The sequence below is a fragment of the Nonomuraea antri genome (genome assembly GCF_013283785.1).
Lineage (GTDB): Bacteria > Actinomycetota > Actinomycetes > Streptosporangiales > Streptosporangiaceae > Nonomuraea > Nonomuraea antri.
This window is the reverse complement of the sequence record NZ_JABCPZ010000025.1, coordinates 1-57,671: the sequence shown is the minus strand read 5'-3', so window position 1 is coordinate 57,671 and position 57,671 is coordinate 1. Positions and strand designations below refer to the sequence as shown.

The following is a 57,671-nucleotide window of genomic DNA, read 5'->3' as shown; positions in this document are numbered from 1 at the left end:
AAACCGTTCCGAAATCCCCGCGGCCTGGCTCAGTCGAGCTGCCCCTCGCACTGGACAGCGGCGCCACGGCGGCCAACCCGGAGTTCCTGCCTCTCACCACGCGTTTGGAACGTGCCTTCGCCGCCCGCCTGGCCGCCCTGCCGGCACAGACCGCCGCGCTGCTGCTGGCCGCCGCGGCCGACGACAGTGCGACCTGTCCACCGTGCTGCACGCCGCCACCCTGTTGACCGGCGCGGAGACGTCCGCCGGGGTACTGACCCCGGCGGTGGAGGCCGGCCTGGTCGAACTGCGCGGGCCCGCTGTGCGATTCCACCACCCTCTGGTGCGGTCAGCCATCTACCGAAAGGCCGGGCCCGACGACCGCCAGGCGGTCCATACCGCGCTGGCCCAGGTGCACGCCGCCGACGCCGACCGCAGAACCTGGCACCGAGCCGCCGCCATCGCCCACCAGGACGAATCCGTCGCCGCCGAACTCGAAGAGGTGGCCGCGCGAGCACGGGGACGCGGCGCGATCACGGTGGCGGTCTCCGCCCTGCGCCGTGCCGCCGAGGTCAGCCGGCACCAGGAAGGCCGCCTGGAACGGCTGTTGCGCGCGGCAGAGCTGGTCTTCGAACTCGGCCGGGCCGACCAGATCGCCGAACTGCTGGCCCTGGCCGAACCCGGCCTGCTCGGCGAACGGCAGCGGGCCCGACTGGCCTGGCTGAAGGAGGTGATGGAAGAAAACCGCAACGAGGGCCCCGAACGGATCCTGCGGCTCATCGCCGACGCCGAGCGCGCGGAAATCGCCGGCGACCGCACGCTGGCGCTCAACTTCATCCGGGCCGCTGCCCTGCGTTGCTGGTGGACCGATTCTGGCTGGGACCTGCGGCAACAGGTCATCACGCGGGCCCGCCGGCTGGCGAGCGGCGACGACCCCGAACTCCTGGAGATCCTCGCGACCGTCAGCCCGGTCGAGAACGGCGGCGTCGTCATCGAGCGGGTCGCCGCGCTGCGCGGCACCCCCTTCGACGCCGCCATGAGCAGGATTCTCGGAGTAGCGGCGAGCGCGGTCGGCGCCCAGCACCTCGCGGTGCCCTTCCTGGAGGCCGCGATCGACGAGCTACGGGCGCAGGGCCGCCTGGGCCTGCTGGCCCAGGCGCTCGGCTCGCTGATCTGGTGCTGGGTCTTCTGCGGTGACCTGCCGAGCGCGCTGGTGACCGCGGAGGAATGCGAGCGCCTGGCTCGGGAGACCGCGCAGCCGCGCTGGCAATCCTCCGCATACGCCGGGCAGGCGCTCATCGCCGGTCTACGCGGAGAGGAGGCACACGGCCTGACACTGGCCGCCGCGAGTGAGCGCGCGCTCGGCAGCCGCGCGAACAGCTCGGCCATCGCGCTCATCGAGCACGCGAGGGGTGTGATCGCGCTGTGCGCCGGCCGCCGCGAAGACGCCTTCGACCACCTGCGGCGCCTGTTCGACCGGGGCGATCCGGCCTTCCATCCCATGCAGCGGCTATGGGCGCTCGCCGATCTGGCCGAGGCCGCGCTGCCCGACCGGCGCGAGGACGCCAGGCCGCTGCTGGCCGAGCTGGAGCAGGTCGGTACGCTCACCCCGGCCCCGATGCTGCACCTGGGGCTGCGCTACGCGCGGGCGGTCCTGGCCGACGACGCCGACGCCGAACGCCTCTACCAGGACGCTCTCGACGCCGACCTGTCGTCCTGGCCCATCGGCCGGGCGCGTCTGATGCTCGCGTACGGCATCTGGTTGCGGCGCCAGCGCAGGATCCAGGAGGCCCGTGTCCCACTACGCACCGCCCGCGACGCCTTCGACGCCCTCGGCCTGCTCGCCTGGGGAAACAAGGCCCGTCAGGAGCTGCGCGCGGCGGGCGAGACAAGCGACCTGCGCACGCCCAGCAGCGTCGACCAGCTCACCCCGCAGGAACTGCACATCGCCAGGCTGGCCGCAGCCGGGCTGACCAACCGGGAGATCGGCCAGCAGCTCTACCTGTCGCACCGCACGGTCAGCACTCACCTGTACCGGTTGTTCCGCAAACTCGGCATCACCGCCCGCGGCCAGCTACGCGACGCCCTGGGGCCGGCCGCGTACGTCGGCTGACGAATACCGTCCCGGTCCTCGCGCGGCATGGCGGGCACTCAGGCGAGGAAGTCGAGCACGAGCGTCCTACGTCTGGTTCGGGAAAATCCCGGCTGGGGCCATCGGCGGGTCCACGGTGCGCTCACCACCCTGGGTATCAAGGTCGCGCCGTCCACGGTGCGGGAGATCCTCAAGCAGGCAGGCTTGATCTGGCGCTGCGCCTGCCGATAATTCCATCCATGCTGATCAAGCGGCATGTGAGTACTCGTGGAGGATGCCGCCGAGCCGGTCTCGTCGGCGTACATTCAGGTCGGCGATTCGAAGTGGGACGGGAGCTGACCACCCCACGCCCCGGCCTGGTCCTGGGTGACGCCGTCGGCGACGTACTCCATGTACAGGACATCGCCGTCGCGGTAGACGGCGGGAGCGGGGCAGGCCGAGCGCGCGGGCGATCAGCGTGGCGGCCTCTTCTGCGACTGGGTTGTGCCCATCGGGATTGAAGCGCCGTACCTGCTTCCGCACGGCCTTGGTGCCGTCGGTGAGTTCGAGCGGTTCGGTCTGCGCCGAGTCGCTGCCCAGTCGCCACTGAGCAGTCACCTGCTGGGAGGCGACGACATGTGCGAGACGGTCGACGCCGTCAGGTCGGGCGGTGGCGTGTTTGAGGGACGTGACGGCTTGGGCGGCATCGGCGGCCACTGTCGGCGTACAGGCTGACGTGCACAGGCACGTACACGCAGATGTACAAGCTTGGCGCGGTGGTTGGGAAGCGCTGTCTCGTCAACAGAGCTGAGACAGTCTCATAGTTACGAGCCGGCGGGTGGTTGGCCTCGCGTATGGTCGTTCGGCGGAAACTGGTCGGCCCCGGCGCGGATCACGCCGTTCTCATACGCGAACACCACTGCCTGCGCGCGGTCACGCAATCCGAGCTTGCCGAGCACGCGTCCGACGTGGACTTTCACGGTCGCCTCGGAGATGTGCAAGCGCGCGGCGATCTCGGCGTTCGAGCGGGCGCGGGCGAGTTCCATCAGCACGTCTCGCTCGCGGGCGGTCAAGGCGTCGAGCGGCGTCGGTGTGCCCGATACCGGTAGGTGGGAGGCGAATGCCGAGATCAGCCGTCGCGTCACCGCCGGGGCGACGGCCGCGTCGCCGGACGCGACCACGCGAATGCCGCTCAGCAGGTCCGCCGGCAGCGCGTCCTTGAGCAGGAATCCGCTGGCGCCGGCGCGTAGCGCGGCGAAGACGTACTCGTCCAGGTCGAACGTGGTCAGCATGAGGACCCGGGCCGGTGAGCCGGACGCGACGATCCGCCGCGTCGCCTCGATCCCGTCCATGGCCGGCATGCGCACGTCCATCAGCACGACGTCCGGCCGCAACGCTCCTGTCTGGGCGACGGCCTGCTCGCCGTCGCCGGCCTCTCCGACCACCTCGAGGTCGGGCTCCTGCTCCAGCACCGCCCGGAACCCCAGCCGCAGCCATGCCTGGTCGTCGACCAGGAGCACGCGGATCGTCATGGCGGTAGCGGCAGTCGCGCGTGCACGCGCCAGCCGCCGCCGGGCACCGGCCCGGCGTCCAAATCGCCACCATAGGAGGCAACTCGCTCACGCATGCCCGCCAATCCATGTCCGCCGGTCCCTGGCAGGCCGAGCCGGTCGCCGCCGTCATCGACGACCTCGACGTTCACGCCGGCCTCGCCGTAGCGCAACCGCACCGTGGCCGTGGCCCCTGCTCCAGCGTGTTTCATGGTGTTGGTGAGCGCTTCCTGGACGATCCGATACACCACCAGGTCCAGCACCGTACGAGCGAGACCGTCGCGGATCAGCGTAACCGGCAGCCCGGCACCGCGGACCTGATCGACCAGCGCGTCGACCCGCAGATCCGCAGCGTCGCCATCGCGCAGCGCGCCGACCAGGCGGCGTACCTCCGACAACGCGTCCCGGCCGGTCACGGCCACCTTGGCCATGAGGTCGGCCGAACGCTCGGGAACGGCGGCGGACGCGACCGCCCCGTCGGCCAGCGCGACCATCACCGCGAGGTTGTGCGCCACGACGTCGTGCACCTCGCGTGCAATCCTGGCGCGCTCGGCCGCCGCGCTGAGCAGGGCCTGCTGCTCACGATCCCGCTCGAGCCAGCGAGCACGCTCCTCCAGCGCCACCAGATACGCGCGCCGGGTCCAAACCGTCAGTCCCAGCAGGAGACATCCGCCGAACAGCGCAGCGACCAGGACCGCGTCCCACCAGGGCCCGCCGTTGGACAGCCACCCGATCACGAACGGCACCGCCGGTGACCAGGCCAGCCACAGATGGCGTCTGGGCCCGTACCGGGCGACCAGGTATGCCGCGATCATCGGGCCGATCAGCTGCACCGGGTTCAGCACACCGGCCGATGCCAGGGCGAACGCCACCACGATCACGACCCAGAAGACCGCAACCGACCACCAGCGCCGCCACTGATCCGGCATGGACCTCATCGTAAGGTCGCCCAGCTCCACGACAGGAAGTCGGCGATCTGCGCGATCGCCATCCGGCTTTCCGGCGCCTCGTCCGCCACGAGCGGCCACGCGTGCATCATGCCCGGCCAGACCTGTGTCTGCCCGGGCACACCCGCTGCGCGTAGCCGATCGCCGAGCCGGGTCACGTCGCTGAGCAGGACCTCTTGGCTGCCGGCCAGCAACAGCGTCGGCGGGAGTGCGGAGAGGTCGGCATACAGCGGCGACAGCAGCGGGTCGCGCAGGTCGATCGTGCCGTTGCGGGTGTAGCTGTCGACTGTGAGCTTGCGCGTACCGGGCGTCAGGATGGGGTCGCGATCGGACAGCGTACGGAAGGTCTCGCCCCGCAGCGTGAAGTCGGTCACCCCAGAGAGCGACACGAGCGCGGCCGGCAGCGTGTCACCGCTCTGGCGGAGGGAGAGCGCGCTCGTCAAGGCGAGGTTGCCGCCCGCGGAGTCACCCACGATCGCCAGGCGTGACGCCGCGATGCCCTGGCTGCGGAGCCAACGGTAGGCGCGCACACCATCCTGCATGGCCGCTGGATAGGGGTGTTCGGGCGCCAGGCGGTAGTGCGCCAGCAACACGCACGCGCCGGTCTGTCGCGAGATCGCCGCGGCGAATCGACGAGGCCCGTTGCCCGCGATCTCGATGAACCCGCCGCCGGGGAGATAGAGGATCATCCGTTCGCTGCCGGCGTGGCCGGCGCAGATCCGTTCGGACGGGACACCGCCCGCATCGATCCGCTCCATTGTCGCGCCGGCCGGGAGCTCGGGCCGGGTGTCCAGGTCTCGCTGACGATCGGCGCGCAGCTCCACCTCATTCGTCGGCAGCGGAAGGAGCGCCGGCACGGCCATCGCCACCAGGTAGAGAGCCGACCCGATGGCACTCGGCACGGCTGGAGCGCCGTTACCACGCGGTGCCGGGGCGAGGCCGATCGTGGCCGTGGCGTACCCGACAAGGAGGATCGGCGCGAGCAGCGCGGAGAGGAGCCTTGGGGTCGTGCCCATGCGGGCGAGCCAGGCCGGCCAGAGCGGGAACATGAGCAACGCGGCGACGGTCAGGATCGCCGAGGTGAGGTGAAAGCCCCGCTCTGTCGGCAGCATCGCGTTGAGCGCCCACAACGCCGAGCGCGCGGCGGTCAGCAGCAGGCCGGCCGCACCGAGCACGCCGATCACACGGCCGCGACCGTCCTGCTTGACGACAGCCATCGTCCAGCCCGCCAGCAGCAGTGGCGCGATGATGGCCCCGGCGGCGAAGGCGATCCACGACAGAACGGGCACCCCGGCGGCCACCTCATTCGCCCACAGCGGGATCAGGAGCAGGCCGAGGACCGCGCTCGTCCCCCAGCACGCTCCCGCCGCGGTGCCGAGCGAGCGTATGAGATGGGTGCCGATCCGGCGCGAGAGCACCACGAGCACGGCACCTGACGCCAGCAATACGGCAAGGCTCAGGATGACGCCGATGGTGTTGTCGGTGACCAGCGTGGCCGCGAACGAGCGCGGGTCGAGCAGTATCTCCGGGAAGCGCAGCGTCGCGGACAATCCGACGGCACCGGCGATGACGAGAAGAAACAGCACGCGGAACAATAGGCCCGCGTCTTGGGCGGAGACCTTGTCACTCATGGGACGGACGCTAAGACCCGGACCGCCCGCCGCATATGAGCCGAAAAGCGAGCACTCATCGGAGCGCATACGACTTGAGTCGTATGCGGGATCAGACTCGCCGCAGGTGAACATCAACCACAGGCGTCATCGACAGGCCTGTTGACCAGTGTGACCGGTCCCCCGAGGCGAATCCGCCGCCCTGAGCCGGCTGCCGCGTGACGTCGCGAATTGGCGCATCACGTTTGCACTTCTGCTCGTACCTGGCTCTGTACTTCTACCCGTACGTCGACAGCCACCGTCATCACGTAAGCGGCACATGATCAATCAGGGCCTTCGCAAACTGCTTGAGGTCAGGGGGAGGCGTCAGGCGCGGCCCGGCCGTCTGGGGCCCGCTGGCCGGTCTAGTCCCCCGCCAGGCCTCCACGGCCGACAGCGGCCAGTAGAGGCGATACAGGATCCGGTGCGGCGCCGGGAAGGAGCAGCGCCTTGGCTGGCCGCGCGACAGCCAGCTGGTGATGGTCTTGGGCGCGACGCCGGCGACGGCGGCCGCGTGGGCGGTGTCCACCCGCACATCCCCCTCCAGCGGAGGCAGCCCGAGCAGCGCGCCGGTGGGCGGGCGCTCGCCGCGCGCCAGAGCCTCGCGCAGCGCGGCCAGGTCCACACTCTCCACCGGGTCGGTGGAGGCGACCTCCACCGGCTCGCCGTCGCGGCCGCGTACCGATCGGGTGGCCATCAGATTGTTCCTTCCCGTGTGATGCTGGGGCGGGGTCCCCGTTGGCCGGTACCGGCCAGCGGGGCAGCAGGGTGCGTTCCCAGGCCCCGATCAGGCCGCGCAGGTGCGCCCGGTCGTCGTCGGCGTGGGGGTTACCAACCTGGGAGAACCTCGTTAACGCCGGATTCCGTTCCAAATCTCTCTGCCCCCCGACTCGGAGGGGATGAAATAACAACAACATACGATGTGCCCATAATTTTGCGAAACCTTGGCGCAAAATACTGGCGAACCATAGGGGCAGCCGGCCAGGCAATGACTATCGTGGATTTGTAGCGGATTAGGTGTGGAAACGACACAAAAGTGTGTCCCACTCCAAATTTATGGTTCGTATTTATCTAGAGAGTCTAATTCGGCTGGACCACTTCATCTCCGGGCGGTTAACGCGAGTAGCGAATTCCAGCACTCGGCAAAGGAGTTCAACATGGGAAGTCCAGTGTTCGGAGAATCCAACGACTCCGCCATCGCCGCTGTACGTGCCATACATGGTGCCGCAGGTCCAGGTGTCTGGGCGGAGAGTGCCACTGGCGAAGCGGTGCACGCTGCGACAAATGCTACGAAAGTCGCGGCCATAGCTGCGTATGGCGGCAACCCCAACGGCGAAGGTGCTGCACTCTTCGCCAAAAAGGAGGGCACCAAGGGCCATGCCGGATTCTTTGTTGGAAATGTCTTCGTAGAAGGGAACCAGGCGGGAGCTGCGATCTTCGGCAAGAGCCAAGCCAACGTTGGCGTCTGGGCGGAGAGCGCCACCGGTGAAGCGGTGCACGCTGCGACAAATGCTAAGGATGTCGCGGCCATAGCCGCGTATAGCAGCAACCCCAACGGCGAAGCTGCTGTAATCTTCGCCAAAAAAGAGGGCACCAAGGCCACGCCGGATTCTTTATCGGAAATGTCTTCATACAAGGCGAATTGGCAGTAACCGGTGACGTCCACATGGTAGGTGGGGATGTGGCCGAACAGTTCGACCTCGCTGAAGAAATGACGGACGCCGATGAGGCAGGGCCAGGTACGGTCCTTGTTCTCAACGAACAAGGGGCGCTGACGGTATGTACGCGTTCATACGACTCCCGCGTGGCAGGCGTGGTGTCTGGAGCCGGAGATCGTAAGCCAGCGCTGATCCTTGATCGCAGAGATCCCGATGCCAGTGGCTCCGGTGCGCAGCGACGAGCCGTTGCCGTCATGGGCAAGGTCTGGTGCCGGGCCGATGCGACTACTCAGCCCATCCAGGTGGGCAATCTGCTCACCACTTCATCCATTCCGGGGCACACCATGGCCGCGAATGACCGCGACGCTGCATTCGGTGCTGTCCTTGGGAAAGCCCTAACACCTTTGGCCTCGGGTACCGGCATGGTTCTCGCCCTTGTTGGCCTGGGCTGATCAACCCAGAAGGTTCGATCCAGCCATGCGATTAACGCCGCTACCCGAGGACATAACGTCGCGTTCCACCAACGTCAAATCTCAGGATATCGAAATGCCCAGACTTCGAGCGGCCATTCACAGTGCCCGCGATAGAGGCGTGCTACCACAATACCGGCCGGATGGAAATGTACGGGCGCTGACACGTCGGCTAGACATGCTTGCGCCGATCTCCATACGCAATCTCATCGCCTTTCTGGATAGCCTTCATATCGTACGGCCCGGAGGCCCGCCGCCTGACCGACCGCGCCCAACACTAACCCCGCCTGTAATTACCGTTCAAAGTGAAGGTTCCGGTGATTCCGCCGTCTTCAAGATCGATGGCGAGGAATTTGCCTATCCAGCCACCGTGACCGTCAGGGTGGTTGATGATGCATTGGCGATGCGAACCTTTCAGCAGAGTTCCCAGTCAAATGGCGAGCTCCATATGCGGCAGAGCATCCCCTGCATATCTGGCCTCGCCCTGCACTTCTCCGCTACCGACAGTCGGGCGAACCCGCAAGATCTCACTGGCGTTCTGTGGAGCAATACCGTCGACATCACCTGCCCTTAACTTATTCATTATCCTCCGGTTCGTTTGTGTGGTGCTGCAGACGAACGCGGTTAGCGCGTCCTGAGTTCGGCGTGTTCCTGCCACACTGTCGCGGTCGGGGCTACTGGTGACGCTCGACGAACTCCTCATTCAGCATGCCGAACAGGATCTCGTCGTCGTAGCGTCCGGCGGCGTAGCGGCTTCTGCGCCGACGGCCTTCCTCGACGAAGCCCAGCCGCCGGTGCAGGGCCAGTGACGGCTCGTTGGAGCTGTAGACCCAGGCTTCGGCCTTCTGAAAGCGACGTTCGAAGAACATGTAGCGCAGCAGAAGCACGATCGCCTCGCTGGCATAACCCTTGCGGTGGTGGGGGGTGCCGATCGAGATGCCGTAGACAAACGTGCCATGCATGCGATCCACGCCATGCGTGTTGATCATCCCGACCGGCTCGTCGCTCTCCCCAACCGCGACAACCAGGCGGACCTCGTCCAGGTCAGGATCCTTTTCCGCCAGTTCGGTGGCCCACTGCTTGGTCCGAGCAACGGAGCGCGGTGGCTCCAGCCTCCAGCCGTGCCTGACGGCGTCGGAGTCCTGGTCGAAGGCGTGAAACGCGGACCAGTCCGCGGGTTCGACGGCGCGGAGCCGAACGCGCTGTCCCTGCCATGCCGAGATCATGATGGGAGCTAATCAGGTCATCGGCGAAGGGCGCGAGCCGTTTTCCGCCGCCGGTCCCGGTCCTGCTTCAAGACCGCAATCTGATGCACCGAGAATGCTCGTGCTCCTGACGACCGTTACCCCAAGACCGAGTTCCACCGGTTCGGACGAACCCAGGGGTCGAACCCACTCAAAGATCCTTAACATCCCTGAGTTCAACCTGACAGACCTTCGGTCCGCTTGAACTCTGGGAGATCTCGGCCTCGAACTCCTGTAGCTACGACCAGGGGCAAAGTAGCAGTCAGCTATCTTGGAATTCCATCGCGTAGTGATTGCGGCATGGTCAGCTTAGAGCGTCGGTCACTTGCCGGGCCACCTCGCGGTGCCGGGAAGTGGCCCACGAATGTTCCTGCGGGCTACCAGCGTCGGCCCGTCTATGGAGAGGCGAGATCCGCGCGGGATCTGATGCTGACTTTTCAAGATTCTTTCTGGCTGCGCGGATGCTCCCACACACTGTCGGTAGAAATCCAGAAACCGGTGGTGGCAGCCTGACGAGCAGGAGCATCCTGGGCACCATACTGATCATCCTCGAGCAAGGTGCCGACCGCCATGACAACGGCCGCGCCCTCCGCATCGCCTATCTCGACTGGGTCCACACCGCCCGCTCCCAGCTGCGCCGCCAGACCAGCAACGCTGACCTGGATCGCCTGGTCACCACGCCTCGCTATGTCCCTGTGCTGTCGATGCAGATCCCGGAACCTGTGTGGGAGAGTCATCCAGGGTCGTGGGGCAGCGGAGCAGTGAGCAGGTTGGCTAGCAGCCCCGACACGACCGCCATCCACGACATGATCTTGTTGGAAGTCGCCGAGCACATCGAGCAGCTGAAGAAGGCCTTCGAGACGCTGTCCGCCTGGTCGAACTTGCTCGATCAGCCAGAGCGGTCGGGCCCTCTCGTCATCGCCGACTCCAACGTCTTCTGCCATCACCCGGACCGGTTGAACACCTGGGATGTAGGCAAGGACGTCGGCGCTCCGCCTTCCCAGGATGTCCACCTGATCTTGCCGCTGGCGGTGCTGGATGAACTGGATCGGCAGAAAAGATCGGGGTCAGGGCGTCGCTTGTACCAATGCCCGGGAGACGATCAAGCTTCTGGACAATCTGCTCCCCCAGGGAGTCGTCCGCCAGCGGGGCAGCGCTCCGGAGAACCTGGCCTTCCCGCGCGGCGCCATCACGATCGACCTCTGGCCGGATCCGCCCGGCCATGTGCGCCTGCCTCGTACCGATGACGAGATCATCGCCCGCGCCGTGGCGTTCCAGGCGCTCGCCGGCCGGATGGTGAAGCTGCTGACTGGAGACCTCGGGATGTCGACGCGGGCGCGGCTGGGAGGCATCAAGGCTGTCCGGCTTGTCTCCCCTGACGCGCCCCAAAAGCCGAAGAAGGAGCCGCGCGGCACCGGGCATCCCAAACTGCAACAAGCTGCCGCACAGACGACTGGCGACGGCGCGGCGGTGGCCGGTTGACGGCCTGCCTGGAGTACCGCTACTTCACCCCAGGCCGTAGTTTCAGGATTTCGAGGCCGCTCCGGGCGGGCCTTACGCCCCAGCGCGACCACACCATCGCGAGCCGCCTGCCAGGCATCGGTGGCCATGGCCGTTACCAGCGCCGTCCCTGCCGCCAAACGATCGGATCCACGTCGATCCCCCTCACAGCCGAGGAAGACCCCTCACGGTAGAGTCGGCCGCCAGAGGAATCGACCGAAATCGCAGATAAGCGCCGTTGGTCACTCCTGAGGTCTCGATCGCAGCGCATATCGGGCCGTGGCCGACCAGGGCTCACCGGGGCATCGCAAACTATCAGGACCGCGTTACCGCAGATAGTGCGTCACTATCTGCGATGGTGCATCGTTCGGGAGCCCATCATGAGCCTGTGCGATGCCCCGCCATCCCGCCGCCTGCCTCGCTCTCAGGGGCTTCTTCAGGATCAAGGACTGGGAGCGTTGGTCGATGAAGACCTGGCGCTCGTTCGGGAAGCCCCTCGACCGCTGGGTGCCTCTTCGCGGCGCGAGAGAAGTCAACGGTGCCGCCGGAGAACTTCGCATCGCCGAACGAGACCTTGCCGCGGGAGAACTCCGCGTCGCTGAACCAGACCTCGCCGCCGGAGAACTCCGCGCCGCCGAACGAGACCTGAGCACCGGAAAATCCCACCCGGTGGAACGAGACCTTGCTGCCGGAGAACTTCGCACCGCCGAACCAGACCTCGCCGCCGAAGAACTTCGCACCGCCGAACCAGACCTCACCAGCGGAGAACCTCCCACCGCCGAACCAGACCTCGCCGCCGGAGAAGACCGCGCCGCCGAACGAGACCTTGCTGCCGGTGAACTTCGCGCGGCCGAACGAGACCTTGCCGCCGGTGAACTTCGCGCCGCCGAACGAGACCCGGCCGCCGGAGAAGACCGCGCCGCCGAACGAGACCCGGCCGCCGGAGAAGACCGCGCCGCCGAACGAGACCTCGCCGCCGGACAATTCCACGCTGGAAAACAAGACCTCGCTGCCGAAGAACTTCGCGCCGTCGAAGGAGACGTTGCCGCCGGACAACTTCACGCTGGAGAACGAGACCTCGCCGCTGGAGAACTTCGCGCCGTCGAAGGAGACCTTGCCGCCAGTGAACTCTGCGCCGCCGAACGAGACCTTGCCGCCGGAGAAGACCGCGCCGCCGAAGGAGACCTTGCCGCCGGAGAACTCTGCGCCTTCGAAGGAGACCTTGCCGCCGGAGAAGACCGCGTGAGCGAAGTTGACGTCGGCGGTGAAGACCACGCCGGTGAAGTCCAGGTCGGCGCCGTGCCAGGGAATCGGGGCGTCGGCCTTCATGTGGGTGGTGATCAGGCGCAGGATGGTGGCGTGGACTTCGACCATGGATCTCCAGGCCGTGTGGGAGGGGAGGTCGTCGACGGCGGGTTCGGGCGTGGCGGGCATACGCAGGTAGGCACACAACACGTCGATGCACATCTGGCGGCCGCCGGCCCAGTCGTCGGCCAGCGCGGCCAGGGCGTGCACGCCGGCCAGCCGGACCGCGGCCGCGTCGTTGCCGAGTTTGTCGCTGGCCTTGTCGAACCGCTCGGCATACAGCTTGGCCTGCTCGCGGTTCTCGCCGGCCTCGGTGACGCGCTGCTTGCGGTAGGCGACCACCAGCGCCACCACCCCGCCGATACCGGCCACGACGGCCAGCGAGATCTTCACGATCTCCAGCACCTCGCCCGTACTGGGCTTGATCGCGGCCAGATCCACCGGGCCCAGCGCCGACAAGATCAGCCTGATCAGGCCGCCCGCCACGGCGCCGGCCAGCACGATCGTGCCGGCCAAGGCGACGCTGATCGGGATCAGCCGTGCCTGCCGTTCGGCTCGGCGCTGTCGCCAGTCCGTGGTCCGGGCGGCTCGGCGCAGGCGTAATCCACTCATGAGCCCACACTGCCCGACCGCGGTCCGCCCGACCATGGCCTGGCACCGCGCTAGTTTCCAGGAAGGGCCCGGGGTGGCGCAGTTGCTTCCCGCGCGATTCGCAGCCAGCTACTAATGATGTGTGAGGCACTTGTACTGGGACCTGGGAGAAACCGGGGCCGGCACCTGCTTCGAGGTGGACTGGCGCGGCTCGACCGCCCGGGTCTGCCTGATGGACGGCAACGAATACCAGGCGTACATCGATGAGGAGGCCTACGAGTTCTACGGCGGCTTCTTCGACTACAGCCCCATCACCCTGCGGGTGCCCTACGACGACTACTGGTACCTGGCCGTCGACAGCTACGACCGGGTCAAGAACGTCACCGTCGACCAGCTCTTCGACTGACGGGGCCCAGGGGACGCCTGCGGACCGGTTGACTGATGACCTTGTGCGTGAATCAGCGGGTGCTTACTGACGTAGCCACCGTGTCGCAGGACGGCACGATGTCGACGGCGGCGCTGACCTGGGCCACGGTCCACTGCACGCCCGCGAGCGCTGCGGCCAGGCGCTCGCGCTCGTTGTCGGTCAAGGCGCCGGTATCGAGCTGGTGGGCCAGCAGCTGCGGGTGCGTGGCGAAGCGGGCGCAGGCGTCGGTGGCGACGTCGACCGGGTCGACGGCGGGCCGGCGGGCATCATGCTGGATCACGCCGATGCCGCTACGCCGACGTGCACCCTCGCGAGGGCCGGTCCCGCAACCTGGCCAGCCCACACAGACCGGCGGCGACCGCTCCGTCGCGTCGGCCGCTGCGGTTGGTCGACCACGAGCCAGGCCGGGCCGGTCGACGCTGCGCCGGCCGTCACCGCGCCCCTGGGCCCGGCGCGGCCGGCCACGCCGGGCCCCGAGTCGTCCAGACCTTCGGCAGCGGTACCGCCACCGCCCCCGGCGCAGCCCGCCGATTCGGTGGGGGATGCCCGGACGGCCGTCGTTGTGGGATCCGATCGACCAGGCGCGAGAGCGCTGAGAGGCTGCCTTGATCCTTGTATCGAACTTTGGCCGCTGCAGCGTAGATGCGGTCGGGGAAGTCGCACACCCGAAGGTCCGGGTCGAGGTGCAGGCCAGCAGGACACCGCTTCCACCAGACGATGCCGTCGGAGCAGTGGTAGAAGGCGGCCGGGTCGTCGGGGTCGGGGAACAATTCACCCTCTTGCGCACACTCGCGCGTTGGTTCGGGCGCGAGCGAGGTGAATGCCGGCCGGCGCGATCTGTCCATGTGAAGCGAGTGGGCCGGCCGCCGCTGCCGGCGCCGCGAGTAAACCCGCGTCAGGCAAAGGATCTCGACGAGCAAGGCAAACATCGCCCCTGCTGGCTGGTGAACGGCCCAGGCCGGCGCTGGGGCGAATCTAGACTTGGGTCAGTGAATCCATCGATAACCACTGGTAGGCGGCGCATGGAGTCGTCGCAGTGATCACTTTCATCGTCTTCGCGATCGCCGCGCTCTGCGGACTGATCGCCGTGCTGAGCCTGGCGCTGTCCGGCTGGGCCGTCGTCGAGCTCGGCATCTTCCTGCACCGGCATCCCGACGGAGCCCGCGCCGGCCTGCGCGAGCTGGCGACGGGAGCGCAGCGGGTCTGGCCCGCCGCCAAGACGTCCTCACAGATCGCCGGCCGGCGGGTGTTGCGCAGCCGGCCGGGCCGGTGGGCTGTGCGAGTCGGGAGAGCATCGGCCGCCGGCGCCTACGCCACCGCGACCTCGCGCGTGCGCCGGTCCGCTCCAGGATCGGCACGCCGCGGCACCGGCGGGCTGGGCCCACGCCGGCCCCGCCTGGCACGGCGGCAGCGCCTTCGCCGGTGAGCCCCGGGCGTCCGGGTATCGCCGCAGGCCACCAGCCGCGCGCGTGTATCAGGGTGCCGGCGGGGCAAGGGTTTTGTGACGGGGCCCCTGCCGGCGGAAGGTGGCGATCGAGGTGTTGTCGGGTTTCCGGTTGGAATGGCCGATCACCGGCGATCTTGTCACGTTGCGGGCGGCGGTGCGGGCCTTCGGCATCGGTGCCGGCCTGACCGAGCGGCGGCTGAGCGATCTGGTGCTCGCGGCGAGCGAGGCCGCCGCCACGGTGATCGGCCATGGCGGCGGCGGCACCTTGATCGCCTGGAGCGACGGTGGCGGGGTGAGTCTGGAGATCGTGGACGTGACCGGCGCGCTGAGCATGGCCTATTGGACCGTCGAAGCCGACCCGGACCTGCTCAGCGGCCAAGACGTCGGCTTCTGGCTGCTGCGGCGGCTGTGCGACGAGATCGGCCTCGACGACAGCGACGACACCCCGCGCTTGCATCTGCGTTTCCGCCACCGAGCCCGGCAGAACGGCGATCGCCGCGTGCACGTCTAGAGAGGAATCCGCGTCCTTGATCGGCGAGCATCTGCCTCGCGCGCGGGAAGCGGACCACGCGGTCGTCGTCGGGGGCGGGGTACCGCGGCCGTCACGGTTGCTGGTCATGATCCACAGGTGGCCGTCGGGGGCGTCGAGCGCACGCTGTCATGGCTCATGAGACGCGCAGGAACTGCCGGGACTACGAACGGCGGGCCTCGCAGCACTGGACGATCCTGGACGAAGAACGCGACCTGATCGCCGGAGGACGCGCCACGCGGCTCGGCTTCGCTTCATGGGTGGTGATCAGTTTCGGCTGGGCGCGATGAGTTCTGCCATTGAAAGCGGTCCACCTCAGGACCCATGTAAGACGGGCCGGGAGCCACCGGGCCGAGCGATAACCACAGGAGAACCCTTATGGGCAAGATCTTCAGCCACATGACGATGTCGCTGGACGGATACATCGCGCAACCGGATGACCAGGTCGGCGAGCTGTTCGACTGGTATGAGGCCGGAGACGTGAGCGTGCCGAACCCCAATGAGGACATCTCGGTCAAGGTCGATGATGCGGGTGCGCGGGCATGGCGAGATCTGACCGAGAACACCGGCGCGCTCGTCGCCGGTCGCCGCCTGTTCGACATCGCCGGCGGCTGGAACGACAAGCATCCGGCCGGCGCACCCGTGGTCGTGGTCACGCACCGCCCGCCGGCGGATGCCGCCGAGAAGTGGCCGACGACGACGTTCGTCGACGGAGTCGAGGCGGCTATCAATCGGGCCAAGCAGATCGCCGGTGATCAGAACGTCACGATCGCCAGCGCGAACGTGACGCAGCAGGCACTCGCTCTCGGCCTGGTGGACGAGGTGTGCGTCAGCCTCGTACCGGTGCTGTTCGGCGAGGGTATCCCGTACTTCTCCAAGATCGAGGGTGGGCATCTCCTGCTCGACGACCCGATCGTCATCCAGGGCCGGCGTGCCTTGCACTTGCGGTATCCGGTCCGTCGCTAGCCTCTGTTCGGGGGCCGGTCGAAGCGCGGGTCACGGTAGGGGCGGGGGCCGCTGTTGGCGCAGCGAGTCCCGGATGTCGAGGTGCCGTGGTCGAGGCGGATTCCCCGCCCCTTCGCCGGTCCGGCTTCAACGGAAAGGTGCAGGCGGGGCATGCCCGGGAGGGGTGACGGTGGGCGCTCGTGTGTCTGTGCTCCGGGCAAGCGAGGGGTGGCCGTTGGTGCGGATCAGGCGCATCCTGCCACAGCCCGCATTCTGGGCGGAGGCATCGCCATCATGGCTCCGGACCTACTGCTGAATCCCGGCAGGCGGTCGGGGGGAAGCGGCTGCGCGGCGATACCGACGCCGAGGTCGGGAAACAACCACCGGCGGCGATCCAGCGGATGGATGAAAACGGCCTCGTCGAGTCTTCCCCCATCGTCCAGGGCTTCCAGCTTTTCGAACAGGCGGGCCGGGATCTCGTAGGTGGCCCGGGTGCACGCGGGTGAGGCGAACAGCACCTTCGCATACCTCCAGGTGTCCTCGGCAGAGGTGTCGGGGGCGACCCCGAGCAGGATCTCGACGTCGGCCCCGATCGTGTTGCCGTTGCTGATGGTGATCGTCCCGCCGTCGAGAAGCGCGCCGACGAGGCTGCCCTGACCGGCTTCGATGGCCATCCGCTGGGCGTAGGCCCGCTGCAGCGCCGCCTCGGAATCGGCCTTGTGCCGCTGGGCCTCGAGCCTCTGCTGTTCGGTGGCGTTGAGCGCGCTGAGCGAGATGACGAGCGCGGGCACGGACATGAGCCCGGCAACGACGGTGGTGAGCGCCGCCCACCACTGAACGTTCCAGCGGATGCCACGCAGCGGGGCCTTCGCCCGCGCCTCCGGCAGGCGTGCGGCGATGCGCCTGATGTTCTTCGCCGGCCAGCCGCCGCCGGGTAAGCGTGAACGTGGCCCGCGTCGTGGCGTCATGCCCTCTCAACGTACGGAACGCCGGCGAAGTTTTCTGGTTCAGCGCGGGTCCGGCGGGCTGTTCCTCTCCTGATCACCTGCGGTGGCCGGATCGCAGTGCGGCAGGCATCCGGGCTGGCACACGGCCGGCTTGCGGGGTTCCGTTTCGCCCCGGCTGGCCCGTGCCACGCCGGATGATCCCACAAAGGGGACATTGAGTGATATTGGCGCGACAATGAGTGAGAGGCGCTGAGGGGCCGGTTTGGCGGCGATCGTCCGCCGGCGAGACTCCGAACGCCTCACCACCCTGTCCATCACCGAAGTGACACCCGAAACCGTCCCCTCTGCCGGGCCGAGCAACCTCCGGCAGGGGGACGGCCACCCGAGCAGACGCTCCGGCCGGGCGGGAACGACAAGCGGCAGCGGGCCTCAGCACCCGTCTGCTCCGCCCGTCCGCAGCGCGCCGTCGTCGCCAGCGTGATGGTGGATCATCTCCCAGGTCTGGCGCATCTCGGCGACCGCCCGGGCCAGATCCTGCTGCCGGAGGGGGTTGGCCAACAGGTCCGTATGGCGCAGCGCCGCCCGGTAGGCCCGGTCGTACCTGCGCCGGGTCCGCCCCGCCGCGGGATCTCGCCGCTCTTCCTGTATCCCGGCGAGGGCGGCCAGCAGGGCCGTTCTGGTCAGGAACCAGTTCATGTCGCCCGGGCTGGGGTTCGTCACCCTCAGCCGGACCAGCAGGCGAGTCGCGGTGCTCATGCTCGGACTCCTTACCGAGGAAGCGTTCTACCCTCGCACGGCCACCCTGGCGGACGTCCACTGCACGCCGGCCGCCGCGCAGGCCAGGCACGCACGCTCATCCTGCTGCAGGCCGGCCTCGCCGGACTGGTGGGCGAATCGGACCAGTTGCGTAGCGAAACGGGCGCATGGGTCGGTGGCGGGACGAACCAGGGTGCGGGCGGAGGGTACAGGTTACATGCTCATGAAGGTGACGGTACGCGCACGCGTGCTCACGCGCCCGGGCTTCGGGCAGGTCGCCATGCTGCCGGCGCCGCCGGATGAGATCGGCCGGATCAGCCTTCATCGGCCGGGTTGGCCAGCAGGACGGTCAGGGCCTGCTGGACGTCGGCGTGCACGGGCAGGTGCTGATCCACCCCGGTGATGCGCAGCAGCCGGGCGGGCATGCCGCGCACGGCCGCCAGGTGCAGGCTGCGCTGCTGGGCCGCGCACTGGCGGTGGCAGGCCAGCAGCACGTGCAGGCCCGAGCTGTCCAGGAACGTCAGCTCCGACAAATCCAGCACCACGTGGTCACCCGGGCGCAGCACCTGCTGCAGCTGATCGGCCAGGTGGCCGCTGCTGGTGCGGTCGATGTCGCCGGCGATGGCCACGACGCTGATGCCGGGCAGGCGCTGGCAGGTCAGCGGCGCCGCGCCCGCTGACGCCGCGCCCGCTGACACCGCGGGACGGCGCGGAGATGAGGGTTCCGGGAGGGCTCCCATGCCCCGTACCGTAGACCTCCCGGATGCATGGCGAAACCCCCGGATGGGGCGAGACGGAAGCCTGATCCGGCGCCCGTCTCAGCAGGCGGTGCCGACGTCCGGAGCTGTCCGCGAGGACTGCCGGGCGAAGGGCAGGACCCGCGCGCTCGGGGGGTGCATGTGCAGGCTCAGCAGTGAGCCCATCCCGGTCTGGGTCAGACCGACGTCGTCGCACAGGCCCTGGATCACCCACAGGCCGAACCCGTGATGCCCGGCGGGGTCGAGCTGGGCCGCCAGCAGGTGCCCGGCCGTCAGCCGGCCGCCGACATCGAGGATCTCCACGGTGACGCCGTGCTCGTGGCCGCGAACGGTGACCAGGCCGGCCTGCCCGCCGTGATCGAGCACGTTGGTGACCGCCTCGTTGACCGCCAGCGCCAGGTCTTCGGCGCGGTCGCCGGACAGTCCGCAGTGGGTGGCATGGATGCGCACCAGGTCCCGGATGTGGCCGAGGTCGGGGTTGATCGGGCAGCGCAGCTCGAAGTCCACACGTCTCATGATCGTCTGTCGAGGGGTCGCGGATGAGGGGAATCCTCAGCTTTCCCGGCCGCCGCCCGGCAAACCGGCGATCCCGGCCAGGGGAGGAACCTCTTGCGCGCCGGTCAGCTACCTGTCGACCCGGGGGAAGGGATCGGCGGCCGGGTGCGCGGGACCCGGGGCGGGCCGGGTCCCACGCACCCGTGATGCGTCGAGCATGGCCTGCTGTGCATACCCCCGCCGCCCTGGCCGCCAACCCGTTCCCGCCGACCGGGCCGCCGGGCCGATCCCGTGCGCCCGGATCAGCAAGCGCGCGAACGGCCGGAATGATGCCGCCCGATTCGGGCACGTGTCCTGGTTGCGGGCCCGTTCCCCCTTGACCGGGCCCGGGCGCCGCTCGGGGTTGCGCGGCGCTGTCCCGCGCCGGCGGTGGCTCCCCTGCGCACATCCGGCTCCCCGTCGCCGGCGCCCAACCGCGAGTGAAAGGGTACGCGCGCATGATGGCCGTCCGGCTTCCCTCCGCCCCGCCGGCATCACGATCACTGCCTCGACACCACGGCAAGCCCGACACCGCCGAGAACACCTCACCAGCCGATCCCGCGGCCGCGAGCGCACCACCCCATGCCAGGCGGATGCGAACCATCACGGTCACCGCGCCGCGCAGCAGGAGCCCGCGCTTCGTCACCGGCGATCCGGCGTCCTGAACGGCCGATCCCCGGCCAGGCCGGTGCCGACCGCCGAGCCACCATCATCCCGGCCGCCGAGCCACCATCATCCCGGCCGCCGCCGGCTTCGGCCGCGCGCCGATGCCGGCCGCTCAAGTGACCGGTCGTCGGCCGGTGGATGGCCGCTCGGAGTGGCTGACCGAGCTGGGCGCGGCGTGACCGCGAGTCGGAGCCGGGCGGATCCGGCCGGTCGGGGCCCCGACTCCTGTGCCGCGCACCGCACGGGCGCTGGGACGGGTCGCGGGGGCCGGCGCGTGGAGGGATGCATAGGTCCATCGCGCCTGCTGTGGCGGAGAACCTGGGCGTCGGCGCGTTCGTCTCTGTCGGTTGCAGTTAGGGCTGTCGGTGTTCGCCGGTTGTTGTCGGTACTCGCGTCGGCGCCAAGCTTGAATTGTCGGATTCCGGCTATTCGCCCGCGCCGGGCGCCGATCGGAACACGTACCGTCCCCTGTCGAAGTCCAGCGTCCATGCGTACGCCTTGAGGAAGCCGTGCGACAGCAGGCCGTCGACCCGTACGCCGCCGAGGGATTGCCACGGTGTCGTCCGGGACTTCGCGACGGCCACGAGCGGGTCCTGCTGGGTGAGCGGGCCGAGTGACACCGGCTCGGGGCTGTCGAAGTGCGGGCGGCCGGTCAGATGGCGCGGGACGCCCCAGGCGCGGCAGTGGCGGGACGTGGTCAGCAGGCAGGCCTGACGTGGCGGCTCCACGGCGTCGTCCACGTAGACCAGGCCCGAGTCGATGAAGAAGGTGAGGTCGTCGCGAGGGCCGAAGCCGCCACGCGCGAACATGAAGTGATCCGCCCAGAGGTAGAAGCCGAACTCCGCCGCCACGGGGCTATCCGCGAGGAGGCGGGAGTGCTCGGTGGCGGCGTCGGGGCGGCCTCTCGGGGAGAGGATGAGACGGTTGCGAGGGTGGTCGATGGTGGACAGGAACTGTTGCAGGACGTTGGTGCCGATGATCACCAGGTCCTGGGGGCCGACGAGGGTGGAAAGCACCTGGACCGGCACGTTGGTCAGCGACGCGGCGCCCAGGCGCAACTCGGCGATGGTGCCGTGACGTAGCTCGGCGCGCTGCAGCCCGTGAGAGCCGGTGCCGCCCGGGGCGGTCACCACGCCTGTCTCCGCGGCGCGTCGTGGCCCCATGACGACGAACGTGCCGCCGGTGTCGAGATGCGCCAGTACGTCGACGCCGTCAATGGTCGCCGCCACGGCTGGAAGGTAGGGCGCGAGCTCGTGGTCGGCGAACGGAAGCACGCCGGCGCCGTCGAGCCGCACTCCCAGCGGGCGGGCCAGCCTCGGGTCGAGCACGCGCAGCGCCTGCTCGACGGCCCGCGGCCGGGCGCCACGGCGCCGCCGCAGGTGCTCGACGGCCCGATCGGGGCGGCCCAGGTGCAGCCAGGCCGCAACGACCGGTTCGTCCAGCGCCCTCGGCGCGCGGCCGTCCGCGGCAAGGGCGTCGTAGTGGGACAGCGCCCTCTCGTAGGACTGCTTCACGGAGTGGCACAGGAAGAGCAGGTGATCCCGGGAAGGCCCGGACAGGGTCTCGGCGTGGCGCTCGCAACCCTCCACGTCGCCCTTCGACCAGGCCCGCCACGCCGGACGTGAAGGGGCGTCCAGTAATCCGCTCAGAGCGCTTCTCATGCGAGTTCCTCCTCGGGTGACCCGGTGGTGGCGAGATCCATGGTGACGGCGACGATCGTCATCAGCGGCACGACTGCACGCGGCGCGATCGCGTACTCGCCACGCCGGGGCTGGACGAGCAGGCCCGCGCTCTGCAGCTCCTTGAGGTGGTGGTACAGGTGCCCGGTCGACGTCTCGCCGAGCGTCTCCTGAAGCTCCCTGCGCGTCCGCGGCTCCTTGAGCAGGGCGGCGAGCAGGGCCAGACGCGGCCCGCTGCCGAGGCGTTCGAGCAGGGCCGCGGCCCCGGCCCAGTGCGCGTCCGCCACCTCGTCGGCCTCGTGCTCCATCGCCCACAGGTAATTCCGGTCCTCGAAGGTCACCGCGCCGCCGTACATGATCGTGCCTGGCTGGGCCTGCCCTCCGGCCCTGGACCGGATCAGATCGAGCAGGTCGAGCGGCGTGTCGGCGCTGGGGCGCGACCGGGCGTCCGCGGGCGATGGCCGGCGGGCGGGCGCCTCCTCCAGGAGGGCGACCCGGCGCTCAAGCTCCGCGATCCGTTCTTCGAGCAGTCCCATGGGCATCCTAGTTCTCGTTTTTCCGTATTTCCGGAACAACTGAACTATAGCCTTCGAATGACTCTCATCGGCCTCTCCAGCCGTGTTTGAGTGGCATGATCGGGTCTGCCGACAGGTAGAGCTGCGCGCTGACCGCCTGCCTGCCGGTGGACGCTCGGCCGGCCGCCGCGCCGTCGCCGGCCCCTCCTTCGGAGCCGGCTCTGGCCGTGGCGCGTCGAACGCTGCGGCGCGGCCTGGTCACCATGTTCTGGGCGCCCACCGTCCTGGGCGTCGCGCTCGCCGCGGTGTTCCTGCTCCGCGGCGGGACGTTGTGACGGGCGCTTCGCCTTGAGGGGATTTCATCGGTGCCCATCGTCCTGCTGCCGGCGAGCCGGTCCTCTTGGGAATTACGAGCCGTCGCCCTGGTAGCGGCCTCCGACGAGCGGAAACGCCCTGCTCTATCGTCTTGATCGCCGATTCTCCAGCAGCAGTTCTCCCGCCCAGGTGAGCGTCGACACGGCGGCGCCTGCCAGCAGCCCGGCCCAGAACAGAGCCTGTTCAGCGGCCTGCTTGCGGGGAATGGAGATGAGCCGAGCGTGTGGCCCGGCGAGATATCCGCCCAGGTCGGAGGCTCCGGCCGGCTCATCGAGGTCAGCCCGCCACTCGAAGCGCGCCGTGGGCTCGGGGACGGGCTCCGGGCTCGGGTAGTGCCAGGCCAGCAGCAGCGGGTCGGACTTGTCGCGGCCGTACTCGGTGCCGGACTCCACGATGCTGTCGAGCGGCATGCGGCCGAGCCGCCAGGAAACGTGCGTCTCGTCGGCGTCCGCGTCGCCCTGGTACATGATCGATGGAGCGGCGAGCATGGTCGTGTACCCGCGGGAGATCATGAGTGGCTTCCTCGCTCGCCCGCTGATGCGGACGGGCTCCAGGTCCAGGGAATCAGCACTGGAGCGGCAGAGTTTCCCGTCGATCACCGCTGTGGCCGGCCGAGGCCGGTCGTCGAGTTTCATCTCCGACAGCCGCGCATCTCCGTCGAGGGTGACGCGAAAGCCGTAGCACAGCGGCGCTCCCCTCGCCGCGACGCCGGTCATCATGAACCTGTACATGTCCGGCCCGCACCGCGCCAGATCCTTCTCGTCGAGCACGATCCCCTCCGCCTGGAGTTCGGCGCACGAGTCCGCCTCGACCATCAGCGTGAGTAGGTCGAGGGCGCGTTCGCCGTCCGGCACGGTCACGTGCACGCCGATGTCACCGTCGAAGCTGGTGTACAGGGGCGCGGGCGCAGCGGTCTGGTACGCGTTCCAGGCAGCCACACCGAGCAACGCGGACAGCGCGAACATCGCGATGATCAGCCGGTGACTGCGCGGGTGCCTCACCCTCGGCCCGGGTACGGGGAGATCCTGCTGAGGCGGCGGAGGGGCGCCATGGCACAGGTGTTTTACCGCCAGGCCCACGAGCACGGCGAGCCGGAGAAGTTCCACGGCCTTCAGGTTCGCACGGCCCCGGCCTCGGCGGCGGAGAGTCCACAGAGCTCTGGGTAAAGAGATTCACCGCCGGCCCACTCCGACGGCGACTCAGCCGCCGGGAGTGACGGAACACCCGCGGTGAGCGCTCCCCCGCGCCCAACGGAATCCGTGCGCCATCGTGGCGATGCCCCACTTCCGTCTTCGCCGCGAAGACATCACGAAGCCTCGTGCGGAAACTCACCTGCGCAGGGTCAGCGGGATTCGGTCGTCGGCGGTGCCGGGTGGCTGGGCGGCGGTGATGGTTGCCAGCAGGGTCAGGGTGATGTGCCGGTGCCATCGCTCCAGCCGCGCACCTGGTAGTGGTCAAGGCAGACCTGGCCCTTGGCGGCTTTGAAGGACTCCTCCACCCAGCGAATGCCGGCGATCTTGACCAGAGTCATCAGCGGCCGCCGGCCGGGAGCGTAGCAGCGGCAGAAGGCCGGTGGTCAAGTTGCGCCGGATCAGCGGCCACCGATAGCCATCGGGATCGCCTTGGTCGATGCGGGCCCAGATATACCAGCGCGATCCCGTGGCCCCCTGACCGGCGTGGTAGCGGTGCCAGTGCGGTCGGCCACCTGTGCCGTGACCTCGGCCGCGCTCAGGACAGCGCCCTCCGGTTCGACGCGCCGGTTGCCGGCGATGGCCGGCACGTAGCCCATCCGGCATGCTTGCCGGGCGACACGCAGGCGCGGGTCCTGGCCGTGGACCTCGTCGCCCGTTGTCCAGGCTGCTTGCCCGCCCGCGTGCGGCACGGCCAGGACCATCGTGCCGTGGCCAGGGCGGACTTGCGGCGAAAGCGGTCTCGTCCGGAACGCCGGCGGCCCAGGAAACCAGACCCCGCGCCTTCGGCACACTCCTCGGCAACACCGGGGCTGCGGCCGGGGCAATGCGTCTATCTGGGGATACCTATGGCGATGCGTAATCGGCCCACCGCGTCGGCAGGTCGGTTTGCCCGCCAAGGTCCTCGGATGTGGCTTCTCTGCAAAGACCTGCCTGATCACGCTTCGAGAGCGACTTCGTGTCGGTAGCAGGTTGGTCGACCTTCAGCGTTCGGAATCGTGCGAGCCTTCTGATGCTAGAGCGTGTCCTGACCTCGACCGCTTGAGCCGCACCGCGCCCATGACGTTCAAGCCGACGCACCAGATCAGAACGACGGCGAGCCACTGCGTCCACGTCATCACGCTCATCTGGCCGGAGAGCAGATTCCGTACCGAGGAGTACGGCGTGAGCCAGGCCTGGGCGGGACGGAGGATCTCCACTCCGCCCAGTACCAGCCACAGGCCCAGCGGCAGCACGATGGTGGCGAGCGACGCGACGACAGGTGAGCGCAGCAACAGCCCCAGACCGGTGCCCACCAGTTGAGCGACGATCTGCACCAGCACGCCGCCCACCGCGATGGTTCCGGCGTTGAGCCATGGACCGGGGGCGCTGCCTGGCGAAGTGATCGCGAGTGCGACAGCGCTGACCAGGACCCCGAAGAGGCCGATGGCTGCAGCCAGCAGGATCGCCGCCAGGAGGCTGGGCATGATCCAGGCCGGGCCGACGGTTCGCCTCAGGTCGCCGACCAGCAGGACGCCGAGGAACGGCACTGTGACTGACATGAGGCTCTGCACTGGTTCCGAGAGTATGGCGAACGTGAGGTCGGCAGCTGGGACTCCCGCAGTCGTCATGACACCGGCTGCCAGGCCCGCCAGCAGAGTGACCGCGATCAACCAGCAGCGCGTCCGTGTCATGACGATGCGCTGAATCGCGCTTCGGATCGTCTCGCCTGAGCCGGCGAACGCCTGGTCGGTGTCTGTGGAGTTCCGCTTCAAGCTTGCCCCCCGTCTTTCTCTTCGACATGGTCTCCCCTCTGTCCGGCGAAGTCACGAGCTGACCTGCGAGAGACTGTCCGGCCGGTGTCGACGGAGGTGACACCGGCCCCGGCTCACGGGCCGCCTCGTACTGCCATGCAGCGTGATCAGTGACCGTAGCGGGTGAGAGACCTCTTGATCGGCCGGCCGATGTGGTTGTTATGCCAGATGGCCGCGGTCAGGGCCAGAACCTTGACCATGACGCGCACGATGACCCCGGCTGGGTCCGGCTGCCATGTCGTTCGAGATCGAGCCGGCCCTTGAAGGTCTGATTGACCGACTCGATGATCTGGCGTAACGGCTTGAACAGATGCGTGCCGGCCCGCTCGGCCTCGCCGGTCCGGGCCGGGCGCAGCAGCCGCACCCCGCTCCGGGCCAACTCCCCTCAAAGGCGCGGCCGGTCGGCGATGAGCGTCTGATCGGGATGCTCGGCCAGCACCCCGGGGTGCGCCATCCAGCATGCCCAGCAGCACCTCACGCTCATCAGTCTTGGCACCGCTCAGCGCGAACAGCACCGGCAGCCCGCCCAGTCGCCCCATCCGGCCAGTGCGCTGCGCCGCGTGGTCTCCACCGAGCGGCCGCATTCCACCGGCGTGGAATCGGCCACCCAGACATCGTCGCTCCACAGCGAGGTGTCGCAGGCCAGGACCCGGATCACCGCCATGACCAGGGCGATCGACTTGCGCAGCCGCTTGCCGTCGTAGCCCGACTGCTGCGGCAAGCAGGCAGACAGGCAGGCAGGCAGGGGAACATGCCGCGCAGTTCGGCGTGTGCACAGCGCAGCCAGCGGCGCTCGCGGTGATGGCCCAGCAACGCCGACAGCACCGCCAGCGTCACCAGCTCGGCGTCACTCAACCGCGGAGCGATCCCCACCCCGGGCCGCCGCAGGGCCGGTTCCGGCGCGCTCTTCAGCAGATCATCGCCCCTCACGTGCAGTGCGGTTGCGAGGGTGTCCAGTTCGGTCGTCACATCCGAGAATGGACATCCTCGCGACTACGCCTTGGACTCATCCATCTAGGACGTTTCCGGCAGCCGCGGGTCGGCGTCCGTCCAGCCGGACGAGGTCACCGCCGTCCACGAGGTCAGCATCCCCGTGCCGTCGCCCGATCCTTCCTGCACGGCCAGCAGCCGGCCGGAGGACTCCTCGATGACGAGTTGCTGCCAGCCGGCGAGTTCGATGCCCCTGCCGGCTCGCCCGAGAGGATCGGTGACGGTGCCGAGGTTCCTGACCTTCGGGAGTTCCGCGAGCATGCGATAGAGCGCGGCGCGTACCCGGGGGGTGGTCGGCAACTGGGAGAGCAGGCTGGCCGCCTGGCTGTACAGCAACTCCTCGCCGGCCTGGTAGCCGCCGCGCCGGGCCCACTCCCCCAGGACCGACCTGAGCCGCACCGGGTCCGGCGGCAGGGTCATGACTTCTTCCGTGGTGACGTGAACGGGCCCGACCTGGGGATAGGAAACCTCCGGAGCGCTCTCGTCGTCGAGTCGCATGGCGAACGGAGCCGCCGGCAGCACCCCGCCCACGCTGGGGACGCCGGGCCCCTGACAGGCACCGATCCGGTACGCGCCCTGCTGACGCCAGATCGCCTCGTCGGCCGCGGTCAGCGGCTCGCCCGACTGGGCGGTGACCACGAGCCAGCTCGGCTTCCGTTCCGACCTGGCCATCCAGACCTCGTGCGTGCATCTCACCCGGTAGTCGACCAGCTTGGGCTCCACGCCGGCGGGCGCGCGTCCTTCCTGCCCCAGCGCCATGCTCTGGCCGACGCTGTGCCAGTAGCGGCCGGTCGCCGCGCCGGTGTTCTCGATCCGGTCCGCCGCGGCGAGCAGGACGGTCCGGGCCGACAGGGGGTGGGACGCCGCGGTCTCCGGCCCCGTGTTCCGTACCAGGACGACCGTGACGACCGTGACGGCCATGGCGACGGCGGCGAGGCGAATGCCGGTCACCACCGTCATCCGGCGCCGAGGCGGGGCCGCGGCGGCGCCGGAGTCACCGGCGGCTTCGACGAGCAGGTCGTCGGCGGAGCGGCGGGATCCCCGGTCCAGCGAGTCCGGGCGAGCCATGGTGAGCAGTCGCATCGCATCGGGTTTGCGGCTCATCGAACGTTCCTTCCGGACATGTTCACGGGCTTGGACGGCACGCCGGTGCCGGTGTTGTCGATCGCGGCCTGCAGCCGGCGACGGGCGCGATGCAGCCGGACGAAGAACGTGGCCTTCGTACAGCCCAGTACTCCGGCCGCCTCGGCTGCGGACAGGCCGTGCCAGGTGGTGAGGGTGAGGACCTCTTTGTCGTCCTCGGAGAGCGTGGCGAGGGCGCGAAGCACGGTGAGTCGTTCCGTGGCCTGTTCCCCCGAGTCGGCGGCGGCATGTTCCATCCACGTCCGCAGGTCGGCTTCCAGGGATTCGCGGCGCGCGGCCTGCCGGAAATTGTCCCGCAGGACGTTCCTGGCGACCCGGAAGAGCCATTGCACCTGCGCTTGCTCGGGGATGTCGTCGAGCCGCCGCCAGGCCACCAGGAAGGTCTCGCTGACGACTTCCTCCGCCAGGTGGTGCCCGGCCCTGCTCACCGCATAGCCGTACACCCGCGCCTGGTAGGTGTTGTAGAGCGCGGTGAAGCGCTCCTGGGGATTGGGCAAGCCGGTTCCTTCGGTTGAGAGCACGTGGTCCTGGGAACATGTGGTCCGGCGGACGGCTTTCTTACCGTCCACCGCCACCTTTTCCGGACCGTCTCGCTCGGGAAGCCACAAAGACCACCATGATCGCCCTCGCGGTGAAGCTGCACGCTTGCCGCCAGCATGAGACGGGTGGACTTCGAGTTGCACCGCCCGATCGACCTCGGCCACCTCCGGGACCTGGTGCGCATCCACGCCACCCACTGCGGGCTACCCGGCGAACGCGCCGACGGCCTGGCATTGGCGGTCAACGAGGCCGTCACCAACGCGGTCGACCACGGCGGCCAGGCCGGCCTGGTCACCGCCCGCGGCCACGAGGACGGCGTCATCGTGGAGGTCCTCGATGCCGGCGGCCGACTGACGGCCGGGCACCCGCTGGACGCATCTGCGGCAGCCAGCTCGCCGACGAACTGCAGCAGGTGCGGCGCCCGGATGACCACGTGGTGCTGGACCTGTAGGAGCTGACGTTCCTGGACAGCTCGGGACTGCAGGTGCTGCTGGCCTGTCACCGCCGCTGCCGCGAGCAGCGGCGCAGCCTGCACCTGGCGGCCGTGCACGACGCACCCGCCCGGCTGTTCGAGATCACCGGAACGCAGGTGCGGGTGGGTGCTCCGTGGCGCGATGTGCCGGAGCGGTACGGATGCCGCCAGACGATCTACGGACTGTGGAGCGGGTCACGGCGGTCCGCCCGGTGAAGCAGGTGCCATCGACGACCGCCGGGTGACAACAGGATCATCCGGTGGCTGGTGCTCGTGTCTCTACCTCGGGTCGAGTGCGCGCGTCATCCAGATCGAGTTGCCGTGTTCGGCGTCCTCGTCGATGCGGTCGCTCCGGTGGAAGCCGAGTTTCTCGAGGACGCGGAACGAGGGTGTGTTCCACTCCCGCACAGTGGCCCAGAGTCGGCGACGTCCAGTTCGAATCGCGGCTTCCAGGACCGCGCGGGCGGCTTCTGTCGCGTATCCATGGCCGTGAGCTCGTTGTGCCAGCTCGTACGCGAGCTCAGGTTCGTCGAACGTTCCCTGGCCGACGGTCAATCCGCAATACCCGATGAACTCACCGGTGTCGCGCAACTCCATGGCCAGCAACCCGAGCCCAGGAGCCGCCGTCAGCGGATTGTCGAGGAGCCAGCCGCGGATGTCCTCGACCGTGGGCCGTCCCTCGGCGTCGATCCGCCGGGCCGCCGGCACTCGCGGGTCCCGCTCGAACCACAACCCGCGGAACTCCTCGGCGTCCGACGGCAGCCACCGCCGCAACCGCAGCCGCTCGGTCACCAGTGCAGCAGGCAGATCCTCATATGTCCTCACCCCGGCCAACCTAACCCAGTGCCCGTCAACCTCTGACGATGACATGAGGCACCGCGGGCATGGGCGTGACGGACTCCGTCCTCGAAGTCGTCACCGTCAGCCTCCGGGCTGTCGTTCCCGCACGCCGTCGAAGCTGTCCCGTGAAGTCGTGTGCTTCCGGGCCGCCTGGGGGCAGGAGATGGCGCCGTAGTGGCCTGCGAGTAAGCCGCCGGGTCATCAAGGTGATCGCTGTCCAGGTGGAGATGGCACTCACTATTGGCCGGTTGCCGCTCATAGTCACGAAGTCGCGCGGGCCCGCGGCTCGAACACGGAGCTCTGGGCTCACGCCTGTTTCCTGCGACTGAACTTGTGGGTTCGTGATGGCCGACGTGGGAGGGATGCGCCCGATGCGGATCACACGCCGCTTGAACTGCACGGATGCAGTTTCGGCAGGTGCACCGATCCTCGCCGTGGTCGTCTGCGCCGCCTCCGTCTCGGAGAACCAGGCCGGCATCCAGGTCCTCGGCCAGGCCGAGGGCACCCGCCCCAACCTGGCGAGGGACGCACTCCTACAAATCAAACGCCCTCTCACGTCGTACGTCGACGGAAACGTCCCGGGTCAGCGGGGCGTGGGCAAGGGGGCGTCCGGGGTGAAGTGCTGGTCGTCGAGGTGCGCGACGGCGTAGTCGATGGCGCCGGTGACCACGCACTCGTCGCCCAGCGTCGAGGCACGCAGGGCCGGCAGGCGGATGCAGGCGCGTTCCAGGCGCGCGCGCAGCGGCGGCAGCAGCACGTCGGCCGACCGGGAGAACCCGCCGCCCAGCACGACGACCTCCGGGTCGAGGAGCAGCACCATCGCGCTGGTGCCGACGGCCAGGTCGTCGACGTACCGTTCGACCGCCGCACACGCCACCGGGTCGCCCGCGCGGGCGGCGGCCAGGGTGTGGCCGGCGGCGTCCGCGGGCGGGGTGCCCTCGGGGATGATCGAGCAGGTCTGCAGGTGCTCGGACGCGTCGAACAACTGCGCCTGCGGCAGCATGGCGATCTCGCCGGACGCCGCGCTGTAGCCGCGGTGAACCTTGCCGCCGATGATGAGCGCCGCGCCCATCCGGCGTCCGACGTGCAAGAACACCGCATCGTCGACGCCGCGGGCGGCCCCGCGCACCGCCTCGGCCCTGGCGGCCAGGCGGCTGTCGTTCTCGACGAGCACCTCGCAGGGGAACATCCGGCGCAAGTGCCCGGCCAGGTCGAACCCGGTCCAGGCCGGAATGGCGGCGCAGTACAGGATGCGCCCCTCGGGGGTGATCACGCCGATCGTGCCCGCGGCGAGGATCCAGACGTCCTCGATGGTCTTGCCGCCCAGCGCCAGGCAGCTCGCGACCGCGCGCTCGATCGCGGCCAGCCGCTCGTCGAGGGGGGTTTCGGGTTGTACGGGCTGGCGGTTCTCGGCGAGGATGACGCCGTTCAGATCGGCCAGGGCGGCCCGGATGTTGTGACCTCCTATGTCGAGCCCGACCAGGTAGCCGCTCCCGGCGCGGAACCGGTAGCGCCGGGCCGGTCGGCCGATCGTGCCCTGCTCGGGCGGGGTTTCCTCCACCCAGCCGAGCGCCATCAGCTCGTACACGACCTCTTTCGTCGAGGAGCGCGACAGCCCGGTCCGCTCGGCCAGGGCCGACAGCGTCAGGGGCCCGGCGGCACGCAGGGTCGCGATCGCGGTCAGGGCGTTGAGCTGCCTGAGCCGTGACAGGTCGCCGCCGTGAAGTCTGGGGGCCATGGTCGTCCTAACGCAGGTCTCCGCTTTAAGTACAGCGCTCATTATACCAGCCGTACAAGCAGGCCGAGCAGCCAATTGAGCAACTTCGCGCAGAAATGAGCATTGACTCCTCCTTCGGGCCGATGCTAGTAATGATGCACTCCTTCATAAAGGGCTCGGCGTTCGGATGCGGTCCACGCGCCGACGGCGACCGCCGGTCGCGCCCGGGAACCGCGCCCCGGGCGGAGAGCCCCCTCATCAGTTCCCGAGAGGCCCGTCAATGATCGTCCCCAAACCCCTGCATTACGAGGCCGGACCGGGCCGCTTCGTCATCGACAGGAACACCGCGCTCACCGCCGATCCCGCGCTCGGCGAGGTCGCCGCCTGGCTGCGTGCCGAGCTCAGCCCGGTCACCGGCGGCGAACTGCTGCCCGGCGGCCAAGGACCGGCGACGATCAGGCTCGGCCTGGCCGACCTGCCTCCCGACGCCTACCGGCTGACCGTCACGCCCGACGGGGTCGCGATCGACGCCGGGTCGGCGGCCGGCGCCTTCTACGGGGCACAGACGCTGCGCCAGCTCCTGCCGCCCGCCGCCTTCCGCCGCGCGGGCGCCGGCGTGCCGCTGGAGCTGCCCGCCGTCCAGGTGGAGGACCGCCCGCGCTTCGCCTGGCGCGGCGCGATCCTCGACGTGGCCCGGCACTTCATGACCAAGGCGGACGTGCTGCGCTTCATCGACCTGATGGCCCTGCACAAGCTGAACGTCCTGCACCTGCACCTCACCGACGACCAGGGCTGGCGCATCGAGATCAAGCGCTACCCGCGCCTCACCGAGATCGGCTCCTGGCGCGAGGAGAGCCAGGTCGGCTGGATGGGCGAGATGGACGGCCGCCCGCACGGCGGCTTCTACACCCAGGACGACCTCCGCGAGATCGTCGCCTACGCCGCCCGCCGCCACATCTCGGTCGTGCCCGAGATCGACCTGCCCGGCCACACCCAGTCGGCCATCGCGGCCTATCCCGAGCTGGGCAACCTCGACACCCCGCTCGGCGTGGGCACCACCTGGGGCGTCGGGCACAACGTGCTCAACGTCGAGGACGCCACGATCACCTTCTTCAAGAACGTCTTCGACGAGGTGCTGGAGCTGTTCCCCAGCCCGTACGTGTGCGTCGGCGGGGACGAGTGCCCCAAGGACCAGTGGCGGGCCAGCCCGGCAGCCCGCCGCCGCATCGCCGAGCTGGGGCTGCGCGACGAGGAGGAGCTGCAGAGCTGGTTCATCCACCAGTTCGACGAGTACCTGACCGAACGCGGGCGGCGTCTGGTCGGCTGGGACGAGATCCTGGAAGGCGGCCTGGCCCCCGGCGCCGTGGTGGCCGCCTGGCGGGGCGACGTGGGCGCGGTGGCCGCCGCCCGCGCCGGGCACGACGTCATCAACTGCTCCAACACCGCCGTCTACCTGGACTACCGGCAGAGCGAACGCGATGACGAGCCGATGCCGTTCAGGACCGTGCTCACCATCGACGAGGTCTACGCCTTCGAGCCCGTCCCGCCGGAGCTGCGTGGCGACCCGGCCGCGGAACGGGTGCTCGGCGCCCAGTGCGGCATCTGGACCGAGCTGATCGACTCCACCCGGCACGTCGACTACATGGTCTTCCCCCGGCTCGCGGCCTTCGCCGAGACCGTCTGGTCGGGGCCCGAGCGGGACCTGGCCGACTTCCGTCGCCGCCTGGCCGCCCACCTGCCGCGCCTGGACGCGATCGGCGTCGAGTACCGGCGAGAGTCCGGTCCGTTGCCCTGGCAGCGCCGTCCGGGGGTGCCCGGCATGCCGGAGGAGCCCGCCGAGTGGCAGGCGACGCTCGACTCCTGGACCGCGAACCTCAGGAACGCGCTGTGAGGACGCTCGCGCCAGCCCGGATCGCCGACCTGTGGCAGCGCACCGTGCCCTGGCGCTGGCTGACGCCGAGCACGCTGCTCATCGCCGGTGTCGTCGGCTTTCCCGCCCTGTACATGGTCTACATGTCCTTCCTCGACATCAGCAGAATCGGTGTGGTCAGGGGCATGGCCGGGCTGGACAACTACGCCAGGCTGCTGAAGGAGGACGCGCTCGGCCCGGTGGTCGTCAACACGCTGCTGTGGCTGTTGATCGTCGTCGGGCTGACCATGCTGCTCTCGCTCGCGCTGGCGCAGTTCCTGTCCAAGCCGTTCTTCGGCCGCAAGTTCGTCCGCCTGGCGCTGGTGGTGCCGTGGGCGACTTCGCTGGTGATGACCGCGACCGTGTGGCGATTCATCTACGAGGGCGGCAACGGGCTGCTGAACCGGCTGCTGATGGACCTGTCGATCATCTCCGTGCCCGTCGACTGGTACAAGGACCCGGCCACCGCACTGTATTCGATCATGGCGGTCGGGATCATCACCTCGATGCCGTTCACCACGTACGTGCTGCTGTCCGGCTTGCAGACGGTGCCGCACGACGTCCTGGAGGCCGCGCGGATGGACGGCGCGAGCGCGTGGGCGACCTGGCGGCGGGTGACGCTGCCGATCCTGCGGCCCTCGCTCATGATCGCGCTCGTGCTCAACATGTTGCACGTCTTCAACGCGTTCACCGTCATCTGGGTGATCATGGGGAAGACGGCGGGCACCCACGCCGACACGACCGTGACGTATCTGTACAAGATCGCGTTCACGGCGCAGCTCGACTCGGGTGAGGCGGCGGCGCTGGGCGTGCTCAACGTGACCTTCCTGCTGCTGCTCATCCTCGCCTTCGTGCTGCTTTTGCGTCCGCATCGGAACCCGGCGGCGGCCGACAAGACGTCCGAGCCCGCGCGGGAGCTTCCGGCCGAGGAGCCTCCCGTCGAGGAGACTTTCGCCGGGGGGCCTCCTGGCGCCGCGCCGCGTGGTCCGGCTCCCGTCCGGCGGAGCAGGCCGGCACTGGTGCGGGCGGGGCGCGGGTGGGCGCGGATCCGTCCCGTCGTGCTGCCGATCATCGGGTTCGCGGTGGCGCTGTTCTTCCTCGCCCCGTACGCCGCGATGCTGTTCGGCTCGCTCAAGACCGACGCCGAACTGTTCGCCGTCCCGGCGGACTACCTGCCCAAGAACTGGGCGTGGTCCAACTACGCCGACGTGTGGCGGCGCATCCCGCTGGCCGACTACTTCCGGGTCAGCCTGACCATCGCGCTCGCCTCCACGGCGCTGGTGCTGGTCGTCGCCGCGCCCGCGGCCTACGTCCTGGCCCGGTCCAGGTTCAGAGGACGCACGGCGTTCCTCAGCGTGATCCTGGTGACGCAGATGTTCCCCGCCGTCGCGCTGCTCATCGGCCTGTACCGGCAGGCGGTGTTCGTGGACGGCGTGAACAGCTACCTCGTGATCATCGCCATCAACTCGGCCTTCAACCTCGCCTTCGCCGTGTGGATCCTGCACGCCCACTTCGGGGCGATCCCGGTGGAGATCGACGAGGCCGCCATGATGGACGGCCTCGGCAAGTTCCGGATCATGCTGCGCATGATCGTCCCCCTGGCCGCGCCCGGCGTCGTCACCGTGATGATCTTCACCTTCATCCAGGTGTGGAACGAGTTCGTCATCGCGCTGACGCTCTTCAACGACCCGGCGAGCGGCCGCGTACCGCTCACGGTCGGCGTCCAGCAGTTCATCGGCCTGTACGAGACCAACTACCAATACCTCTTCGCCGCGGCGCTCATGGCGATCGTACCCGCGGTGATCCTGTTCGCCCTCATCGAGAAGCACCTGGTCAGCGGCCTCACCGCAGGCAGCACCAAGTGACAACGAGAAAGATCGGTGTGAGATGACCCCCACAAGACGACGACGGCTCGGCGGCCTGGCCGCGTTCACCGGTCTCGTGCTCGCGCTGGCCGCATGCGGCGGCGGGTCGGGCGGCGACGGCAACGGCGACGGCGGCGGGCAGAACTCCATCAAACTGGTCGTGGCCCAGTACACCGAGGGCACCAGGCCCTACTGGGACGAGCTGATCGCCTCGTTCGAGGCCAAGCACCCCGGCAAGAACGTCGACCTCCAGGTGATCGACTGGGGCAACCTGCAGAGCCAGGTCAACACCATGGTCCAGACCAAGCAGCTCCCCGACGTCCTGAACATCAACGTTTTCGCCGACTACGCCGAGGCCGGCCTGCTCTACCGGGCCGACGAGGTGGTGTCCAAGGAGGTGCTGTCGGACTTCCTGCCGTCCTTCGCCGAGAACGCCTCCTACGACGGCGCCCAGTACGGCCTGCCGTTCGTCGCCACCGTCAACGGCATGTACTACAACAAGAAGATCCTCAAGGAGGCCGGCCTCGACAAGCCCCCGGCCACCTGGGACGAGCTACGCGCGGCGGCCAAGACGATCAAGGCGCTGCCCGGCGGGTACGTCCCCTACGCGATGGCGCTCGGCGCCGAGGCCGGCGGCTACGAGTTCGGCACCTGGCTGCGGGCCAACGGCGGCGACTGGCGCACCGACGGCAAATGGACGGTCAACAGCGATCGCGCCGTCGAGACCCTGCAGTTCCTCAAGTCGCTGACCAGCGACGGCTACACCCAGCCGAACCCCGGCCAGACCAACCGCCCCGACGGCACCTGGCCGCTGTTCGCCCAGGGCAAGGCGGCCATGGTGTACGCGTCCTTCGGGACGCGGGCCTTCCTCGACCAAGTGGACAAGGCAGGCATCGAGTACGGCACCGCGCCGTTCCCCACCAACCACGGCGCCGAACCGGCCACGCACGGCATCCAGGACTACCTGATGGCCTTCAAGAAGGACGGCAACCAGCAGCTCGTCCGCGAGTTCCTCGACTACTTCTACCAGGCCGACAACTACGCCAAATACCTCAAGGTGGAGGGCCTGCTGCCGACGACCACGTCCGCCTCGGCGCTCATGCGGCAGGACCCGAAGGTGAGCCCGATCATGGACATGGTGGCCAAGGCCCGCTTCGACCCGACGTCCGAGCCGGTCTGGGCGGAGCTGCGTGGCACGCTGGCCGCCGAGCTGGGCGGCGCGCTCGCGCCCAGCAGCGACCCGCGCGCCCTCCTGACCAAGTTCCAGCAGATCACCGACCACTCCTGACCGTCGCCCGCAGGGCCGCCATCCCGCCGCGCGACGGGATGACGGCCCTGCGGGCCCGCACGGCTTCGATGGGTGAACAGTCGTCCACGCCGGTGACGTGTTGTTGAACTCGGCGCCGTGGTCGTCTCCTGCTCGGGGGTACGGCGGCTGCGTCACCCGACGCGGACGAACCGCCAGGCCTGCTGCGGGCCGCCGTTGTCGGTCCACTGGATCGCGGTGGCGCCCTCGTCGCCGGTGTTGCCGTTGTCGAGCGCCTTGCCGCTGCGCTGGGAGATGAGCTTGTACGCACCGTCGCCGACCTCGCTGATCGTCCAGCGTTGCTGGGTGCCGCCGTTGACGCTCCACTGCATGACAGGCGCGCCCTCGTCGAGGGTGTCGCCGTTGTCGAGCGCCATGCCGCTGAGGTGGTTGACGAGCTCGTAGCGGCCGGAGCCGGTGGCCGTGACGACCCAGCGCTGTTGCGGGCCGCCGTGGTCGGTCCACTGCAGCGCGTGGGTCCCGTTGTCGTGCGTGTTGCCGTTGTCGAGCGCCTTGCCGCTGCGCCGGCAGATCAGCTTGTACGTGCCCCCGGAGACGATGCCGGCAGCCGGCGCCGCCGCGGGCACGCCCGTCACCTCCACGACCAGTGTCGAGGCGAGGGCGTTCGGCGCCTGCGCGGGCACGGTGACGTTGATGTACCCGCCGCTGACGCTGTGGGGCAAGGCCGTCGCCGTCGCATTGAGCAGGGAGATCCGGTTGATGGAGTTCTGCAGGGCGGGAATGCGCAGCCGGCCGCCGGAAGGCCAGTCGAACACGTGCACGTAGAGCTTTCCCGGCTTCGTGGTGAACCTGCCCCACCAGGGCTCGAAGGGATAGGGGCCGGCGGTGGTGCCGTGAATGCTCTCGCCGTGAACGCTCATCCAGCCACCGATGCCCTGGAGCATCGCCGTCGAACCCGGGGTCACGGAGCCGTCGCCTGCCGGGCCGATGTTGAGCAGGTAGTTGCCGTCGCGGCTGACGACCGTGATGAGTTCCCTGACGAGGGTCTGGGTGGAGCGGTAGGAGCCCTCTCTTCCGGCGTTGTAGCCCCAGGCTCCGTTGGCCGTCACGTTCGTCTCCCAGGGACGGGACAAAGGCGCGGCGGGGACCATCTCCTCGGGGCATTCGAAGTCGCCGAGCCCCAGTCCCCGCTTGACGCGTTCGTTGACGATGAGGCTGGGCTTGACGGCGAGCAGCCAGTCGTAGAGGTCGCGGCCGTCGGCCTCGGTCCACCAGTCGTCGAGCGTGGGCGTGGCCGGGTTGGCGCACCAGTCGCCGTCGAACCAGAGGATCGCCGGGTCGTAGCGGGTGAGCAGTTCCCGCAGGTGCGCCTTCATGTCCGCGATGTAGGCGGCTCGGGCGGCGGGCGAGGACATCGTGGAGAAGACGGGGTCGGCGTGGCGGATGGTCTGCGACGGATGGTTCCAGTCCAGGATCGAGTAGTACAGGCCGAACCTGAGCCCATGTGCGTCGCATTCAGCCTTGAGCGCGGCGAGCAGATCGGGCTGGTGACCGGCGTAGGCGGGCAGGGTGTACCGCTTCGTGCCCGTCGTGTCGGTGAACCCGGCCACCTGCGAGTCCCACATCGCGAAGCCCTCGTGGTGCTTGGCGGTGATGACCAGGTACTTCATGCCGGCGTTCTTGGCCAGGCCGACGATGGAGGCCGCGCTGAACGCGCTGGGCCGGAAGGGGGCCGACGCCTGCGTCTGGTAGTCGGCCTTCGACCAATTCTCGTTGTTGAAGACCCACTCGCCCCGGCCGAGGTAGGAGTAGGAACCGAAGTGGATGAACAGGCCGAACCTGGCGGCGTACCACCAGGCCATCCGCGACGGCACCGGGTAGGAGGCGGCAGCGGCCGGACTCGCCGCCAGGAGGGACCCGCCGGCGGTGATCGTGGCGGCGGCCAGCAACTGCCGCCGGGTCAAGGACGGAGTCATGAGTGGCGTCCTTCGGGGTTGGCGGGCGGTGTGCCGGTCCAGGCACACCGCCCGGGACGGTCAGGGGGCGCCGAGCGACCACAACTGGTTGGGATAGCCGTTGCAGGTGTACTGGGCGATGCTCGCCCCGTCGTTCCCCGCCGCCGAGCCGACGTCCAGGCACATGCCGTCGGCGTGCAGCGGCGTCAGCCGGTAGAACCCGTCCTGGGCCGGGACGAACCGCCACTGCTGGTTCGGCGCGGTGCCGCAGGTCCACTGGATCACGGCCGCGCCCGCCGCCGTCGAGGCGCCGGAGACGTCCATGCACAGGCCCGGCGCGTGGACGGGCTTGAGCCGGTAGCCGCTCCCCGCCTGCTCCAACGTCCATTTCTGGTCGTTCACGCCGGTGCAGGACCACTGGATGACGGGCGCGCCCGCCGTCTGGCTGCTATCGCCGACGCCCGCGCACTTCTTGCTGTGCTTGGCCGTCAGGGCCGCCGTCGTGACGTTCCGGTAGAAGCAGCTCTTGGCGCCGGCGATCGGGTCGCCGAAGGTCGCGGTGCCGCAGGCGACGCCGCCGGTGAAGACCCCGCGGTGGTGTACGCCGTGCGCGCCGTAGCGGACCTCGGCGGTGCCGGTGAAGGAGCACTGCTGCCCGTCGGACGCGCACGGCGTCCAGGCCGAGTTCTCCACCACGACCCGGTCGATGTTGCCCCAGGTGCCGCCGCCGGGCGCGCCGGCCTCGCCGAGGATTCTGACCCGCAAGGTGTGCCGGCCGGCCGTGAGCGCCGGGCTGGACCACAGGTGGGCGCCGTCCACGCGGACGGGGTGATGCAGGTTGAGCGTGGTCTCCGCGCCGCCGTCGATCGACACGGCTATCTTGCCGCTGGTCGGGGCCAGTGTGCCGGACAGGGCGATCCTGGTTCCGTGGAAGGGGTAGGTGGCGGTGGCTCCGGCGGTCTGCGAGGAGTGCTCGTCCTGGTCCCACAGTCCGTAGGCGCCGATCGCGCCGCCGCTGTAGCCGTTGTCCGACCAGTTGCCGCTGTAGGCGAAGCCGCCGGCGGAGTCGTTCACGATCTCCGCGGTGGTGCCGGCCGAGTTCGCGACGACGTTGCTGATCACGTGGGTGGTCACGGCGCTGGGGGGCACACTGGCGCTGAGCGTGCTGCCCACGGTGACCGAGGGCAACTGGGCCAGGTCCTCGGTGGGCGAGGTGCGCCACACCTGCGCGGTCGCGCCCGTGGTGGTGAACCTGCTGAGGTCGAAGCTGAGCGGCAGGGCCTGGCTGGTGTCGTTGTAGGTGACCAGCACCAGCTTGCGTCCGACCGGGTCGTAGGCGGCGACGGTCTTGCCGTTGCCTGAGTCGATGACGAGATCGCCGGGGCGGATGAACTTGCTGTACTGGCCCAGGACGTGGAACTGCTTCTGGATGTCGTAGGTCTGCGCCGAGCCGTTCAGCGGGGCCTGGATCAGGCCCCAGAAGCCGGGGCCGTCACCGCGGGAGCTGTCCTCGATGGCCTGCCAGTACTGCCAAGCGTTGGCTTTGACGTAGGTGAGGTCGTTGGTGACGCGGGTGGCCAGTTCGAGTGCGGCGTCCATCTCCGAGGTGATGTCGTAGCCGCCCCAGCCGGCGGGGCCCCATTCCGACTGCCAGAAGCGCATGTCCTGGGCCTCGACCCGGTCACGGATGGGTTCGGCGTCGGAGCCCGCGTAGCCGTGCGCGTTGATCTGGTCCAGCTCGGCGCGGGCAGCGGGGGAAAGCGCGTCGTACTCGGCGGCCACGAGCCAGTAGTTGTTGCTGTCGGTCGCGGCGATCTCCGTGCCCAGCCCGCGGGAGTCGAGTGCGGAACGGAGGTTGAGGATGACGGAGCTCTGCTCCGATGCGGGCAGGAAGGTGCCTTCCTGGTTGTTGCCCCAGCACCACCAGCCGTTGGACGGCTCGTTGAAGGGCTCGATGGTCTTGAACGTGACCTTGGGGCTGCCCGCGCCGTTCACGCCCACGGTGGCGAAGCGCTGGGAGACCGTGGCCAGGTAGGCGGCGAAGTCGTCCTGGTAGTCAGGGCGCAGGTTGCTGTGGGAGCAGCCCTGCGGGGAGTTGTGGGAGTACCGTCCCGCGGGGTGCCCACTGTGCGTCATGAACCACGGTGGTGAGTTTGCGAACAGCTCGAAGGAGCCGATGCCGCGCCGGGCGGTCTCGGCCAGGACCCAGCGCTGGTTGGCGTCCGCCGTCCAGTCGTAGCTGCCGTCCGGGCGGATCAGGCTGTCGATCCACGCGCCGTTGCGAGGCGGCAGGTGGGGGTCGACGACGGGGTAGGTCACGCCGGGCTCGCTGGCGCCCAGGTTGTAGCGGACGCTGCTCAGGTTGATGCCCTGAACCGTCTGGCCGTTGACTGTGAAGCGGTCGGTGAACAGGTAGTCGATGAGCTGGGAGCGCTGCGGCTCGCTCCACCCGCCCACGACGTCGGCCCACCAGGCCAGCGAGGTGCCGAAGCCCTGGAACTCGTCCACGTTGACGAGGCTCGGGTTGACCGGGGCCACGATGGTCGTGGCGGCCTGTGCGGGGGTGGCCGCGACAGGGGTGAACGGCAGGGCCGCCACCAGGGCTAAGAGGATCTTGGGGACGGATTTCGGCATGGCTGAAGGCATGCGTGTCTCCAGGGTGTGGTGGGGGCGCGGTCAGGTCAGGCGTGGGACGCCGGTGACGTGCCGGGACAGGGGGGTTCTGACACGGACGATGTGGCGGGCGCCTCTCCTCGGGCTCACACCATCCGTCGCTTGGCGGTTATGTTCACCTCGAACCTCAAGGGCCGTCAATACCTGATTTCCGGATACCTCCAAGAATTCCGGACGTATTTACAACTCTTAGACGAAGTCGTACTCTCTCCTCACCTGTCCGCAACTGAGAGGCACGTCACATGCTGCGCCGAACCACGACCGACATCCGGAAGGCCAACCGGCTGGACGTGCTGCGCCGCATCTACGCCGCCGGTTCGATCAGCCGGCAGGAGATCGCCGCGGACAGCGAGCTGAGCTTCGCCACCATCGCCAACGTGGTGAACGACCTGCTCAGCGCCGGGGTCATCGTGGAAGACCGCTTCCGCGACTCCGGCGGCGGCCGTCCGCGGGCCATCCTGACGCCGAACGCGCGGCGCGGCCTGCTGGTCGGCGTGGACGTGGCGGAGACGTACGTGCACGTCGAGCTGTTCGACCTGGCGCTGCGGCCCATGCACGCGAGCGAGCACCCCATCGGCCCGGAGACCAACCGGCCCGAGGAACTGGCCGGCCACATCGCCGCGGCCATCGAGGCGCTGCTGCTCGAATGCGGCGCCGACCGCGCCGACGTGCGGGGAGTCGGGGTCAGCGTGCCCGGGCAGGTCGCGCCCGAGCACGGCGTCTCGGTCTTCGCGCCCGGCTGGAACTGGCACGACGTGCCGCTGCTGGCCATCCTGCAAGACCGCATCGGCCTGCCGCTCTACCTGGACAACCCGCTGATGGCCAGCACCGTGGCCGAGCTGTGGTTCGGCGCCGGACGCGAGGCCGACAACCTCGTCTGCGTCACCATCGGCACCGGCGTCGGCGCGGGCATCGCCATCCACGGCTCGCTGTATCGCGGCACCACCAACGCCGCCGGCGAATGGGGGCACAGTGTCCTGATGTTCGACGGGCGCGGCTGCCGGTGCGGCAGCCGGGGCTGCGTCGAGGCGTACGTCGGCGCCCCCGGCATCATGGCCACGCTCGCGGAGGTCGATCCCTCCCACGTCCTGCTGCGCGGCGGCGACCAGACGGCCTGCGTCCAGGGCCTGGCCACGGCGGACGACCCGCGCGCGGCCGAGGCGCTGACCCGCACGGCGCGGCTGCTCGGCGCCGCGCTGGCCAACCTGATCAACGTGCTCAACCCCGAGGCGGTCGTGCTCAGCAGCTGGGTGGCCGGGCATCTGGGCCCGCGGCTGCTGCCCGAGGCGGCCGAGGCCCTGGCCGCACACGCGCTGGACCGGTCGCGGACCGCCGCACGACTCCTTCTCTCCGACATCCCCGGCAACCCCGTCAGTCTCGGGGCCGCCACCTTCGCGCTCGAAGGCTTCCTCGACGAGGCGGTCTCGAACGCGAGTCGTACCACTTCCGGAAGGCCGTTATGAAAAATCCCCCCAAGGCGGCCCTGGCCGTCCTCGCCTTCGCTCTCCTGACCGGCGCCTGCTCCTCCGCCGAAGGCGGCAAGCCGGCCGACCCCAACGCGAAGATCCAGCTCACCATGAGCGTGTGGGGCGGCGACGTCGACACCAAGACCTACAACGAACGGCTGGCGCTGGTCTCCAAGAAGTTCCCCAACATCACCGTCAAGCTGGAGCAGACCCCAGGCTCCGGCGACTACGACCAGAAGATCCAGACCGCACTCGCCGGCGGCAAGGGCCCCGACATCATGCAGTTCGCCGAGAACGTGCACGTCTTCTCCGGCAGGAACCAGCTCGCCCCGCTCGACGACCGCATCGCCAAGGCGAAGATCGACCTCAGCCGGCGTTTCGGGCCGCAGGTGGCCGCCGCCTACCAACGCGACGGCAAGACCTGGGCGCTGCCCGACCGCAGCGGCGCCATGGTGCTGTACTACAACAAGAAGCTCTTCGACGCGGCCGGCCTGTCCTACCCCACGGGCTCCTGGACCTGGACCGAGTTCCGCGACGCCGCGATCAAGCTGACCAAGCGCGACGGTGACAAGGTCACCCAGTACGGCATGGCCGCCGGCAACTGGTGGCCGTGGTGGATGACGTTCATGGTGCAGAACGGCGGCGGCCTGGTCGGCCCCGACGGCAAGCCGACGGCCGACTCCCCCGCCAACGTCGAGGCGCTGAAGTTCTACAACGACCTCGTCCACGTCGACAAGGTCGCGCCCTCGCCCACCGACTACGCCAACCTGGGCAAGGACATGGGCCCCGACCCACTGTTCGCGCAGGGCAAGGCGGCCATGGTGTTCACCGGCTACTGGGGCATCGGCACCTTCAAGGAAGCGACCGACCTGAAGTGGGACATCGCCCCCATGTTCCAGGGCAAGCGGAAGGCCACCGCCGGCTTCGGCAGCGGACTGGCCGTCAACGCCAAGAGCGAGCACCAGGACGCCGCCTTCCAGGTGATCGAGTTCCTCACCAGTGAGGAGGGGCAGCAGCCCATCGTCGCCAACAGCCAGGACGCCCCGGCCAACCTCGCCGTGCTCGGCAGCGACGCGTTCATGAAGTCCGCCCCGGTGAACATGGGCGCCTTCAAGGAGTCCGCCGCCAACCTGTACACGCCGCCGGGCGGCAAGCACTGGAACGAGATGCAGAAGATCTTCGACGACGCTCTCGGGCCGTTCTTCCAGAACGAGACCGACGCGCAGGCCACGCTCGACCGCATCCAGGGTGAGCTCGAACCGCTGCTGGCCGCGAGCTGATGACCGCCGTCATGGAACGGACCAGGCCCGTCACCGCGCGCCCGGTCCGAGCCCCCCGCCGCAGCGAGGCGCTCTGGTTCTACCTGATGGCCGGCCCGTGGATCGTCGGGTTCGTGGTGCTGACGCTCGGCCCGATGATCGTCTCCGTCTGGCTCAGCATGACCGACTGGGACCTGTTCAGCGAGCCCGCGTTCATCGGCCTGGACAACTACGTCAAGCTGTTCACCGCCGACCCGATCTTCTGGAAGGTGCTCGGCAACACCGCCTTCTACGCCTTCCTGTCGGTGCCGTTGGGCATGGCCGCCTCGCTGGGCATCGCCTACCTGCTGAACAAACCGCTGCGCCTCATGCGGGTGTTCCGCACCGCGATCTACCTGCCGACGCTCGTGCCGCTGGTGGCCACCTCGATCCTGTTCGTGTGGATCTTCGCGCCGGACACCGGCCTGATCAACACCTTCCTCGCCCTGTTCGGCATCGACGGCCCCGCCTGGCTGCTGGACGAGGACTCGGTCAAGCCCGCGCTGATCATCATGTCCGTCTGGCAGGTCGGCACCGCCGTCCTGCTCCTGCTGGCCGGCATGCAGAGCATCCCCAAGCACCTGTACGAGGCCGCCGCGCTGGACGGCGCCGGGCCGGTCAGGCAGTTCTGGCACGTCACGCTGCCGATGCTGACCCCGGTGATCTTCTTCAACCTGGTGATGGGCATCATCGGCGCCTTCCAGGTCTTCGCGCAGGTCTACATCATGACCGAGTCGGGCGGCACCTTCGGCGGCCCGGACAACGCCAGCCAGATGGTCGTGCCGCTGCTGTTCCAGCACGCCTTCAAGTTCAACCACATGGGTTACGCCTCGGCGATCGCGTGGGTGCTGTTCGCGATCCTGCTGCTGCTGACGCTCGTGGTGATCCGCTCGTCCAGCCTGTGGGTGTTCTACGAGAGCGAGGTGAAGCGCAAGTGAGAGCCGTGCACTACGCGGTGCTGACGGTCGTCTCCGCGCTGTTCACCGCGCCGCTGCTGTTCATGGTCTCGGTCTCGCTGTCGAGCGACGCCACCACGCTCAAGGGCGAGTTCACCCTGCTGCCGCGGGAGTGGGAGTTCGCCAACTTCGTCCGCGCCTTCACCACCGAACTGCCGATGGGGACGTTCCTGTGGAACTCGGTCGTGCTGACCTCGCTGGCGGTCGTCGGGCAGGTCTTCGTCAGCGCCATGGTTGCCTACGCCTTCGCCCGGCTGCGTGCCCCCGGCAAGAACGCCTGGTTCGTGGTGCTGCTGTCGACGCTGATGCTGCCGGCCGAGATCACGCTGATCCCGCAGTTCACCATGTTCTCCACGCTGGGCTGGGTCGACACGCTGCTGCCGCTGATCGTGCCCAACTTCTTCGGCGGGGCGTACAACATCTTCCTGATGCGGCAGTTCATCGCGCGCATCCCCAGAGACCTGGACGAGGCGGCCGCGCTCGACGGGCTGGGCCACTTCCGGATCTTCACCCGCATCGTCCTGCCCATGATGAAGCCCGCGCTCATCGCGGTCGGCATCTTCACCTTCTCCTGGAACTGGGGCTGGTTCATGGGCCCGCTCATCTATCTCAACTCCATGGAGAACATGCCGCTCGCCCTGGGCGTGCAGGTGCTGTACGCCACCGGCGGCGCCGGGCAGGTGCCGCCGTGGAACCTGGTCATGGTGGGCTCGCTGCTGCTGACCGCTCCCATGATCGTCGTCTACTTCTTCGGCCAGAAATACATGCACGAGCTGAGCGTCACCGTCGGCTCGGACCAGAAATAGGAGTTCTCCGCTGAACGTCCGCATCGCCAAGGGCCAGATCCTCATCGGCGACGAGCCCCGGCTGCTGCTGTGCGCCTCCCTGTTCTACTTCCGCATCCCGCGCGGCGAATGGCGGGACCGCCTGCGTGCCGTCCGCGAGTCCGGCTACACCTGCATCGACGTCTACTTCCCGTGGAACCACCACGAGCTCGCACCTGGCGAGTGGGACTTCGCCGGAGAGCGGGACGCCGCCGCGTTCCTCGCCATGGCGCACGAGGAGGGCCTGATGGTCCTGGCCAGGCCGGGGCCCTACATCTGCTCGGAGTGGGACGGCGGCGGCCTGCCTGCCTGGCTGCCACTCACCGACGGCCTCCGGCTGCGCCAGAACGAGCCGCTCTACCTCGCTCAGGTGCGCCGCTGGTTCGACCGAATCCTGCCGATCCTGCGAGACAGCCCGGCCGTGATCCTCCTTCAGGTGGAGAACGAACTGGACTTCTTCGACTGCGACGACCCTGCCGGGTACATCGCCGCGCTGCGCGACATGGCGCTGGAGCACGGGATCGGCGTGCCGCTGGTCGCCTGCGCCGGGCAGGGCGACCTGGCCCGGGCTTCGGGAGAGACGGACGGGGTGCTGGCCGCGGCCAACTTCTACCCCGACGACTCCTCGCTCGGTATCGAGACCGTCGTCGAGGCGTACCAGCGGCACCTGGCCGAGCGCGGCGAACCGTTGCTGATCACCGAGACGAACCGGCCGCACGTCACCCTGCGGCGGCTGCTGTCCACCGGCGCCCGGCTGATCGGGCCCTACCTGCAGGCGTCGGGCAACGACTTCGGGTTCACCAACGCGGTCAACAACTGGGGCTCCCCGCTGGCCCTGCTGACCAGCGACTACGACTTCGGCGGCTACCTGTCGCCGTCGGGGGTGGCCCGTCCTGAGCACGGCGAGGCACGCCTGCTGGCCGCCATGATCGCCGCACTCGGGCCGGCCCTGGCCGGAGCCGAACCCGTCCAGCCCGACCAGCTGACGGTGACCGCCGACTTCCCGCTCCCCGACGGCGGCCCCCGCGCCCTGGCCCTGGACGGCGGCGGCATCCTGCTCGCGCTGGCCAACCCCGGCGACCACGACGGTGCGGCCCGCGTGAAAAGCCTTGGCTTCGGCGAGATCGAGGTGGGCGTACGAGCCCGAAGCTGCCCGTTCGTCCTGCTGGACCTGCCGATCGCCGGCCACCGCCTGGAGGTGTCGACCGCCGAACTGATCCGCGCCGACTCCAGCGAGCTGGTCTTCTCCTGCGACGGCCCGTCGATCGTCGTACTCGTCGGCGAGGACGGCGAACGGACGGTCTTCCACCCGGGCGGCGGCACCACCGAACGCGCCAAGGTCGGCGACCTGCTCCTCACCTTCCTCCCCCGCGCCGACGTGACGGCGCCGGACGCGGAAAGCATTCGCACTCCTGTCGACCTGGAAGCCATCGCCTGCGGACGAGAGGCCGCGACGGGAGCGGATGCGCCGCGGGTACTGGGAACTGAACCCACCCGCCCCGAGCGCCTGGGCGCCTACCGGGGCTACGCCTTCTACACCGCCAGGAGCGAACCCGGCCTGGCGCTCCTCCTGCACCGCGCCGGCGACGTACTGTCCGCCTACACGGACGGCCACTATCTCGGCACGGTCACCCCCGGAGGCGGTTTCGCCCTGCTCCCCCGGCACGACGGCGGCCGGCTGGAGGTTCGTACCGAGATCTGGGGGCACTCCAACTTCGACGACCCCCGCCTGCCCGCACTCCGGCTCGGCTCCCTGCGCGGCTTCGACGCGGCCACCTCCATCACCGCGATCCACCGGCTGTCCACGTGGCGCATCGCCGGCCACGGAATCGGCGGCACACCGAGCCCGTACGCCGGCTGGGGCGGCTGGATCACCTCACGCCAACCCCACGAGGCCCGCTACACCCACGTCCGCTCGACGTCCGAGCAGGCCGACACCTGGGTGCTGCGCTTCGAAGACCTCCAGGCCCACGTGGAAGTCACCGTCAACGACGTTTCGTTCGGCCCGGTCAACCCGCACGATCCGTTCGTCGACATCACCCCTGCCCTCAGACCCGGCGGGGAGGCCAGGATCGAACTGACCCTGCGGCGCCTGCACTCCGAAGCGGCCGGAGAGGTGACCTTCCTGGAAGGCACCCGCGCGACCGCGTGGACGGCGGCCTTCGCCGAGGAGCAGGACCTGTGGCGAGCCGCCCAGACTGCCGCCTCGCACCCTGCCGCGCTGCCGGTGCGGCTCCCGCCAGGTGAACTGCACTGGCTTCAGGTGGAGGTGGATCACCTGCACGGACGGAGCTGGACAGGCCGGCTCGTGGGCTCCGACCTGAAGGTGACAGCGTTCTTCAACGGGCACCTCGTCGGCCGCATGTGGCTCCCCGGCGAGACCCGCCCCATGATGAAGGGCGGCAGCCCCGACCTGTTCGCCCTGCCCGCACCGTGGTTCACCGAATCGGGCAACCGGCTGTGCCTTCTCGCGGAAGCCGTACATCCAGGACGCCCGGGTGAACTCCGCGAGATCATCGCCGAGCGCTGAATTCATTGCAGAACAGGCGTGTGGGCAGGTCAGAGGCTCGCCACGGTCTCGTTCGTACTGGCCGGCGCCCGGGACAGTCGGGGCGCGCCTGTGCCGTCCACTCGCGCCGGTCCGGCGCGCTGATCATCACGCTGGGCGGCACGGTAGAGCTGGTCGAGCATCTCGTAGGCGGCTTCGCCGTCCCTTCGCGGATCAGCAGCCGGGCGATGTTGATCAGGGGCATCAGCGACATGACCGAGGCAGGTTCCTGGCCTCGGCGAAGACATTGTGCTGCCTCCGGCAGGGGTTTGCCGGGCGGTTCGGTACGGCAGACCGGCGGGAGGAGGGCGGCGATCGCAGGGTTCATCACGACGCGCCGCGTCCCTTCTACGGCCAGTCGGCCACGAGGCAGCCGGCGGGTTTGCCGATGATGAAGCGCGGGTCGGCCGCCTGGAGCAGTTCCTGTCGTGGCGCTGCCGGCGAGGCAGTCACCGAGGCTCATGTGAGTGAAGAGGTGGGACGGGGAAGTCGGGCGGTCGCGCTGATTTTCGGGTAAAGACTCTCCAAGATCATCTGTCGATGGGGACGGCGATCGGCGGCCTTGCCACGGTGGACCCATGTCTGACTTCTGGAAGTCCCGTACCGCGGCGGCGGCCTTGGTGCTGAGCGTCGCGCTGACTGCGGGAGCCGCGCACGCCGAGTACTCACCACCGGTGAGCACGGCGACCGCGGCGCCGTTGGTTCTCTCCGCCGACGGCAAGCCGCTGCTGACGCTCGGCGGCAGCTCGGCCACGTATCCGGGCGACCCCGGCACGAACACCGGCGCCGTGCGCGACGTCGAGCTCGGCTCGACGTCGGTGCCGATCGGCGGCGGCGGCGTCCCGCTGAGCAGCATCCTGAACCTCGGCGATCTCGCGTCGACGGTCAGCAGCCGCTCCGCCGCGTCCGGGGCGACCGACACGGACGCGGCCGCCGGAACGCTCGGCGACGCCGCCAACCAGGCCGGCCCGCTCTCCGTGGACCTGCTGGCCCTCGGCGGCGCGGCACTGGTGCCGCAGAACCTGGTCGACAACGTGACCATGAGTTTCGGGGCGTTCTCGTCCCGGACGAAGTTCGTCGACGGCGAGCTCCAGCCGGCCGAGTACCGGGTCGGCCAGGCGAGCCTGCTCGTCCGCTCCCCCGCGGTGAAGGACGCCGCGAGCCGGCTCTACCAGGCGCTCGGCGGCGTCGACCGGCAGATCGAGAAGATCGTCAGTCAGAAGGCCGACCTGGCCCCGCTGAAGAGGTTGCTGACCCCGCTCGGCGTGCCGTCCCCGACGCTGGCCGTGCAGTCGAACACCCGGGACAAGATCTTTGCGGCGCTCCTCGCCAGGCCGCTGACCTCGCGCAACAAGGTCGTCACGATCGACTTCTCCACCGGCACGGTGACCGTCCACCTGGACCAGCTCGCCGGCGGGCTGAACGACAAACCGGCCAACACCGAGCTGATCAGCTCCAAGGACTACCATCTGGTCACCCAGGCGATCCACGACGTCATGAACGACGCCGCCGACATCGCCCTCGGCACGATCAGCGACTCGCTGGACGCGGTGCGGCTCACCCTGCGCTGGGCCGGCCCGGTCGGCCCCGGCGGCATGGGCGGGAAGATGGACGTCACCTGGAACTTCACCCTGCGGCAGGCCATCGACGGCTCCATGCCGCAACCGGTGAGCGCCAGCACCGGTGCGGCCGCGCCGGTGGCCACGGCCCTGCTCACCACCCTGACCAAGAGCCTGAGCGTGGTCGGCAAGGCGTTCAAGCCCGCTTCCGACCTGGTCCTCGCCGCCTCGCGAGACCGTCACGCGTCCGGTGCCGCGCGCACCCGGGCGGCTCGTGCGGCAGCCGTGCCGAACCGCGCCGCCGACGGTGACAACCTCGTCGAACTGCTGCTGAAGGTCAAGTTCGGGTTCACCTCGACCGTCACCGACATGCTCTTGCCGGTCTTCCGGATGGCCAACCAGGTGATCTCGGTCGAGATCAACCACCAGGAGCCCCGGACGTGCGTCCTGCCGACCGGTGTCCGGCTGCCGAGCGCACGGTTCACCTCGGCCGTCTCGATCAACTTCCTGAAGGCCACCGTCGCGGCCCGGCTCGACCTGGGCCTGTCCTCGGGTTCCGTGACCATTCCCAACTGTCGGTAATCCGCCTCTCCACCTCGGCGGGGGTGTGCCACGGTTGGCCGTGGCACACCCCCGTCACCGTGTGTCGCCCGGTCCCATACGGAAGGTGTTGATGTCGTGCGGCGCAAGCGGGCCGTCATCGTCTCGTCCGCCGTGCTGTCGGCGCTGCTCGCCGGCGCGATCGGTACCGGCGCGGCGCTGTGGGACGACCACCAGGACGCGCCCTCGGCCCGCACCGCCCCCGCGGTGCCCTCGACCGGGCTGCCGGCCGCCGCGACCTGCGCCGACGGCGGCATCCCGATCAGTCACCGGTTCGCCGCCGGCAGCGCCTGGCAGATGTGCTGGCGGATCGACCCGCACGCGGGACTGGTGCTCAGCCAGATCCGCTATCTCGCCCCCGGCCGCGAACCGCTGCCGGTCATGAAGGAACTGACGCTCGGCCAGCTCGAGGTCCCGTACGACACCGGGCTGGACACCACGAGGGACATCACCGAGGCCGGGTTCGGCGGGCGCAGCATGATCGCCCGGACCGCGGTGGACTGCGCGGGCGAGCGGATCGACGCCAGCGTCCCGGACTTCGGGACCGGTGCGGTCGGCGGCGCCGAGACCCGCGCGGTGCTGTGCGCCGAAGAACGCGACACCGGGCTGGGACGGCGCAGCAGCTACCGAGGACGGGACGCCGCCTCACGCGGGCACAGCTTCGACCTGAGCACCCTGTCGATCGTCGGCTGGTACGAGTACCTCACCGTCTACAGCTTCGCCGACAACGGCGCCATCACCCCGCAGCTGGGCGCGACCGGCGCCCTGTCACCCAAAGACCACTCCACCGACCCGAGATGGGGCTCGCCGGCCGCAGGCGGAGCGGTGAGCCACAGCCACAACGCGGTCTGGCGCATCCGCTGGGACCTGGGCGGCCCCCAGACCGTCCAGGAGTACAACGCCGAATTCACCGGCAGGACCGGCCCGAAGGCCCCCGTCGTCACCGGTTCCTGGACCTCCCTCACGCACGAGACCACCCGGCGCGCCGCACCGCGACGCTTCTGGCGGGTGCTCAGCCCGCACCGCAACCCCGACGGCCACCGGATCTCCTACACGATCTTCAACGACGCCACCGCGGGCCACGGCTACGACATGGCCTTCTCACAGCGCAACCCGTGCGAGCTCTACGCCTCCGACAACCTGCTCGCAGGCTGCCCCACCGACACCGTCCGGCAGTTCGTGTCCGACCACCAGCGCTTGTCCGACGTGGTGTCCTGGGTCGCGGTCTCCTTCCACCACGTCCCCCGCCCCGAAGACCGCACCCCCATGGAGATGCACTGGCAGGGCTTCACCACCGCGCCCTTCGCCGCCTTCCCCCACAATCCCCTCGGCCAGGCGGAGGACGTGAACAGTTGATCGAGCTGCGCACCTTCAGATGGCCATGACCTGGGCGGATGTGATCGGTAATGAGACCTGCTCATGCCAGAGTCTCGCCGCCGTCATCACCGGCCGCCCTGGCGCCGGGCGAGGTGCACGTGGAGACGCCCGTCGGCGACCGTGAGGAGTTCCGCTCCGGCGGGGTCGGACGATGGGCCGGGGTCGAGTCTCAAGGGATCCGCGAAGGTGTCGCGGGCGATGGAGGCCCGGTGGCGTTCGAGGAACGCGGTGAGCTCGCCATCCGGGTCCCGCAGCACTTTCACGGCCAGCGCGACCGGCTCGCCGGGACTGCATCCACGACGCCGGCGCAGGTCATTGACCAGCCGGGTGAACTCCCTGGCCAGTCCTTCCAGCCGCAGTTCGCGATCGGTCGACAGGTCGACCGCCACGGCGTACGGTCCGTCGGCGGACAGTTGCCACCCCGGAACCGGTGTCTCAACGATCTGGAGGTGTTCCCGGCGTATCGGCGCGCCCTGCAACTCGACCCTGCCGTCCTGGTCGAGCCGGGCGAGCAGCCGTCCGGGCTCGGCCGCGGCGATGGCGGCGGCGATATCCGGGGTCCGGGGGCCGAACTCGCGGCCGAGCGCGCGGAAGTTCGGTTTGACGGTCACTCGGCGTCCCGCCGAGTCGCCGAACTCGACGGTTCTCACGTTGAGCTCGGCCTCGATGATCTCGCGTAGCCGGTCGAGCGAGGCGCGTTCTGCGGCGGTAACGGTGACGATGGCGCGGCGCAGCGGATACCGGGCGGGGATGCCGGCCGCGGCGCGGGCCTCGCGGCCCAGCGAGGTGAGTCGACGCGCGAGCGCCATCGCCTCGCACAACTGGTCCTCGCGAGCCGCTGCGCCGGGCTGGGGGTACTCCGTCAGGTGCACGGGGTGCTGGGTGACACCGGCCGGGTCCGGTGCGGCCTGGCCGGGTGCGCGGGTCAGCTTCTCGTGGAGTTCGGCGGCCAGGCAGGGGGCGAAGGGCGAGAACAGGCCGGCTGCCGTCACCAGGCAGGTGTGCAGGGTCGCGAATGCCGCCTCGTCCCGGCCGGTGCCGAAGCGGTCGCGGCAGCGGCGCACGTACCAGTTGGACAGGTCGTCGGAGAAGACCGCCAGGCAGCGGGCCGCAGCGGCCGGATCGAACGCGGACAGCGCGGCGTCGGTCCCTGCGCAGGTCGCGGCGAGCCGGGCGAGGATCCACCGGTCCATGACCGTGCGGCCGGTGGCCGGACGAGGCGTCCAGCGGGCGAGGTTGGCGTAGGTGACGAAGAAGACCGCCGTGTTCCAGAGCGTGCGCAGCGTCTTGCCGGCGCTGTCCGGTTCGTCGAACATCGCCCAGCGGAAGGCGTCGGACATCGCCGCGTGGGATTCGCCGTCGTGCCGCACGCTCGCCGGGAGCCGCAGAGTGTGCCGGAAACCGTCGCGTCCCGACACCAGACGGGCAACGGTGTTCACGGAGTACAGCCAGCTGCGCGAGCCGCAGACCAGGTCGAACGGCTCGGGGTGACGGGCGTGCTGGGCTCCGGCGTCGTACCAGGACTCCGTCACGCCTGACACCCTCCTCGCGGTGCCGCCGCAGCGCGCGCAGGCGAAAGAGATCTCGTCCATGTACGGGCGGTGCGGGTCGAGCCCGGACAGCTCGGCCCCGGCCAGCGCCCCCAACTCCGCCAGGGACGCAACCGCGATCGTGTGCCCGCACGGGCCGCAGCGCCACAGCGGCAACGGCGTGCCCCAGTAACGTTGACGAGACACCGTCCAGCCGTTCTCGTCGCCGGTGTCGAGGTGCCAGCCCGGCATGGCGGCGTAGTACAGCGGCGTGCGGCAGTGCACGCAGAACGGGAAGGCATGCCGGTGCGGGTGGGCGTGCAGCAGCAGTCCCGCCGCTCGCAGGTGCTCGGTGATCAGGCCGTCGGCGTCGCGGATGTACCGGCCCGCGTACGGGCCGGTGCGGGCGTCGAAGCGGCCGTCGGGGCCGACCGGCTTCACCACCGGCACGCCGTGCCGCCGCGCGACCCGCATGTCGTCCTGCCCGTACGCGGCGCCGGTGTGCACGATTCCGGTGCCCTCGTCCGCCTGGACGAAGCCGTCGGCCACCACGAACCGCCACGAAGCGGGATCACCGTCCGGATCGTCCGCCGACCCCGGCCCCACGAAGTCGAACGGTGCCTGGTACCGCGTGCCCACCAGCTCGCCGACCGGAACCTCGCGCAGCACCCGCGCACCTTCGCCCAGCGCCGCCGCCACGCGGCCGACGGCCAGCACCACGGGCCGGTCCGCCGCTCTGCCGCCGGCGGCCAGCACGTACGCCAGATCGGGCCGCACGACGGCCAGCGTTGCGGGGATCAGCGTCCAGGGCATGGTGGTCCAGATCAGCAGGTCGGCCTGGCCGGCCAGCGGGCCGGTCAACAGCGGGAAACGCACGTACAGGCCCTGGTCCTCGGTCTCCTCGTAGCTCCTGGCGAGCTCGTGGCCGGCGAGCACGGTCCCGCAGCGCGGGCAGTAGGGCGACACGCGCTCGTCCTCGACCAGCAGAGCGCGCTCGAACAACTGCTTCAGCGTCCCCCACACGGCCTCCACGTCCCGCGGCGCCATCGGCGCCGCGAGCGAGGTGTGACAGAGGCGGTTGAACTCCGCCACGCCGTGCCGCTCGATCTGGTCCTTGCCTGACAGCCCCAGCTTCTGCTCGATCAGCAGCTCCGTCCCGATGCCGTGACCCGTCCACTCCCGCACCAGCGGTGCCGAGCAGCCCTTCATCGTCCAGTAGCGCCGATACAGGTCCTCGGCCGCCTCCGCGCGCGATCCGCCGGAGGGCGCGGGCTCGCGGGCGAACCTCCGTACCGGCCGGCCTGGGACGACGGCGTGGTCAGGCAATCTCTCCGGGACACGTCCCGCCAGATCGGCCCACTCCGCGAGCGGCTCGAAGACTTCGTGCGTTTCCGGCTCGTCGGTCATTCGCGTCACCACTCCTCCCCTGCAGGACCGCTGACCGCCCGCACGGCCGCGGTGATCCGTGCCCGATCGTCGTCGCTCAGCGTCCGCGCGTTGTCGCCCAGGGCGGCCCGCCCGCTGCTGGTCAGCCGAACGAGCAGGCACCGCTGGTCGTCGCCGGAACGTTCCCTGACGACCAGTCCTGCGGTGTCGAGCCGGGCCAGGACCCGGCTGAGGTGGCCGGGGTCGAACCGTAGCCGCTGCCGCATCTTCCTGACCTCGCAGCCGTCCTGGCTCGCCAGTTCCAGCAGGACGCGGGTCTCGGCGAGGGAGAACGATCCGGCCATGACGGTCATGACGTACGCGTGAAACCGGTCGAGAGTCTGGATCATGGCAAACATCGTTGACCCAATCAAGGGATACGTTGACTCAGTCAATGTTTATCGGACAGGCCGGTGTTCGTCCAGCCCTCGGAGTTCTTCGGCCACCGACAGCAAGTGCTCGATCATCGCGGCGGCCGCGGGCAGCCGGTGTTGCTGTACCGGCGTGGCGGTCATGACGGTCCTGGTCAGCGACGGTTCGTCCAGCGGGCGTACCACGAGGTCGGGAGCGGTCGCGGGAAGGGTGAGAAACGGGGCGAGTGCCACCCCCAGCCCCGCGGCGACCAGCCCTCTAACCGTCATCTGGTCATCTGTCCTGAACGCGACGACCGGCTCGAACCCCGCTTGCCGGCATGCCCGGGGCAGCACGTCGAGCGTGGATCCGCGGTGCACCCCCTGGATCCATCGTTCGCCGGCCAGGTCCGCGAGCCGGATGCGGGTGCGTCCGGTCAGGCGGTGGCCCGGCGGCAGCGCGATGTGCAACGGGTCGACGAGCAGCGGGCGCACCTCGACGTTCGCGGGAACCACCAGGGGCACGATCGGGAATTCGTACACCAGCGCCAGGTCCAGCTCGTGCGCGGCGACCGCGGCCACAGCCTCGTCGCGGTCGGCCTCGACCAGCTCCACCGAGACCGCGGGCCGCTCGCGCAGGAAGGCGCGTACGGCCATGGGCATGAGTGTGGCGTTCGCCGTCGTGAACGACCCGAACCGCAGCCTCCCACCCGCTCCGGCGCCGATCGCCGCCAGCGTGCGCTCGGCCGCACGCAGCTCCGTCATGATCCGCTCGGTGTGGGTCAGGAGCGCCCGGCCGGCCTCCGTCAGCCGCACGCCCCGGGCGTGCCGTTCGAGCAGCCGGGCCCCGGCTTCCCGCTCGAGCACGGAGATCTGCTGCGACAGCGCCGAGGTGGTGTACGACAGCGCGGCAGCGGCGCGGGTGAACGACCCGTGGCGGGCCACCTCCTGCAGAACCCGGAGTCTCGCCACATCGAGCATGCGGAAACGCTAAACCCTTCTTTAAGAAGCTGTCGATTGTCCTTAACGAAGGGGCTCACCCATCCTGGCGGCATGCGATTCGGAACCCCCTACGACGAGGTCTACGCCGAGGGCGCGTTCGTGCCCGAGAAGGAGTCCCGGCTCAGCGTCCTGGCCAACGCGGTCTCGTACGGCACAGGTACCTTCGAAGGGATCAGAGCCTGCTGGAACCCGGATGACCAGGAGCTCTACCTGCTGGAACCGCGGGCCCACTACGAGCGGATGGCACGTTCGGCCCGCATCCTCGGGCTGGAGCTGCCGTACGACCCGGAGCATCTGACCCGCCTCACCATCGAGCTGCTACGCCGCAACGACGTGCGCGCCGACGCCTACGTGCGTCCCCTCCTGCTGCAGGCGGACGAGCAACTGGCCGTCCGGATGCACGACTGCGGCACACGCCTGTACCTGGCCGCCACCCCCATGCCGGGCGACTACATCGACCGGCGCGGCGTGCGCTGCATGGTGAGCGCCTGGCGCAGGACCGGCGACGCCGCGGTGCCCAACCGGGCCAAGGTGATCGGCAGCTACGTCGGTCCCGCCATGGCCAAGACCGAGGCGCTGCGCAACGGCTTCGACGAGGCCGTCATGCTGACCGGCGACGGCTACGTGGCCGAGGCCACCACTTCGAACGTGCTGATCAGGACCGGTGAGCGCTGGGTCACCCCCACCGCCACGGACGACATCCTCGCCGGCATCACCCGCCGGCAGGTCACGCACCTCCTGGGCGAGACCACCGGCGCCCTCGTCGAGGAACGGCGCGTGCACCGCTCCGAGCTCTACGCCTGTGACGAGGCTCTGCTGTGCGGCACGGCCGTGCTCGTCGCCCCGGTCGTCGAGGTGGACGGCCGGCCCGTCGGAGACGGGCACGCGGGCGAGACGACGCTCGCCGTGCAGCGCCTGCTGCAGGCGATCAGTCGCCGTGAGAACGCCGACCACCCCGAATGGACCACACCCGTGTACGGAGCCGTCTGATGCTGACCCACCTGAACGTCATCCCGCCCACCCTGATCTGGAAGGACGTCCTGGCCCGCGTGGTCCAGGGCGAGCAACTCACGCTGGCCGTCGTCGAGCTGCCTCCCAACGGCCTCGTCCCCGAGCACCGCCACGTCAACGAGCAGATCGGCCTGTGCCTGCAGGGCACGGTCACCTTCCGGGTGGGCGAGGAGACTCGCGACCTCGGGCCCGGCGGTACCTGGCGCATCCTCGCGCAGGTTCCCCATGAGGCCCAGGCGGGGCCGGAGGGAGCGGTCGTGGTGGAGGTTTTCGCCCCGGTACGGCACGACTGGGCGGAGCTCGAACAGGCGGCCCCGGCCACGCCGCGCTGGCCCTCCACGCGCTGACGCCGGCCTGGAGCCACTCCTCACCGTCCTCGCCCATGCCCTGCGCGAGCGAGTGATGGCTGACTGACTGCTGTACGAGACGGTCGCTCATCTCCACTTCCTCACGCCGATTGGTGGCGCTGTCCCAGCCGGGAGCCGAGCTCGGTCTGCTCCGAACCGACCGCATCACACAGGTGCTGGATCACCCACAGCCCGATCCTGCTGCTCGCGGCGGGCTCCACCCGGGCAGATGCGGAGCTGGATCACGCCCTCGGCCGATCCTGCGGCGGGCTGACCAGCAAGAGCCACATGGCCTGCGCCGGCGCCGGCCGGCCGCCGGCGTTCTGCCTGAGCGATGGGAACGTCGACGGCCGCACTGAGCTTCCCCCCGTTCTCCGGACACTTGACCTGAGGTCACCCTTGATCATCAGGAAGGATGTCCTCCATGCCCTCGCCACACCCTCCCGAGTTCCGGCGTCGCGCGGTCGAACTCGCGCGCCAAGG

The 57,671-nt window shown here is 69.4% G+C and carries 49 protein-coding genes and 4 pseudogenes; 25 read left to right on the top strand and 28 right to left on the bottom strand.

Annotated elements, in window-relative coordinates; all coding sequences use genetic code 11:
• Positions 1–202 precede the first annotated feature (202 nt).
• A complete protein-coding gene (locus HII36_RS11435) occupies positions 203–2,092 on the top strand; it encodes a helix-turn-helix transcriptional regulator (protein ID WP_173523095.1) in 1,890 nt (629 codons plus the stop codon).
• A 782-nt stretch (positions 2,093–2,874) separates the two neighbouring features.
• Here the strand turns inward: HII36_RS11435 and HII36_RS11430 are convergent.
• The 4 genes from HII36_RS11430 to HII36_RS11415 form a co-directional block, all read right to left on the bottom strand.
• Entirely contained in the window at positions 2,875–3,582 is a 708-nt protein-coding gene (locus tag HII36_RS11430; protein ID WP_173523094.1) for a response regulator, read from the bottom strand.
• The gene (locus HII36_RS11425; RefSeq protein WP_173523093.1) at positions 3,579–4,559 is read right to left on the bottom strand and encodes a sensor histidine kinase; all 981 of its coding nucleotides are present in this window, start codon (positions 4,557–4,559) and stop codon (positions 3,579–3,581) included. Before HII36_RS11425 ends, HII36_RS11430 begins: the two co-directional genes overlap by 4 nt.
• Positions 4,535–6,178 carry an alpha/beta hydrolase gene (locus HII36_RS11420; protein WP_173523092.1) on the bottom strand — a complete coding sequence of 548 codons (1,644 nt, stop codon included), beginning with the start codon at positions 6,176–6,178 and terminating at the stop codon, positions 4,535–4,537. Before HII36_RS11420 ends, HII36_RS11425 begins: the two co-directional genes overlap by 25 nt.
• Positions 6,179–6,461: 283 nt before the next feature.
• Positions 6,462–6,893: a hypothetical protein gene (locus HII36_RS11415; protein WP_173523091.1), complete on the bottom strand. Its 432-nt coding sequence runs from the start codon at positions 6,891–6,893 to the stop codon at positions 6,462–6,464.
• A 460-nt stretch (positions 6,894–7,353) separates the two neighbouring features.
• Between HII36_RS11415 and HII36_RS11410 the strand changes: the two genes are divergently transcribed.
• Positions 7,354–7,848, top strand: coding sequence for a hypothetical protein (locus HII36_RS11410; RefSeq protein ID WP_173523090.1), 495 nt, complete (start codon positions 7,354–7,356; stop codon positions 7,846–7,848).
• 29 nt (positions 7,849–7,877) lie between these two features.
• Positions 7,878–8,306 (top strand): hypothetical protein, encoded by a 429-nt coding sequence (locus HII36_RS11405; RefSeq protein WP_173523089.1) that lies wholly within the window; start codon positions 7,878–7,880, stop codon positions 8,304–8,306.
• A gap of 692 nt (positions 8,307–8,998) precedes the next feature.
• On the opposite strand, the gene HII36_RS11400 is transcribed toward HII36_RS11405, so the two are convergent.
• Both HII36_RS11400 and HII36_RS56500 read right to left on the bottom strand, forming a co-directional pair.
• Positions 8,999–9,550 (bottom strand): GNAT family N-acetyltransferase, encoded by a 552-nt coding sequence (locus tag HII36_RS11400; protein WP_173523088.1) that lies wholly within the window; start codon positions 9,548–9,550, stop codon positions 8,999–9,001.
• 455 nt (positions 9,551–10,005) lie between these two features.
• A complete protein-coding gene (locus tag HII36_RS56500) occupies positions 10,006–10,185 on the bottom strand; it encodes a hypothetical protein (RefSeq protein ID WP_236003387.1) in 180 nt (59 codons plus the stop codon).
• 87 nt (positions 10,186–10,272) lie between these two features.
• On the opposite strand from HII36_RS56500, the pseudogene HII36_RS59175 reads away from it, so the two are divergent.
• A pseudogene (locus HII36_RS59175) lies at positions 10,273–10,581 on the top strand (hypothetical protein); the annotation flags it as partial.
• Between the two features lie 25 nt (positions 10,582–10,606).
• Positions 10,607–11,050 (top strand): PIN domain-containing protein, encoded by a 444-nt coding sequence (locus HII36_RS56495; RefSeq protein ID WP_236003386.1) that lies wholly within the window; start codon positions 10,607–10,609, stop codon positions 11,048–11,050.
• 396 nt (positions 11,051–11,446) lie between these two features.
• Here the strand turns inward: HII36_RS56495 and HII36_RS11385 are convergent, their stop codons facing one another.
• On the bottom strand, positions 11,447–12,985 hold the full coding sequence (locus HII36_RS11385) for a pentapeptide repeat-containing protein (protein ID WP_173523085.1): 1,539 nt from the start codon (positions 12,983–12,985) through the stop codon (positions 11,447–11,449).
• 121 nt (positions 12,986–13,106) lie between these two features.
• Here HII36_RS11385 and HII36_RS11380 point away from each other — a divergent pair, with 121 nt between their 5' ends.
• Positions 13,107–13,370 carry a DUF1883 domain-containing protein gene (locus tag HII36_RS11380; RefSeq protein ID WP_173523084.1) on the top strand — a complete coding sequence of 88 codons (264 nt, stop codon included), beginning with the start codon at positions 13,107–13,109 and terminating at the stop codon, positions 13,368–13,370.
• A 52-nt stretch (positions 13,371–13,422) separates the two neighbouring features.
• Here the strand turns inward: HII36_RS11380 and HII36_RS11375 are convergent, their stop codons facing one another.
• Both HII36_RS11375 and HII36_RS59170 read right to left on the bottom strand, forming a co-directional pair.
• On the bottom strand, positions 13,423–13,671 hold the full coding sequence (locus tag HII36_RS11375) for a hypothetical protein (protein ID WP_173523083.1): 249 nt from the start codon (positions 13,669–13,671) through the stop codon (positions 13,423–13,425).
• A 151-nt stretch (positions 13,672–13,822) separates the two neighbouring features.
• Positions 13,823–14,236, bottom strand: coding sequence for a carbohydrate-binding module family 14 protein (locus HII36_RS59170; RefSeq protein ID WP_407940779.1), 414 nt, complete (start codon positions 14,234–14,236; stop codon positions 13,823–13,825).
• A 191-nt stretch (positions 14,237–14,427) separates the two neighbouring features.
• Between HII36_RS59170 and HII36_RS11365 the strand changes: the two genes are divergently transcribed.
• The 4 genes from HII36_RS11365 to HII36_RS11350 all read left to right on the top strand — a co-directional run bounded on the left by HII36_RS11365 (position 14,428) and on the right by HII36_RS11350 (position 16,333).
• Positions 14,428–14,817 carry a hypothetical protein gene (locus HII36_RS11365; RefSeq protein ID WP_173523081.1) on the top strand — a complete coding sequence of 130 codons (390 nt, stop codon included), beginning with the start codon at positions 14,428–14,430 and terminating at the stop codon, positions 14,815–14,817.
• A gap of 100 nt (positions 14,818–14,917) precedes the next feature.
• Positions 14,918–15,349 carry an ATP-binding protein gene (locus HII36_RS11360; RefSeq protein ID WP_173523080.1) on the top strand — a complete coding sequence of 144 codons (432 nt, stop codon included), beginning with the start codon at positions 14,918–14,920 and terminating at the stop codon, positions 15,347–15,349.
• A gap of 149 nt (positions 15,350–15,498) precedes the next feature.
• On the top strand, positions 15,499–15,657 hold the full coding sequence (locus HII36_RS11355; protein WP_173523079.1) for a hypothetical protein: 159 nt from the start codon (positions 15,499–15,501) through the stop codon (positions 15,655–15,657).
• Between the two features lie 88 nt (positions 15,658–15,745).
• The gene (locus tag HII36_RS11350) at positions 15,746–16,333 is read left to right on the top strand and encodes a dihydrofolate reductase family protein (protein ID WP_173523078.1); all 588 of its coding nucleotides are present in this window, start codon (positions 15,746–15,748) and stop codon (positions 16,331–16,333) included.
• Positions 16,334–16,557: 224 nt separating this feature from the next.
• Here HII36_RS11350 and HII36_RS11345 read toward each other — a convergent pair whose 3' ends face one another.
• The 12 genes and pseudogenes from HII36_RS11345 to HII36_RS11295 form a co-directional block, all read right to left on the bottom strand.
• Complete coding sequence (locus HII36_RS11345) at positions 16,558–17,280, bottom strand: hypothetical protein (RefSeq protein ID WP_173523077.1); 723 nt, start codon at positions 17,278–17,280, stop codon at positions 16,558–16,560.
• 408 nt (positions 17,281–17,688) lie between these two features.
• Complete coding sequence (locus HII36_RS11340) at positions 17,689–18,015, bottom strand: hypothetical protein (protein WP_173523076.1); 327 nt, start codon at positions 18,013–18,015, stop codon at positions 17,689–17,691.
• Positions 18,016–18,329: 314 nt separating this feature from the next.
• Positions 18,330–18,755 (bottom strand): STAS domain-containing protein, encoded by a 426-nt coding sequence (locus tag HII36_RS11335; RefSeq protein ID WP_173523075.1) that lies wholly within the window; start codon positions 18,753–18,755, stop codon positions 18,330–18,332.
• A gap of 78 nt (positions 18,756–18,833) precedes the next feature.
• A complete protein-coding gene (locus tag HII36_RS11330) occupies positions 18,834–19,280 on the bottom strand; it encodes an ATP-binding protein (protein ID WP_173523074.1) in 447 nt (148 codons plus the stop codon).
• Between the two features lie 1,118 nt (positions 19,281–20,398).
• Entirely contained in the window at positions 20,399–21,634 is a 1,236-nt protein-coding gene (locus HII36_RS11325; RefSeq protein WP_173523073.1) for a retropepsin-like aspartic protease, read from the bottom strand.
• On the bottom strand, positions 21,631–22,188 hold the full coding sequence (locus HII36_RS11320; RefSeq protein ID WP_173523072.1) for a helix-turn-helix domain-containing protein: 558 nt from the start codon (positions 22,186–22,188) through the stop codon (positions 21,631–21,633). Before HII36_RS11320 ends, HII36_RS11325 begins: the two co-directional genes overlap by 4 nt.
• 437 nt (positions 22,189–22,625) lie before the next feature.
• Positions 22,626–23,543: a hypothetical protein gene (locus HII36_RS11315; RefSeq protein WP_173523071.1), complete on the bottom strand. Its 918-nt coding sequence runs from the start codon at positions 23,541–23,543 to the stop codon at positions 22,626–22,628.
• Between the two features lie 336 nt (positions 23,544–23,879).
• A pseudogene (locus tag HII36_RS59470) lies at positions 23,880–24,491 on the bottom strand (IS701 family transposase); the annotation flags it as partial.
• 224 nt (positions 24,492–24,715) lie between these two features.
• Positions 24,716–25,486 carry a hypothetical protein gene (locus HII36_RS11310; protein ID WP_173523070.1) on the bottom strand — a complete coding sequence of 257 codons (771 nt, stop codon included), beginning with the start codon at positions 25,484–25,486 and terminating at the stop codon, positions 24,716–24,718.
• Between the two features lie 146 nt (positions 25,487–25,632).
• A pseudogene (locus HII36_RS59465) lies at positions 25,633–26,494 on the bottom strand (IS982 family transposase).
• Positions 26,495–26,539: 45 nt separating this feature from the next.
• Positions 26,540–27,619 carry a CU044_5270 family protein gene (locus tag HII36_RS11300; RefSeq protein ID WP_173523069.1) on the bottom strand — a complete coding sequence of 360 codons (1,080 nt, stop codon included), beginning with the start codon at positions 27,617–27,619 and terminating at the stop codon, positions 26,540–26,542.
• Positions 27,616–28,155, bottom strand: coding sequence for an RNA polymerase sigma factor (locus HII36_RS11295; RefSeq protein WP_173523068.1), 540 nt, complete (start codon positions 28,153–28,155; stop codon positions 27,616–27,618). Before HII36_RS11295 ends, HII36_RS11300 begins: the two co-directional genes overlap by 4 nt.
• 168 nt (positions 28,156–28,323) lie before the next feature.
• On the opposite strand from HII36_RS11295, the gene HII36_RS11290 reads away from it, so the two are divergent.
• Together HII36_RS11290 and HII36_RS11285 are read left to right on the top strand one after the other, a co-directional pair.
• Complete coding sequence (locus HII36_RS11290; RefSeq protein WP_217369397.1) at positions 28,324–28,656, top strand: ATP-binding protein; 333 nt, start codon at positions 28,324–28,326, stop codon at positions 28,654–28,656.
• A gap of 26 nt (positions 28,657–28,682) precedes the next feature.
• The gene (locus HII36_RS11285; RefSeq protein ID WP_173523066.1) at positions 28,683–28,886 is read left to right on the top strand and encodes a hypothetical protein; all 204 of its coding nucleotides are present in this window, start codon (positions 28,683–28,685) and stop codon (positions 28,884–28,886) included.
• A 63-nt stretch (positions 28,887–28,949) separates the two neighbouring features.
• Here HII36_RS11285 and HII36_RS11280 read toward each other — a convergent pair whose 3' ends face one another.
• Together HII36_RS11280 and HII36_RS11275 are read right to left on the bottom strand one after the other, a co-directional pair.
• Positions 28,950–29,495, bottom strand: a complete 546-nt coding sequence (locus HII36_RS11280) for a GNAT family N-acetyltransferase (protein ID WP_173523065.1) — start codon at positions 29,493–29,495, stop codon at positions 28,950–28,952.
• Positions 29,496–30,093: 598 nt separating this feature from the next.
• The gene (locus HII36_RS11275; RefSeq protein ID WP_173523064.1) at positions 30,094–31,248 is read right to left on the bottom strand and encodes an ROK family transcriptional regulator; all 1,155 of its coding nucleotides are present in this window, start codon (positions 31,246–31,248) and stop codon (positions 30,094–30,096) included.
• A 259-nt stretch (positions 31,249–31,507) separates the two neighbouring features.
• Here HII36_RS11275 and HII36_RS11270 point away from each other — a divergent pair, with 259 nt between their 5' ends.
• The 3 genes from HII36_RS11270 to HII36_RS11260 are packed head-to-tail and all read left to right on the top strand — an operon-like array spanning position 31,508 to position 36,289.
• Positions 31,508–33,118, top strand: coding sequence for a beta-N-acetylhexosaminidase (locus tag HII36_RS11270; RefSeq protein WP_173523063.1), 1,611 nt, complete (start codon positions 31,508–31,510; stop codon positions 33,116–33,118).
• Positions 33,115–35,001, top strand: a complete 1,887-nt coding sequence (locus HII36_RS11265; RefSeq protein WP_328807680.1) for an ABC transporter permease — start codon at positions 33,115–33,117, stop codon at positions 34,999–35,001. The genes HII36_RS11270 and HII36_RS11265 overlap by 4 nt, the downstream gene beginning before the upstream one ends.
• A gap of 22 nt (positions 35,002–35,023) precedes the next feature.
• Complete coding sequence (locus HII36_RS11260; protein WP_173523062.1) at positions 35,024–36,289, top strand: extracellular solute-binding protein; 1,266 nt, start codon at positions 35,024–35,026, stop codon at positions 36,287–36,289.
• Between the two features lie 152 nt (positions 36,290–36,441).
• Here HII36_RS11260 and HII36_RS11255 read toward each other — a convergent pair whose 3' ends face one another.
• Together HII36_RS11255 and HII36_RS11250 are read right to left on the bottom strand one after the other, a co-directional pair.
• The gene (locus tag HII36_RS11255; RefSeq protein ID WP_173523061.1) at positions 36,442–38,244 is read right to left on the bottom strand and encodes an alpha-L-fucosidase; all 1,803 of its coding nucleotides are present in this window, start codon (positions 38,242–38,244) and stop codon (positions 36,442–36,444) included.
• Positions 38,245–38,304: 60 nt separating this feature from the next.
• Complete coding sequence (locus HII36_RS11250; protein ID WP_173523060.1) at positions 38,305–40,857, bottom strand: RICIN domain-containing protein; 2,553 nt, start codon at positions 40,855–40,857, stop codon at positions 38,305–38,307.
• A 281-nt stretch (positions 40,858–41,138) separates the two neighbouring features.
• Here HII36_RS11250 and HII36_RS11245 point away from each other — a divergent pair, with 281 nt between their 5' ends.
• From HII36_RS11245 to HII36_RS11215, 7 genes are all read left to right on the top strand, one after another.
• Entirely contained in the window at positions 41,139–42,359 is a 1,221-nt protein-coding gene (locus HII36_RS11245) for an ROK family transcriptional regulator (RefSeq protein ID WP_173523059.1), read from the top strand.
• Entirely contained in the window at positions 42,356–43,642 is a 1,287-nt protein-coding gene (locus tag HII36_RS11240; RefSeq protein WP_173523058.1) for an ABC transporter substrate-binding protein, read from the top strand. Before HII36_RS11245 ends, HII36_RS11240 begins: the two co-directional genes overlap by 4 nt.
• 11 nt (positions 43,643–43,653) lie before the next feature.
• Complete coding sequence (locus HII36_RS11235; protein ID WP_173523057.1) at positions 43,654–44,598, top strand: carbohydrate ABC transporter permease; 945 nt, start codon at positions 43,654–43,656, stop codon at positions 44,596–44,598.
• Positions 44,595–45,422 (top strand): carbohydrate ABC transporter permease, encoded by an 828-nt coding sequence (locus HII36_RS11230; protein ID WP_217369395.1) that lies wholly within the window; start codon positions 44,595–44,597, stop codon positions 45,420–45,422. Before HII36_RS11235 ends, HII36_RS11230 begins: the two co-directional genes overlap by 4 nt.
• 10 nt (positions 45,423–45,432) lie before the next feature.
• Positions 45,433–47,970 carry a beta-galactosidase gene (locus tag HII36_RS55625; RefSeq protein WP_217369402.1) on the top strand — a complete coding sequence of 846 codons (2,538 nt, stop codon included), beginning with the start codon at positions 45,433–45,435 and terminating at the stop codon, positions 47,968–47,970.
• A 596-nt stretch (positions 47,971–48,566) separates the two neighbouring features.
• Positions 48,567–50,129: a choice-of-anchor G family protein gene (locus HII36_RS11220; protein WP_173523056.1), complete on the top strand. Its 1,563-nt coding sequence runs from the start codon at positions 48,567–48,569 to the stop codon at positions 50,127–50,129.
• Between the two features lie 96 nt (positions 50,130–50,225).
• A complete protein-coding gene (locus HII36_RS11215; RefSeq protein ID WP_173523055.1) occupies positions 50,226–51,503 on the top strand; it encodes a copper amine oxidase in 1,278 nt (425 codons plus the stop codon).
• Positions 51,504–51,589: 86 nt separating this feature from the next.
• Here the strand turns inward: HII36_RS11215 and HII36_RS11210 are convergent, their stop codons facing one another.
• From HII36_RS11210 to HII36_RS11200, 3 genes are read right to left on the bottom strand one after another with little or no spacing between them, the layout of a single operon-like run.
• The gene (locus HII36_RS11210; protein ID WP_236003389.1) at positions 51,590–54,460 is read right to left on the bottom strand and encodes a DUF5915 domain-containing protein; all 2,871 of its coding nucleotides are present in this window, start codon (positions 54,458–54,460) and stop codon (positions 51,590–51,592) included.
• Positions 54,461–54,465: 5 nt separating this feature from the next.
• Positions 54,466–54,828 (bottom strand): MarR family transcriptional regulator, encoded by a 363-nt coding sequence (locus tag HII36_RS11205; RefSeq protein WP_173523053.1) that lies wholly within the window; start codon positions 54,826–54,828, stop codon positions 54,466–54,468.
• A gap of 48 nt (positions 54,829–54,876) precedes the next feature.
• A complete protein-coding gene (locus HII36_RS11200) occupies positions 54,877–55,809 on the bottom strand; it encodes a LysR family transcriptional regulator (protein ID WP_173523052.1) in 933 nt (310 codons plus the stop codon).
• A gap of 72 nt (positions 55,810–55,881) precedes the next feature.
• Between HII36_RS11200 and ilvE the strand changes: the two genes are divergently transcribed.
• From ilvE to HII36_RS56480, 3 genes and pseudogenes are all read left to right on the top strand, one after another.
• Positions 55,882–56,820: a branched-chain-amino-acid transaminase gene (gene ilvE / locus HII36_RS11195; protein WP_173523051.1), complete on the top strand. Its 939-nt coding sequence runs from the start codon at positions 55,882–55,884 to the stop codon at positions 56,818–56,820.
• Entirely contained in the window at positions 56,820–57,188 is a 369-nt protein-coding gene (locus tag HII36_RS11190) for a cupin domain-containing protein (protein WP_173523050.1), read from the top strand. Before ilvE ends, HII36_RS11190 begins: the two co-directional genes overlap by 1 nt.
• 237 nt (positions 57,189–57,425) lie before the next feature.
• A pseudogene (locus tag HII36_RS56480) lies at positions 57,426–57,527 on the top strand (IS5/IS1182 family transposase); the annotation flags it as partial.
• Between the last annotated feature and the right edge of the window lie 144 nt (positions 57,528–57,671).

Excerpts from the sequence above, each read along its gene's own strand:
- HII36_RS11345 (WP_173523077.1), bottom strand. The coding sequence starts at position 17,280 with ATGACGCCACGACGCGGGCCACGTTCACGCTTACCCGGCGGCGGCTGG.
- HII36_RS11335 (WP_173523075.1), bottom strand. The coding sequence starts at position 18,755 with ATGGGAGCCCTCCCGGAACCCTCATCTCCGCGCCGTCCCGCGGTGTCA.
- HII36_RS59170 (WP_407940779.1), bottom strand. The coding sequence starts at position 14,236 with ATGGACAGATCGCGCCGGCCGGCATTCACCTCGCTCGCGCCCGAACCA.
- HII36_RS11260 (WP_173523062.1), top strand. The coding sequence starts at position 35,024 with ATGACCCCCACAAGACGACGACGGCTCGGCGGCCTGGCCGCGTTCACC.
- HII36_RS11410 (WP_173523090.1), top strand. The coding sequence starts at position 7,354 with ATGGGAAGTCCAGTGTTCGGAGAATCCAACGACTCCGCCATCGCCGCT.
- HII36_RS11210 (WP_236003389.1), bottom strand. The coding sequence starts at position 54,460 with ATGACCGACGAGCCGGAAACGCACGAAGTCTTCGAGCCGCTCGCGGAG.
- HII36_RS11325 (WP_173523073.1), bottom strand. The coding sequence starts at position 21,634 with ATGAGAAGCGCTCTGAGCGGATTACTGGACGCCCCTTCACGTCCGGCG.
- HII36_RS11355 (WP_173523079.1), top strand. The coding sequence starts at position 15,499 with ATGGCTCATGAGACGCGCAGGAACTGCCGGGACTACGAACGGCGGGCC.
- HII36_RS11420 (WP_173523092.1), bottom strand. The coding sequence starts at position 6,178 with ATGAGTGACAAGGTCTCCGCCCAAGACGCGGGCCTATTGTTCCGCGTG.
- HII36_RS11240 (WP_173523058.1), top strand. The coding sequence starts at position 42,356 with ATGAAAAATCCCCCCAAGGCGGCCCTGGCCGTCCTCGCCTTCGCTCTC.
- HII36_RS11245 (WP_173523059.1), top strand. The coding sequence starts at position 41,139 with ATGCTGCGCCGAACCACGACCGACATCCGGAAGGCCAACCGGCTGGAC.
- HII36_RS11275 (WP_173523064.1), bottom strand. The coding sequence starts at position 31,248 with ATGGCCCCCAGACTTCACGGCGGCGACCTGTCACGGCTCAGGCAGCTC.
- HII36_RS11415 (WP_173523091.1), bottom strand. The coding sequence starts at position 6,893 with ATGGCCACCCGATCGGTACGCGGCCGCGACGGCGAGCCGGTGGAGGTC.
- HII36_RS11400 (WP_173523088.1), bottom strand. The coding sequence starts at position 9,550 with ATGATCTCGGCATGGCAGGGACAGCGCGTTCGGCTCCGCGCCGTCGAA.
- HII36_RS11350 (WP_173523078.1), top strand. The coding sequence starts at position 15,746 with ATGGGCAAGATCTTCAGCCACATGACGATGTCGCTGGACGGATACATC.
- HII36_RS11300 (WP_173523069.1), bottom strand. The coding sequence starts at position 27,619 with ATGAGCCGCAAACCCGATGCGATGCGACTGCTCACCATGGCTCGCCCG.
- HII36_RS11270 (WP_173523063.1), top strand. The coding sequence starts at position 31,508 with ATGATCGTCCCCAAACCCCTGCATTACGAGGCCGGACCGGGCCGCTTC.
- HII36_RS11235 (WP_173523057.1), top strand. The coding sequence starts at position 43,654 with ATGGAACGGACCAGGCCCGTCACCGCGCGCCCGGTCCGAGCCCCCCGC.
- HII36_RS11220 (WP_173523056.1), top strand. The coding sequence starts at position 48,567 with ATGTCTGACTTCTGGAAGTCCCGTACCGCGGCGGCGGCCTTGGTGCTG.
- HII36_RS56495 (WP_236003386.1), top strand. The coding sequence starts at position 10,607 with ATGAACTGGATCGGCAGAAAAGATCGGGGTCAGGGCGTCGCTTGTACC.
- HII36_RS11340 (WP_173523076.1), bottom strand. The coding sequence starts at position 18,015 with ATGAGCACCGCGACTCGCCTGCTGGTCCGGCTGAGGGTGACGAACCCC.
- HII36_RS11385 (WP_173523085.1), bottom strand. The coding sequence starts at position 12,985 with ATGAGTGGATTACGCCTGCGCCGAGCCGCCCGGACCACGGACTGGCGA.
- ilvE (WP_173523051.1), top strand. The coding sequence starts at position 55,882 with ATGCGATTCGGAACCCCCTACGACGAGGTCTACGCCGAGGGCGCGTTC.
- HII36_RS11190 (WP_173523050.1), top strand. The coding sequence starts at position 56,820 with ATGCTGACCCACCTGAACGTCATCCCGCCCACCCTGATCTGGAAGGAC.
- HII36_RS11430 (WP_173523094.1), bottom strand. The coding sequence starts at position 3,582 with ATGACGATCCGCGTGCTCCTGGTCGACGACCAGGCATGGCTGCGGCTG.
- HII36_RS11320 (WP_173523072.1), bottom strand. The coding sequence starts at position 22,188 with ATGGGACTGCTCGAAGAACGGATCGCGGAGCTTGAGCGCCGGGTCGCC.
- HII36_RS11205 (WP_173523053.1), bottom strand. The coding sequence starts at position 54,828 with ATGATCCAGACTCTCGACCGGTTTCACGCGTACGTCATGACCGTCATG.
- HII36_RS11255 (WP_173523061.1), bottom strand. The coding sequence starts at position 38,244 with ATGACTCCGTCCTTGACCCGGCGGCAGTTGCTGGCCGCCGCCACGATC.
- HII36_RS11200 (WP_173523052.1), bottom strand. The coding sequence starts at position 55,809 with ATGCTCGATGTGGCGAGACTCCGGGTTCTGCAGGAGGTGGCCCGCCAC.
- HII36_RS11250 (WP_173523060.1), bottom strand. The coding sequence starts at position 40,857 with ATGCCGAAATCCGTCCCCAAGATCCTCTTAGCCCTGGTGGCGGCCCTG.